Source organism: Sodalis sp. RH22 (assembly GCF_047324165.1).
Taxonomy (GTDB): Bacteria; Pseudomonadota; Gammaproteobacteria; order Enterobacterales; family Enterobacteriaceae; genus Acerihabitans.
This window is the reverse complement of record NZ_CP178731.1, coordinates 1,610,626-1,667,789: the sequence shown is the minus strand read 5'-3', so window position 1 is coordinate 1,667,789 and position 57,164 is coordinate 1,610,626. Positions and strand designations below refer to the sequence as shown.

Here is a 57,164-nt window from a genome sequence, read left to right as displayed (position 1 = left end):
CGGACGAAGGCGTCAGCTTCCCGTTTGCCAAAACGCCGCAAGGCGATCGGCTGCTGGGCCTGTATAACCAAGAACTGGATAAAATGCGCCAGGACGGCCGGTTGAAGGCGCTGTCGGAAAAGTATTTCGGCGACGATTTGAGCCAGGTGAAATAACGCCACATTCCTTAGGATTATATCCCAGGCTAATGCGCCACCGGCTCCCCGGCCGGTGTTGCTATATCCCGTTGGGATTAGGATATATATTTCTGTTATAAGGCGCATTATTCTTCCGTGCTATAGTCCCACACTTAAAAAATTATTTAATCCGAGAAGTGTATGGCGTCCCATTTGATTGACTTTGTCCTGATTGGTAATAACTTTGGCACCCCGGAAATGCGCGAGGTGTGGTCGGAAAACAGCCGCCTGGCCCGGCAAATCGAGGTAGAAGTCGCCCTCGCCCTGGCGGAAGGCGAGCTGGGTGTGATCCCCGAGGCCGCGGCCCAAGCCATCGCCCGGCGCGCCGATGCCAGCCAGCTCAATCTTGACGACATTGCCCAATCCGCCGCCGAGATGAAACATTCCCTGATGCCGACCCTCGCCGCCCTGCAAAAACAGTGCGGCGACGCCGGTGAATATATTCATTATGGCGCCACCACCCAGGATATCGTCGATACCGCCACCGTGCTGCAACTGCGCCAGGCGTTTGGCATCATCGAACGCGATGCGACGTTGCTGGCGGTGGAACTCAGGCGCCTGGCAAAAAAATACCAGCACACCCCCATGACCGGCCGTACCCACGGTATGCAGGCGTTGCCAACAACGTTTGGCTTTAAGGTCGCGGTATGGCTGGATGAGTTTGTCCGCCACCTGACGCGCCTGCAGGAAATCAAAGCGCGCGCGCTGACCGGTAATATCAGCGGCGCGATCTGTACCTACGCCTCTTTCGGCCCGCAGGGTCCGGCGATTGAGCGGCTCACGCTCGACAAGCTGGGGCTGAACACCCCCAATATCGGCTGGCAGGCGGCGCGCGACCGTTTTTCCGAGTTTGCCTCGGTGGCGGTGCTGATCAGCGGAACGCTGGGTAAGATAGGCAATGAGTTCTATAACCTGATGCGTTCCGAAATCAATGAAATCGAAGAGGCGTTCTCCGCCGGTAAAATCGGTTCCACCACCATGCCGCATAAACGCAACCCGGCGGCGCTGGAAGGTCTCGCCAGCCTGACGGCGCCGGTGCTGAAAAGCGCCGCCCTGATCTATGAATCGATGCATGTGGAACATGAGCGTGACGCCATGAGCTGGCGCGCGGAATGGATCGCCCTGCCGGAAATCTGCATTTACCTGTCCGCCCAGTTGCAGAACGCGCTGGGCATCCTACGCGGCATTACCGTCAATGAAGCGCAAATGCTGGCTAACCTGCATCTGCAGGGCGGGCTGCTGCTGTCGGAAAAGGTGATGTTTGAACTCGGCAAGACGCTCGGCAAACAAACCGCCCATCACCTGGTTTATGAATGCTCGATGCAGGCCTATGAACAAAAACGCCCGTTTAAAGAGGTGCTGCTGGCGCACCCGACGCTGCGCGCCACGGTGACGGAAAACCAACTGGACCATTGGCTCGACCCGACTAATTATCTCGGCAGCGCGCCGGAGAAGGTCGACGAGGTGATCCTGGCCGCCAACGCGTCCGGCCTGCTGCCGGCTGCGGACCTGGAGGCCAGATGAGCGCGGGGTATCGCCAACTCACGGTGGCGGACGCGGAGCCATTTCTGGCGCTGATGCACGCCGCCTATGCGCCTATCCGCGAGTTGGGCATCCACTTCGACGCCGCCACGGCGGATCTGGCGCGGGTCAGCCGTCATCTGGATGAGCATGGCGTCTACGGCATGTTTCTCGACGGTAAGCTGGTGGCCTCGGCGACGCTGCGCTATCCCTGGGGACCTTTGCCCGGTCCGTTCGGCCTGCCGCATATCGGCTGGTTCGGCGCCGATCCGGATTATCGCGGCCAGCGCCTGGGCAGCCAGATGCTGCAATGGCTGGAGCAGGCTATACTGTTGGGCCAGCTCAGGGCGCCGGCGGTCTCGCTGGGCACGGCCGAGAGTCACCCCTGGCTGGCCGAGATGTATCAGGCGCGCGGTTTCAAACCGATGCACAAGACGGATTTAGGCAAAGGTCATATCACCCTTTATATGAAAAAAATACTTGATGAAACACGCCATGCGATATGGCTGCAACGCACAGCGGCACAAGAGGCGGTAAAATGAAAACAGGTTCTATGGTATTAACCGCGCTGCTGGCCGCCACCCTGCTGTCAGGCTGTGACAAGCCGGGCGACGGCGGGAGTTCCGACGCCAAAACCATCCGCGTAGGCGCCACCGGGCTGAGTTTCCCCACCGCCTATAAAAAAGACGGTAAGCTGGTGGGCTTTGATGTGGAGTTAACCGAACAAATCGCCAAAGACCTCCATTATCGCGTCGAATGGGTCAACGCTGATTTCAGCGGTCTGATGGGGCAACTGGAAGGCGGCAAGCTTGATACGGTGGCTAACGCCGTCGCCATCACGCCGGCGCGCCGGGAGAAATATGATTTCTCCGGTCCGTACAGTTATTACGGCAGCCAACTGGTCACCAGCAGTACCAACACCAATATCAATACCCTCGACGATCTGAAAGGCAAAACCGTGGCCGGGGTGTTGGGTTCCAACCACGTGGCCAACCTCAAGAAGGCGTTCGGGGACAATACCATCACCATCCGCACGTATGAAAATCGCGACGGGGCCATGACCGACACCATGAATAAGCGCGTCGACGCCTATGTCAATGCGCGGCCGATACTGCTGGCGGAGATCAAGGAAAAGAGCCTGCCGCTGAAACTGGTCGGCGCGCCGCTGGTGGTCGAGCCGGTGGGGTATCCGTTCCATAAGGATGATAGCGGCCGGGCGCTTAAATCGGCGTTTGATCGGCAAATTGACGCCATGCGCGCGGATGGTCGTCTCAAGACGCTGTCAATTAAGTATTTTGGCGAGGATATCACCACTCCTCCAGCCGGCGCGGCTCACTAGGCCGGTTCTCGTTTTCACGCCCGCCAAGGTATCAGACGGCGGGCGTTATCTGAGTGCTTCTGCATGAATATCGATATCAGCTATTTGCTTAAAGTCTTCCCGCTCATCATCAGCTATTTGCCGATGACGATGTTTCTGGCGGTGGTATCCATGATCATCGCCATGGTTGTCGGCCTGATGCTGTCGCTGTTGCGCACCAGTAAAATCTGGCTGCTCAGTAAAGCGGTCGAGCTGTATATTTCCCTGTTTCGCGGCATGCCGGCGCTGGTGCAGCTGTTTATAATCTACTTTGGCTTACCGCAGCTTATTCCCTCGCTGACCGGCCTGACGGCCACTGCGGCGGCCATCATCGGCTTTAGCCTCAAGACGTCGGCGTATATGGCGGAAATCTATCGCGCGGGGCTGGCCTCTGTAGATCCGACCCAAACCGAGGCCGGGCTGTCGATTGGCATGCGCAAGGGGCAAATTTATCGTCGCATCGTGCTGCCGCAGGCGATGCTCAATGCGCTGCCGGCCACCGGCAACACTTTTATCTCGCTGATCAAAGAAACGTCGGTGGCGTTTGCCCTGGGCGTGTCCGAACTGTTTGCGGAAGGCAAAATGATCGCGGCCGAGTCCCTGCGCTATTTTGAAACCTTCCTGGTGGTGGGTCTGGTGTACTGGCTGGTAATCATCTGCTACGCTCGTCTGCAGGCCCTGCTTGAGAAAAAACTTAGCCACTCGCTGCAACGCTAGGATGACATTATGATCACAGCCAAAAATCTCTATAAACGTTTTGGTGACCAGGTAGTGTTGGACAATATCAGCATCGACATCGCCGCCGGCGAAGTGGTTGCCATTATCGGACCTTCGGGCTCGGGGAAATCAACGCTGCTGCGCTGCCTGAACCTGCTGGAAAAACCCGAATCCGGCATCATCCAGATTGACGACGTCACTCTTGATACCGAGCATTATACCACCCGGGAAGAGTACGCCCTGCGCAGCCAGACGGCGATGGTGTTCCAGAACTACAGCCTGTTTAAAAACAAAACCGCGCTGGAAAATATCACCGAAGGCCTGTTGGTGGTGAAAAAGCTGCCCCGCAGGCAGGCGGTGGAAATGGGCATGTCGCTGCTGGAGCAGGTCGGCCTGGCGGATCAGGCGCATCAGTATCCGGTGACCCTGTCCGGCGGCCAGCAACAGCGGGTCAGCATCGCGCGGGCGCTGGCGGTCAACCCGAAAGCGATTTTGTTTGACGAACCCACCTCGGCGCTGGATCCTGAACGGGTGCATGAGGTCTTGCAGGTGATTCAGACGCTCGCCAAGCGCAAGACCACCATGGTGATTGTCACCCATGAAATGCAGTTTGCCAAAGAGGTGGCCGACCGGGTGATCTTTATGGCGGACGGACACATTATTGAACAGGGGCCGGCGGAACAGATCATCAATTTTTCCGACAATCCGCAGACCCGGCGCTTCCTGAGGCAGTTGATCAATATCGAAACCCCCAGCGAGTTTTCTATTTAGGTGATTTACCGGCGCAGCGCCCGCATCCCCCCGGCGGTATGCTGGCAGGCCGTGTCCGGCCAGCGCCCGCCAGGCTGTGGGCCAATACGCTTTTTGACTGATGGAGTAACCCAATGACCATCCCTCCCGAGTATCAGGACCTGGCGCAACAGATCCAGGACTTTCGCCACCACCTGCACCGGCATCCCGAACTGTCCAACCAGGAATTTGAAACCACCGCGAAAATCCGCGCCGCGCTCGAGCGTGAGGGCATCCGCATTCTCGACTTGCCGTTAAAAACCGGCCTGGTGGCGGAAATCGGCGGCCTGCAGCCCGGCCCGCTGGTAGTACTGCGCGCCGATATCGACGCGTTGCCAATCAACGAGGAATCCGGCGTCGAGTACACCTCCGAAAACCCCGGCGTGATGCATGCCTGCGGCCATGATTTTCATAGTTCGGCCGCACTCGGCGCCGCCATCCTGCTCAAGCGCCGGGAGGAGGGATTACAGGGCAGGGTGCGCGTGCTGTTCCAGGCGGCGGAAGAAACCGGCCTGGGTGCGCCGGATCTGATTGCCACCGGCGCGCTGGACGACGCCGCGGTCATTTTCGGCATCCATAACGATCCCACCCTGCCGGTGGGCGTGGTGGGCGGCAAGGACGGCGCGCTGACGGCGGGCGTGGACAGGTTCGAGATCAAGATCGCCGCCAAAGGCTCCCATGCCGCCAAGCCGCACGAGGGCAACGATCCCATTATTATCCTCGGCCAGCTGATTGGCGCGGTGCAAACCCTGATCAGCCGCAACGTGCCGTCCAACAACAATGCCGTGGTATCCATCACCCAGGTCCACAGCGGCAGCACATGGAATGTGATCCCGGATACCGCCTATATCGAGGGCACGGTGCGGACTTTCAGCCAGGACGTGCGCGATCTTATCGAGCAGCGCTTCCGCCAGCTGGTGCAAGGCATCGCCGAGGCCTATGGGGCGCAGCTGGAATTTTTATGGCACGCCGGGCCGCCGTCGGTAGTGAATACGCCGGAATGGGTGGCCTTTGCCCTGGAACAGGCCACCGAGACCGGCTTTGAGGCAAGGCGCGTCGACGCCAGCCCCATCGGCGAGGATTTCGCCTTTTACCAGCAGAAACTGCCCGGCACCTTCATGATGGTCGGATCCGGCGGCCCCCATGCGCTGCACCACCCGAAATTTCGCGTGGACGATCGCGCTTTATTCCCCACCGCCCGTTATCTTGCGCGCCTGGCCGGCGAAGCGCTGAAGTCGCTGGCGTAGCATGAGCGAAACGCTCACCCGGCGGCTGGCGACGCTTATCGCCGACACCCGGCCAGACGAAACGGCGCGGGGAAAATCCCGGGCCGGAGTGCTCGACTATCTGGCGGTGACCCTCCCGGTGCTGCTTGGCCGCGTGGCTGACAGCGGCCTGGTTTGCCTGCGCCGGGTCTATGACGGCCGGGATGCGCGCACGCGGGCGCTGCTGCTGGGTTATGCCGGCCATGCGCTGGACTATGATGATTTTCACCCCGATTTTCGTGGCCATCCCAGCACCGTGATCCTGCCGGCGCTGTTCGCCCTGGCCGCAGAGCATCCGACGGTCGGCGCCGCGAGGTTTCTCGACGCCTATACCGTCGGGGTGGAAGCGGCGGGGCGGCTGGGATTGGCCGCCGGCCGCCGGCATTACGCCATGGGTTTTCACAGCACCGGCACCCTGGGCACGCTGGCGGCAACGGCGGCGGCGGCGCGGCTGGTGAAGGCCGACGCCGGTGCGACGGCGGTGATGCTGGGCATTGCCGCCACTCAAGCCAGCGGGCTGCGCGCGCAGACCGGCTCCGCAGCGAAACCCTTGCATGCCGGACTGGCGGCGCAGGCCGCGGTGGCCGCTTGCCAGCTCGCGTTGGCGGGGTTTTCCGGACAGCCTGACGGGATTATCGAGGATTTTCTGGCGGCCAGCTGTGGCGGCCAGCAGGATCCGGACCTGTTGACCGACCGTTGGGGCGAACCTTGGCGCATTGTCACTCCCGGGCTGGAGTTCAAGCCGTATGCCGCCTGCAGCGGTACCCACAGCGCCGCCGATGCGGCGCGCCGGTTACGCCGGCAGTGGCTGGACAGCGGCCATACCCTCGACGCGCTGCTGGATAGGCTTGATCATATCGAGGTGGCGTTTCCGCCGGGCGGCGATCTCGCGCCCTCGGTGCGCCGGCCCCGTAACGGTATGGAAGCGCGCTTCAGCCTGGAATACGTTATTGCCGCCGGCCTGTTGCTTGATGATCTTACCCTTGCGGAATTTGCCGAAGGGCCGGTGAATCCGGCGATTTCGGCGCTGGCGCAGCGGGTCAGCCGCTGTCCCGACCCACTGGCGCCTCCCGATGAGCTGGACCCCTCCGCCCGTTTCCATCAGGTGACGCTATTTTTCCATCACGATGCGCCGCTGCGTTGTAAGGTGACGCGCCGGGAGAGCCTGTCCCATCCGGTGGACCTGTCGCATAAGCTGCGGCGCTGCCTGGCGGGTGAAACGGACGCGACGATCGACGCCATCGAAAGCCTGAGCCGCCTGGATTCACCCTCGGCGCTGTCCCGACTGGGAACGTTACTCCTGTCGGCGCTTCATCAGCCCCGCCGATAGACGCGCTTTACGCTTGACTCATCCCGCCGACCTCCGCGTTTCACTTGCGCGCCACGGCCGCTCCCTGCCCGCCGCGCCCCGGCACGCTTAATGATGTCCGTGCCGCAATCGATGCTTACCCACCGCTGCTTTCCGGCCGACGTGACACCGCGACCGGCGGCTCAAAGACCCTGACTTCCGGCGCCTCGCCCGCAAAACGGCCGACGCGCACCACGGTAATCTGACCGGCGCAGCCCTGGCTGAGCGAAGAGGTGCCGATGTCCAGCGTCAGCACATTGGGATTGCCATGGCGGCAGACGGGTCTCTCCGCCAACGGATCCACCGGATCGTACCAGGCGCCGGTCGGCAACTGTACCACCCCCGGCATAATACGCGCGCTCACCTCAGCGCTAGCCAGCACCGTGCCGCGGCCGTTGACCAGCTCAACCACGTCGCCGGTGGTTATGCCGAGGCGCCGCGCGTCGTCAGGATTCAGGCAACATATCTCGCGCCCGCCGCGTTTGCGGCTGACGCTGTACTGTCCGAAATCAAGCTGGCTGTGCAGACGCGATTCGGGCTGGTTGGCAATCAGATAAAAAGGATGCTGTTCGTCGGGCCGTTGTTGCGGCTCAAGCCACACCGGATGTCCCGGACAGTCCGCATAACCAAAGCCGGCGATGGTCTGGGAGAAAATCTCGATTTTGCCGCTCGGGGTCGGCAGCGGATTGCGCTCCGGATCCTGGCGAAATGCCCGCAGCAGCCGGCCTCCATCCCGATCCTGCGGCAGTTCCAGGATGCCCTGCTGCCAGAAGGTGGCAAAATCAGGCACGCTGACGTCACGTTCACGCAGACGTTCACGCATCTGCTGATAGAGATGCGCCAGCCATTCTCGGGCGCTGCGTCCCTCGGTAAACGCCGCTTCCCCGCCGAGCCGCCGAGCCAGTTCGGTAAAAATGGCGTAATCATCCTTCGCTTCGCCGTAAGGCGTGGCCGCCTGCTGCATGGCAACCAGATACCGGTCCGTCGGTGCGCCGCCGATGTCTTCCCGCTCCAGCGTCATGGTGGCGGGCAGCACGATATCGGCATGACGCGCCGTTGCCGTCCAGGCGGTCTCATGCACGATCAGTGTATCAAGCCGGCAAAACGCCCGGCGCAGGCGCGCCAAGTCCTGATGGTGATGGAACGGATTGCCGCCCGCCCAATAGGCTAGCCGGATGGTCGGATAGGTAAGATGACGCCCGTTGTAAACGAATTTTTCACCGGGATGCAGCAGCATATCGGCCACGCGCGCCACCGGGATAAACCGGTCGATACCGTTTTTACCCTGCGGCAGCGCCGGGAATGCCACCTGGTTGTGGTGCTTGCCGTAATGGCCCAGCGCGCCCAGCGCATAAGCGTAGCCCCCGCCCGGCAGTCCCGGCTGCCCCAACGACGCCGCCAGCACGAGCCCGAGCCATACCGGCTGCTCGCCGTGCTCCGCCCGCTGCAGCGAGTGCGCCACGGTCACCATCACCCTGCGTCCATGTAACTGGGCCGCCAGCGCGTCGATACGCGCTGCGGGGATGCCGCAGATGGGCGCCGCCCAGGCGGCATCGCGGACCTGTCCGTCCACGTCGCCGCGGATATAGGCCACCAGCTTTTCCCAACCGACGCAGTAACGTGCCAGGAACGCCGCATCAATCCACTGGCGGTTTGCCAATATGTGCAGCAGCGCGAGGATCAGCGCCGCGTCGGTGCCGGGACGTATCGGCAGCCACTCACCCCGGGCCTCGGCGGGCAGATCGCTTTCCAGCGGGCTGACCGAGATAAAAGTTGCGCCGCGCCGCGCCGCCTGGTCTATAAAACCGCGCTCAGTGTGTTCGCTCATCCCGCCGCTGGCCACCTGGGAGTTTTTTAACGCCAGGCCGCCGAAGGAGATCATGACCTCGGTGTGCTGCGCGATTTCCTGCCAACTGACGCCGCGGCGGGCGATTTCGTTGATATCGCCGATGATATGCGGCAGCAGGACAGACGACGCGCCGGAGCTATAGCTGTTGACCGAGCGGACGTAACCGCCGAGCGTGGTATTAAGGAAACGATGCACTTGGCTTTGGGCGTGATGAAAGCGTCCGGCGCTGGACCAGCCGTAGGAACCGCCAAATATCGCCTCCGGTCCGGATACACCCGCTACCCGTTGCAACTCGGCGGCCACCCGCTCATAGGCCTCCGGCCAGCTCAGGGCGACATACTCGTCCGCGCCCCGGCGGTTATCGGGGCCCGGGCCCTGTTCCAGCCAACCGCGCCGCACCATTGGACCCGCGATACGCGCCTGATGGCTGAGGGCGTTGGCCATGTTCTGCAGCAGCGGGCTGGGATCGGGATCGCCGCTGAACGGGGTAATGACCAGCCGGTCATCCTGCCAGCGGGCGGTGAAAGCCCCCCAATGGGAGCTGTGGGTTTTGTGATGGGTCGAGGTCATCATGGGTATCCAGGTGAAATAGCAAGCCCGTGATTTACAGCACGGTTGCCAGAAAGTGCCGCACGCGATGATTTTGCGGATCGTCCAGCACACGGTTCGCCGGACCGGCGGCGATAATTTTACCTTCTTCCATAAAAACGACGTTATCCGCCACTTCACGCGCGAAACCAATTTCGTGGGTAACAATTACCATGGTGATGCCTGAGTGCGCCAGCGCTTTAATCACCTGCAGCACTTCTCCCACCAGCTCCGGATCCAGCGCCGATGTCGGCTCATCAAACAGCAGAACCGCCGGATCCATTGCCAGCGCACGGGCAATGGCGACGCGTTGCTGCTGCCCACCGGAAAGCTGCTGCGGCCAGTCGTTTTCCCGTTCGGCCAGCCCGACCTGCCGCAATAGCAGCCGCGCCTTGCTGGTAGCCTGCTGGCGGCTCAGTTTTTTCACCAGCATGGGCGCATCGATGATGTTCTGCAGCACCGTGCGGTGCGAAAAGAGGTTAAATTGCTGGAACACCATGCCGATCCGGCTGCGCTGAAGCGCAATCTCGCGGCTGCCTAATTCATGGAGCGCCTGTCCTTTCTGCCGGTAGCCCACCAGTTCTCCGCCGATAAGAATGGTACCGCCATCAAGCTTTTCCAGATGGTTGATGCACCGCAGCAGGGTAGATTTGCCGGATCCGGACGGCCCGAGGATCACCGTCACCGAGCCGGCGGGAATCTCGAGGGTAACATTATCGAGGATCGTGTTGCCGGAAAAGCGTTTGGTGACTTTGCGCAGGGTGATAGTCTCAGCCATTGTTTAGCCTCCCGATCTTCAGGCTATAAAACAACAGATTGCGTTTCGCCCGATCCTGGCTTGGCTGGCGGATAACGCTGCGGCTAAAATAACGCTCAACGTAATACTGGCCCACCGACAGGACCGAGGTCATCAGCAGATACCACAGCGTCGCCACCAGCAACAGCGGGATTACCTGGTAGGTGCGCTGGTAGATAATTTGCGCCGAGAACAGCACATCCTGCAGCGCGATCACCGAGACCACCGCGGTGGTCTTCAACTGGCCGATAATTTCGTTGCCGGCCGGCGGCAAAATGGCCCGCATCGCCTGCGGCAAGATGGTGTGGCGAAAGATCTGCGCCGGGCGATAGCCCAGCGCCCGCGCCGCTTCCAGTTGGCCATGCCCGACGCTTTGGATCCCTGCGCGCACGATTTCCGCGGCATAGGCGGACTGGTGCATCACCAGCGCGATCACCGCCGCGCTGAACGGGCTTATCAGGGTGTTGGCGTCGGCGCTCCACAGCGCGCCGACGCCGGGCAGGGCCAGGGAAATCTTGGGATAGAGCGCGGCGATATTGTACCAGAGGAACAGCTGTACCAGCATCGGCACGCCGCGAAAGAACCAGGTATAAGCCCAGCTTACCGCCACCAGCAGCGGATTGGACGAAAGGCGCATCAGCGCCAGCACGGTGCCGAAGGCAAAACCGAACAAGACTGAAATGACGGTCAGTTGCAGCGTCATCAGCACGCCGCGCAGGATGGATTCCTCGGTAAAGCTCCCGATAATAGTCTGCCACTCGAAGCGGGGATTGGACATCATAGAATGGATGGCGGCGCACAGCAGGAGCAGCACGAAAAACGCGCTGACCCAGCGGCCGTAATAGCGTTTGCCGACGATCCTCAGCTCATCGGCTTCGGTTTCCTGCGGTGTACTGTTCATTGGAATATCTCTTCGTTTCGTTTTGCTTCTTTCACGGCGCCATAGCCGATCCCCCAACGATCGAGGATTTTTTGATAGCTGCCGTCCTGGATAAGGGAATTGAGCGCGGCCTGCACCGGTTCTTCCAACGGCGACTGTTTGGGGAAAGCGATGGAAACCGGCGCGTCATCCACGCTGATCTCGCCGCTCATGGCCAGCGCTTTCACCAGGTTGACCTGCCAGGTGAGTCCTTCGTAAGGGCCGAAAAACAGCGGCACGCGCCCGCTGACCACGGCCTGCACCCCGGCGGGGCGGTCTGGGAACACCGCGATGTTAATCGGCGGTTTGCCCTGCTCCACGCACTGTTTGCTGGCGGCGTCGAGACGGGTCAGCTGGGTAGTGCCGGCCCCGCCGCCGACCTGTTTGCCGCACACCGCCAATAACGAGGTAAAAGGGGCGACATTGGCGTCTTTACGGGAAATAACCCCGAGCCGGGAAGCGTTGTAATAGCCGATAAAATCAATTTGCTGCAAGCGCGTCTTGGTGGCGTTGATATTGGACAGCGCCACGTCATACCGGCCCGACTTCAGCCCGGGAATAATGTTGTCGAACCCGCCGGTATCCTGCCAGTGCACCGTCACGCCCAGCCGTTCGGCAACGGCGTTCATGATATCGATTTCACGTCCCGCCAGCGTGCGGTTGTCTTCCTGGAAAAAAGTAGTGGGCGGCGTATTGGGGTTGGTGCCGGCAATAATATAGCCCCGGGTCACAATATCGGCGGGCAGTTTATTTTTCAGCCTTTCATCGCTCTTGACGTGAAACGAACTGGCCGTGGGAACATTCTGCTCGGCCGCCCAGGCGTTATGCGCGCCCGCCATCATGAAAAGCGATATAAAACCATGGGATAACTTCATTAAAGGCTTCTCTCCAGATGAAATATGACAAAGGGGCCTGCGTGCAGACCTTAGATAGATAAACATTCAAATTAGATAAAGGCGGAAGCGGTCAGGGCGCTTAGGCAAACGTCGGTCTGGCAACGGTTTCGGCATATTGTCCACTCATTAATAGATTGTCATGGAATACCGACGACCTTCACAAGTGACAAAATTCGCTAAGCTTATAAGAAATTTTGGAATGACCCGCGCCGGGAACGGTGATTGCGCCCCTGAGGCCGGGCCGTGTGACCCTACCCCAATAATGAGCGGAGCAAAGTCGGGGGGCAGGTCAATTCTTTCTCGCCACATGCGTTAGAATGCCTGGAATATGTCGATGTGATCACTCCGAATAAAACCGAGGCCTCACCGCTTTCCGGCAGCGATGTACAGGATTTGACCAGTGCCAAAGAAGCCGTGCAACGCATTGTCAAGCAGGGTGCGCAGCGGGTGATTATCACCATGGGGCCGCTGCTGCTTGATGCGGGCCAGTTCCAGCAACCGGGACACCACCGGCGCGGGTGACGCTTTTAACGGCGCGTTTGCGGCAGCATTGGCCCGCGGCGAGTCGGTGGTGCAAGGAGAATGAGATGACTAAAATTGGAGGTATTGTGCCGGTTATGTTGACTCCCTTTACCCCCGATAACCACATTGACTATGACGGCCTGGCGCGCCTGATTGACTGGTATCTGGAGAAAGGCGTCGATGCATTATTCGCGGTGTGTCAGTCGAGCGAAATGCACTTCCTCAGTCTGGATGCGCGGGCGGAACTGGCACGATCCGTGGGGTGACGGTGGTTAAACTCGGCGAGATTACATGGCCGGCGCCGCCCATCGAGGTCTCTGCGCAGCCGGCGAAGCCCCTGCCGGCAGCCATCGTTAAACCCTTGGCTAAGCCGATTGCGCCCTGGGAAAAATACGTTCTGCTGGTGGTAGGAATAGTGCTGTTTGGTCGGCTGGCCAACGTGGCGCCGCAGGCGTTCTTGTCGCATTTTACCGTATTCGCGCTGGCGTGCGTGGTGGGCGATTATGTGGTTTGGAACGTCAGCCATGCGCTGCATACGCCCTTGATGTCGGTAACCAACGCTATTTCCGGGATCATCGTGGTGGGGGCGTTGCTGCAGATGGGTCACCGCGGCCGCGGTTGGCGCGCCGTTCCCGCAGCGCCGGTCCGCCCTAGGTGTCCTTGGCGTGGATGCTGCGTCTCATCTTGGCCAGAATTTGCACCAGGGCCTCGCGTTCTTCGGGGGACAACGTCTGCAATAAGCTGTCCGAGACCTGTTCAGCCACGGGCCGGGCAAGATTCAGCATAGTGCGGCCCTGCTTGGTGAGCCGGATAAGACGCCGGCGGCTATCGGCGGCATCCGGGTGCCGGACAATCAGCTGCCTGGTTTCCATGCGTCCAAGCATTTCCGCCAGGGTTGCCTTGGTGGTGGCGCTAGCCTGCCCGAGCGCGGCCTGATCGAGTCCTTCGGGCGAGGTGGCGAGCGCTTCCAAAACCGCATATTGCGGTTTGGTTAGTTCGGGCATCAGCAAGGTCCAGCGGGCGGTATGCTCCTGCAGGACAACGCGCATGAGGTGGAATAAGGTCTTGTCAAACATCCGCTCTATATCCTGTCCGGTAGTTCCCCGTTCACGCCCGTTTGGCGGGGCGGGTATTATCTCCGCTACGTTTGGCGTGCACAAGCAAATCCCGCCATTGATGCATACCGGGCTTGACGTTCGTATACGAACTAAATAGAATTTTCCGTGAAGCCTGGGGCGGAGTCTGTTCGTCCGAACATATAGTTCGTATACGAACTATATGTTGTTACCTTGCTTCGTTTATGCGACTTATCCTCGTTATATCGCGGGCCGCTGACGTTGGGGAAGGGCTGACCGGCGCCGGGTAAAACGGCAGGGTAGATGAGTCGACCCGCCTTTTCACATTGGATACGGGATTTAACATGATATTCGACGATTTGCGCCAGTTTCTGCAGGCGCTGGATGAACATGGCCAGCTGCTGCATGTGAAAGACTCCGTCCAGGCCGAGCCGGACCTGGCGGCGGCGGCCAATGCGGCCGGTCGGATCGGGGATAAAGCGCCGGCGCTTTATTTCGATAATATCGCGGGTTTTACCGACGCCAAGGTTGCGCTTAATACCCTGGGTTCGTGGCCTAACCACGCTATCGCCTTGGGCATGGCTCCCGGTACCTCCACCAAGGATCAGGTTGCGGAATTCATCCGGCGCTGGGACGAGTTCCCCGTATCGGTGGAGCGCCGCGCAAATCCGCCCTGGCGGGAAAACAGCGTCGAAGGCGACGATATCAATCTTTTTGAAATACTGCCACTGTTTCGCCTCAACGATGGCGACGGGGGTTTTTATCTGGACAAAGCCGCGGTGGTCTCGCGCGACCCGCAGGACCCCGATAATTTCGGCAAGCAGAATGTCGGCATTTACCGTATGCAGGTCAAGGGGAAACGCCGTCTCGCCATCCAGCCCGTGCCGGTGCACGATATCGCCATCCACCTCAAGGCGGCGGAGGAGCGGGGCGAGGACCTGCCTATCGCTATCACCCTTGGCAACGATCCGATCATCACGCTTATGGCGTCGACGCCCCTGGGCTATGACCAGTCGGAATACGAAATGGCGGGCGCGCTGCGGCAGGCGCCTTATCCGATCGCCACGGCCCCGCTAACCGGATTTGACGTCCCATGGGGGTCGGAGGTGGTTATCGAAGGCGTGATCGAAAGCCGCAAGCGCGAACTGGAAGGCCCGTTCGGCGAGTTCACGGGCAATTATTCCGGCGGGCACCGGATGCCGGTGATAAGGATCGACCGGGTTTCTTATAGAACGCAGCCGATCTTCGAGTCCCTTTATCTTGGCATGCCCTGGACGGAGGTGGACTATCTCATCGGTCCGGCAACATGTGTCCCGCTTTACAAGCAGCTCAAGGCCGATTTTCCCGAGGTGCAGGCCGTTAATGCCATGTATACCCATGGCCTGCTGGCGATTATTTCCACCAAGAAACGTTATGGCGGATTCGCGAAAGCGGTAGGACTGCGCGCCATGACGACGCCCCATGGATTGGGTTACGTAAAAATGGCGATTGTCGTGGATGAGGACGTCGATCCCTTCAATTTACCCCAGGTTATGTGGGCTTTGTCCACCAAGGTGAATCCCGCGGGCGATCTGGTACAACTGCCCAATATGTCGGTGGTCGCGCTTGACCCCGGCTCGACGCCCGCAGGCGTGACCGACAAGCTGGTCATTGATGCGACGACCCCCGTCGTTCCGGACACGCGCGGCAATTACGGTCTACCGGTGCGCGATCTTCCCGAAACGGGCCGCTGGATCGAGCGGCTGAACACGCTGATCGCCAACAACCGTTGATCCGATAATAAATGAAAAGGAACATATGATGATTTGTCCTCGTTGCCAGCATCCGGAGACGGACGTTTTGTTTGAAAGCCCGGTCCCGGGCGTATTTACCGTATTTCAATGCGGGCAATGCCTCTACACCTGGCGTTCGACCGAGCCTCCGCGCCGTTCCGATCCCCGGTTTTATCCGCAAGCGTTCCGCCTGGACCCCGGGAGTCTGGAACACGCCGAGGAAATACCACCGGTTCCGGTCCTGCAGAAAGTCACCGGAGAGTAATACACCGCTTATCCGGTGCGCCTGGGTAAGGGGTAAAATCATTCCCGCCACACCGCGTCGCGGGCTTTAATAGCCCGCAGGAGCATACCTAGCGTGTAAAAGCGGCCGGCGAGATAAAATTGATGGTTGTCCACCCGCCCGACGCCGTTGGCAATCACACGAAGCCGGCCGCCCTGTTCGGCATCGCTCAGCAACGGGTCCCACATCATCCAGGCATCCGCGGCATGATGATCGCTTGGCGCCAGCGAATACTTCGGCGGCGCATAGACTACCCGTATGTCATCCAGCGTCAGGCCGGCCTCATCAAGGTCCGCAGCAAAAGATAGAATTGATGCTATTGCTATGTCATATTTTCGAATCTGGTAAATCACGCGGCGAAGTAAGGACGAATGCCCATGTACAAACGCTGGCTTGCCTGGTCTATTTTGTTTTTTATGGTGCCCTGAGGAATTGCATTTTAATGCCAACAGACGGTTGGACAGCAAAAGAAGGAGCCACCGCTTTGGATATGCTTTTTTCTCTAATCGACACCGATACGAGTGAATATTATAAATAAATAGCATTTCAGAGTAGAGAAAAAAAATCTCTCTCATACACCTGCGATTTTACCTAGTGCCGAACTCAGGGCACATTAAGCACAAGCATTACACCGATTCTGAGTAGACTACATTTGTCTTTCTACCTAATGGAGAACATAGCCGTGGCGACACCAGGCGAGACACTTCCAGCGTTGGCTCATTTTTCCTGGTGTGCGCAGGTAGCGCTGAGGCTTGCTATTCAAGATGGACTGATCCATTCTCCCTTAGATGAGCATCTCTTTTTGCTAAACTGGATAGTCACAGCGAAAACGCAAAAGCGTTTTCCGAAGATGATTGGGACGGATATCGACAATCTCATATCGCATGCCAGCCGATTAGGCATACAAATTAATCTCCTGCAACAACTTCATTCTATTTATATTTTTTACATGTTTCCTATGGTTAAGAAAACAGACCGACTTCGGTTCAGCTATGTTATTGAGTCGTTGCGTTTGTTGGGATGGCAGGATTTTAGCATATCTCGAAAAGACGGGTTGGCCCTGGAGAAATTTTCTTTGGATTCAAGAAAAAATGTAATTTTCATCGAATATGAATCTTTAAATAAAGCATTTGATGCGGAAGGTCGTCAGATCTCTATTATTGAATTAAAACTGTCTGGACCGATAAATAAAATCATTGAATTATTTGTCAAGCAAGATTTTTATTGCAATTATGTAAATGAAACACAAAGCTATTATCTGCTTTTTATTAACACATCACCTGTTAATGGAAAATAATGATTTAGTCCAATGTGATTAGAGACAATATATATGCTACTAAAGGTTATCGTGGTATTTATTGATGTTTCACTAAATAATCAGGCACGGCTTGATTACGCAGTAAAAATCGCACGCCGCTATGGTGCTCATCTCGCGGGACTCTATATCGCCCCAACTTACTGGGAGACCAGTCCATCTAAAATTTATGATATTGGCAGTGATGCATCAACTGAGTTGACAAGATTTCAGCGCGAGGAAGAGCAGGAGACATTAAAAAAGGCGAGAGAGGTTTTCAACGCTGCCACCCACAGTGAAAAGATTGATTCTGAGTTTCACATCATTAAAGACAGCGCAGATGACATGCAGTTCAGGTCAATTTTGTTATATACAGATCTGATCATCGTTGGTACCCCTGGAACCAACGGACTGCCAAAAAATTGGTCGGCGCAAGCGATACTACTTGCTACAGATGTTCCATTCCTTATAGTGCCAAATGGATGGCGGTGTCAATCAGGGGAGATCGGTAAACGAATCATGCTCAGCTGGAATGGTAGCCGTGAGTCACGCCGGGCTATCATGGATTCCCTGCCATTTTTGAGCGCTGCACAATCTGTGTCGGTTGTCGACGTCGTAAAGGAAAAATATCCACATCATGGCGACTCGCTTGGCACGGACTTTTTACTTTTTATCAGCAGGCACGGAATTCAGGTCGCTGTTGATGTATTGTTATCACAAGATCGTCCCTCCGCCGCCGTGCTCTTGCAGTACGCAGCGGTGCATGATATTGATTTAATTATTCTAGGGGCTTATAGCCATTGCCAGTCGGGTGTGATTATCTTCAGAGGCCTCGCAAGATCACTCTTGCATGTTACGACCGTTCCCTTGCTAATCGCACATTAGTATAAATAATGATTTATTGATGTGATTATATCATTTGAGAACAAAAATATCGTATTAGCCTCTTGGGCGCCAAAGACATCCGCCGATTAGACTGGCTTAATAAGGATAGATTACGTCTACTGTCTAGATATTAATATTAGCCCAAACTCTTTCAGTATAAAGTAAAAAAATCCACCGTTTCCGGTGGGTAATTAGTACAAAATTCTATCCATGAATAACGGGGGAAATCCTTTTATGAAGAGTTATTCTAACGCCATTAATCAGTGGGTAGTGTGCAAAAATTGCTTTGTGTAGAGATTTTAACAAAAATGATTAACTATAATTTTTCATATTTTAAAAGCTTGTGTTTTCTAAATTGCAACAGAAAGCTGAGCAGATATGGAAAGAAAAGAAGGTTTTACATCTACAGCCTCGATCATGGGCAGGCAATTCTTAGCTAATGTAAGAGGAGATATGTTAATCCAGCGGTGCGGGAACGCACATGAACAGGTTTTCCTGTCAGACCACAAGCGTAAAAAAAGGTGGGCCAACTGTGATGGAAACGCCCTCAGCAAGCACAAGCATCATTTAAATTTCACATTATTTTTTATTATTATAAAGCTTACGTTTATATTTATGAAAACGATCATTCAGTTTATGTTTATTTTGTGTACTCAAGTGTTTACCTAAAACAGTAAAAACCACGACGAGAAGGAATAAAATAATCAATAAATACAATAAATTATATAAAAACATATTAACCTCAAATCAGTTTGAACTGCTGGATCTTTCACACTTAAAATTATACCGTCAGAACAGCACAGTGAATGATCAATCTGTGCGCAGTTTTACAAAGGCTGTACTTGAGAAATTGTTAGCGTATGAATGTGCTTAAGACTAAAATTGATAAAATGTATGACTTTATTCCTCTCGTATTGCCAATTGTGATGAATAATGCCCCGGCCCAGATAAATAGCAATACCTTGGTAATTGGTATGTATAGCGATATTACTAATTGCTCAATTTGGTCATCAAGAGACTATTTGTTTATGCACAATTCTGTAGGAAATGACATGCTCATGATAAATAGGAATCTTTTTCAACTATTGGAATAAGGTATTCGCAAACTATATTATAATCAGTCGAATACTGAATAGGAGAATTGAATGAGAAACGTTCGATGTCAGGACCCTGACTCCGCGTCAAACGCAAGCTCGGCATGGATGACTTATAGACCAGCATAATAAAATTTTGCAGCCCTCCGGCAGGTCCTTCATAAGTAAACCGCGCGTAAGTACCGCCTTCGAGAACCACCGGAGACGCAGATGGAAGATGTTCAGGCAACTGCCCCTGGGGCCAGGCTGTGGTGTAATACAATGTCATGTCCCCATTACGCCTTGGTGTCTCGCTCGGTAGCATGCGATTCAGTCCGTAAAGTAGCGGTGAAAGAGGTGTTCCTTGTTGCAGATACTGATGCCAGAGTGGTGTTCTCAAGTCGCGGCGAACAAAGTCTTGAAAATGTTCCAGGGTACTGTGATATCTTTTGGTCACTCCGATCAGGCGGGTCGCGGGGATGACGATGAAATCAGGTGTGGGAAACCTGGTCAAGTCAAGGTATATAGGCGGACAAAGTCCCGCCAGCCGCCAGTTTGACGCGCAGCGGTAGGAGCCCGGCGTTTGGGCGAATTGCCGTTTAAAGGCGCGGGTGAAAATTTGTTGTGAGTCGAAATGGTAAAAATACCCGATCTCAAATATAGATCGACGCGTTAAGCGTAATGCCACCGCTGCCTGGGATAACCGCCTCTCCCGGGTATAACCTCCAAGGTTACGGCCAGTAATAGTCTTAAACATGCGTTGCAAATACCATTTAGAAAAGCCGGCCTTTGCTGCAACGTCATCCAATAATAATCGCTGATCCAGGTTATCTTCTAACCAGTCCAGTAATACGCTGATTATATTTAATTGGGAGTTGGACATGGCTACTCTCACTTATCTTATCATTGTTAATTGACCAAATAGTGTGCGCTTCAGCTCGCGTCGGAATGTTTCATCCTTAGCGGCGGTCGGAGAAAAGCGAATAATGAAGCTTCGGGTCGCCACCGTCATCGCGATTGAACCAGTGAACACAAAGAAAAACAGCTCAGGATCGATATCGCCGATGTCTCCGGCTTCACGCGCCTTTTTGAGCAACGGCAAAAGCAAATCATAAGGAGGTTTGATCAATCGCTCGTAAACATAGTCAGATCGCGCGTCATGCTGGGCGACTTCCTTGACAACAAATTTAGCCATCAGCGGAGTGTCGCAAATCAGATCGATCAATTGCTCCATGACATGACGAAAGTACTCACCCTCCGAGAGGTCGCCATTTTTTTCCTGCTCCATGACAAGTATTACGGCGACAACCCGCTCAGCGACATGGTCAATGACCGCTTGCCACAAACCAAGTTTCGAGCCAAAACTATGAGAGAGAAGTGAGACATCCACATCGGCCTCTGAAGCAATCTGGCGCAAGCTCGACCCCTCGAACCCAAATCTGGAGAAAATATCGAGCGCGCTCTCCAAGATCCGATCCGATGTCGGTACTTGCGATTTGCGTGGTCTGCCCCTTGGTCTGCGGGGGGTGTCGGCTATCATCGTTATCTCTATTCCTGTTGTTTTTTCAGTCTGACCTGGACAGGTGACTCTATCATTTATTCTTCTCAATAATCAACGGATGTTGATTATTAAGGGATATGAAAAATGATTATCTTGCTGACGGCGCATATCGGCGCATCAGGTTGCTCGCCGGGTCGGATAGTGGTGTTTTTTGGCGAGCCGTTGGTTCATGTTTGACGGCCGATGGGAAGTGCTGTCGCCAATAATCCTGAAATGCCTGCCGGCATTGCACAACGAACAGATATTGGGCACTAAAAGCACATCTACCCAGATGGTTTATAGGCTATTTTTGCATAAATGATAATAGGGTCAATCAGGAGTGAGCAGTATGACGAACTTACATCCGTTTACCCCTCATTATAATTATGCCAATGTGGACTTCATGGCGTCCACGGTGGCTTTCATGGAACGCCAAAAAATGTCCATTGACCTTGTTACCCTTGAGGCGAAAATTCCCAGTTCTGGTAAAAAGATGTGCAATTTTTTTACCAAAAATGAATTATGACATTGAATTTGCGTTGTTTTTTTTCGAAAAAATAAGTGAAGCAAAAATATAGATGTTATCAAAAATATTTTTTGGTTAACACATTCGCCTCCAGCAAGGTAACTCATTACAAAAATTTATCTGTTATCGTTCATGGATCCGTCAGGGATCATGCAACACTGGATGATGTCGTGGAAGAGTTTTAATAAAAAACAGGACTCTATTATTAAGGTAACCTACATCGGCGGATATAATGCCTTGCAAGGCGGTTCTGTTTTGCTTAAATAATATATTTTTGGGGAGGCTATATTATCATATTCCTGTATAAATCCATTTTTATAACAGTATGTATTTGTGGATGCAATCTGATTTTTTATCGGCGAACCAGCCCCATGTTGAAAACCTGAGGTTGGTTTTTCCCAGAGATAAGTTTATGAAATATTAGAATTTAATTTGTATCTTTGACGATGTCGTTTTATCGGCGGCGGCGATCAACGCGCTCTCGATGGCTTCCGGCTGATATTCGCCGCTCAGCAGCGGCAGCGGATTGATGCGACCGTCCTGCAGCCATTTCACCGCGGTGTCGAACTCATTTATAAAACGGAAAGATCCGACCCAGCGTATTTCTTTCACCAGCATCGGCATCACCGGGTATTCTACGCTGCTGGCGCCCATGCCCACCTGCACCACGGTGCCGGCCGGGCGGGTGAGGGCGACGGTGGAGCTGATGGCCGCCGGGCTGCCGGAAGCTTCAAACACCACGTCAAAATAGCCCCGGTCCCGCTGATAGAAAGCGGCGCTGTCTTTATTCATCGGGTTAAATGTCGCGGTGGCGCCCATCTGAGCGGCCAGCGTCAGGCAGCGGTCGCTGACATCGCACGCCACGGCTTCGGCCGCCCCGGCGCTTAACGCCGCGGCCAGGATCAGGCAGCCAATCGGCCCGGCGCCGATCACCAGCACTTTTTTGCCGACCAGCGTGCCCGCCGCGTTAACGGCGTGGATCGCCACCGCCAGCGGTTCGGCAAAGGCGATGACTTTCGGTTCGGCGTGCTCATCATAAGGAATACACTGTTTTACAGCAGCCACCACATATTCGGAGAATCCCCCGTTAACATGCGGATCGAACTGCGCGCTGCCCATAAAACGCATGGCGGAGCACAGGTTTTGCTTGCCCTCCAGGCAGAACACGCAATGGTTGCAGGGTTGCGAAGGATTGACCGCCACGCGCTGGCCGACCCGCAGGTTAGAGTCCACCGGCGCCTTGCTTACAACGCCAACGAACTCATGGCCGACCACCATGGGATGTTTGAGTACCGACATCCCGGCGCGTCCATGTTGGTAATAATGGATGTCGGACCCGCAAATGCCGCCGCGGTCCACCTTCACCAGCACATCCTCATCCTGGTATTCCAGCTCACGTTGTTCTACGCGAATATCTTTCTCACCGTAGGCGAAGCAGGCTTTGCAGCTGATTGTATGGGTGCTCATTATTTGACCTCGATTTTAAGTGCGTCTGGGCCGGGTTGCGGCCGGACAGGTTCAGTTGATTTCGGCGGGACGATCACGTCGATTTTCCCGACCAGGAAGGTGTAGGCCAGCAGGCCGGCCAGTGCGACCGCGGCGATATACCACATCGCGTACTGGAAATTATTGGTGCGCTGCAGGATCACGCCGATGACAATCGGACTGATGATGCCGGACAGGTTGCCGCAGATATTCAGGCAGCCGCCCATGGTGCCGAGAAAGTTGCGCGGGATAACGTCGCTCCATACCACCCAACCCAGATTGGAGAAGGCGTTGGCGAAAAAGGCGATGGACAGGATGGCAATGGCCATGAGGGGCTGGTCTTCAAAATAGTTGACCAGGCAAATCACCATGGTCAGGCACAGCCCGGACATCACGGGCAGTTTGCGGGCCAGCGTACGCGATGCGCCTTTTTTCAGCAGCATGTCGCTCAGGGTGCCGCCGCACAGCACGCCGGCCATGGCCATCAGGTATGGAAAGGAAGCTCCCAGGCCCGCTTTGGCGATCGACAGGTGCAGCCCCTTTTCCAGATAGACGATAAACCAGGTCAGGAAGAAATATAGCGTGGAGGAACAGGCGAACTGGGCAATAAACAGACCCCAGATGGTGCGTTTTTTCAGGAAGAAGCGAATATCGGCCCAGCGTACTTTTTCGCTGACGTTAGCCTGGTTTAGTGAACCGTAGCCGCCGCCGTCGCGGATATAATCCAGTTCTTGCCGGTTGGTCTTGACGCTATGCTGCGGATCGCGGTATTTCATCAGCCAGAAGATGCCGAACAGGACGCCGGCGGCGCCGGACAGGTAAAATGACATTTGCCAGCCGAATTCCGCCACGATAAACGACAGTGCCGGAGTGAGCAGCGCCAGCCCGATGTATTGCGCGCTGGAATAAATGGCGGTGGCGCGCGCCCGTTCATGATCGGGAAACCAGGTGGCGATTATCTTGGTATTGGACGGGAAAGAGGGCGCTTCGGCTATGCCGATCAAGGCCCGGCAGCCCAGTAACATCAGGAATGACGCGGTAGCGGTGGCAAACAGGTGATGCGAGGCAAACCCCATCAGGAAGGTAAACACGCTCCACAGGATGATGGCGCTGCCGTACAGGACGCGTGAGCCGATGCGGTCCAGCACATAACCTACCGGGATCTGGCTGGCGGCGTAGAACCAGGTGAACATGGAGAACAGCAGCCCAAGCTGGGTGGGACTTAAATCGAAATCGGCCTGGATTTTACTGCCGGCGACGGACAGGTTGGCCCGGTCCATATAATTAATTGCCGTTACGATAAATAACAGCGACAAAATAAAGAATCGCGACTTGGTTGCTTTCATTTTATTTTCCTGGTCAAAAGGTACCATTTTTTTATAAGCAGACGGATACAGGGATATAGCCCACAGCGGCGATGCTGTGGGCGTAGGTATATTCAGATCAGGCTGGGCGGGTTACAGCACGGCCAGCCAGCCGCCGTCGACGTAGATAATCTGGCCGTTGATGTAGTCGGACGCGGTGGAGGAAAGGAACACCGCGGTGCCGATCAGTTCTTGCGGCTTGCCCCAGCGCTTTGACGGGTTGCTGGCTTTGACCCAGGCGTCGAACTGTTTATTGTCGATAAGCGCGGTGTTCATATCGGTAAGGATATAACCGGGGCCGATGGCGTTGGTCTGAATGTTGAATTCCGCCCATTCGGCGGCCATTGAGCAGGTCAGCATCTTGATACCGCCTTTGGCCGCGGTATAGGGCGCCACGGTGGGGCGGGCGGCCTGGCTGGTCAGCGATCCGATATTGATGATCTTGCCGCCGTTGCCGCGGGCAATCATCCGTTTCGCGGCCGCGCGCGAAACGATAAAAGCGCTGGTCAGGTTAGTGTCGATGACGCGTTGCCACTGTTCCAGCTCCAGCTCCACCATGGGTTTGCGGTACTGGATGCCGGCATTGTTAATCAGGATATTCACCGGCAGCCCCTGTTGTTCCAGGGCGGCGAACGCGCTTTCCACCGCATCCTCATTGGTGACGTCGAAGGCGACGCCCTGCGCCTGATAACCTTTAGCACGGAGTTTTTGTACCGATTCATCCAGCAGCTCCGCGCGGATATCGTTCAGGACTACGCTGGCGCCAGCGGCGGCCAGCCCTTCGGCGTAACAATATCCCAAACCTCGTGCCGAACCGGTCACCAGTGCCGTTTTCCCGGTTAAATCAAACAGTGCAGACATAGCAATTCCTCATTATGGGGTCCTGGCGATAAAGATCGCTCGTTAACTTGTATGACATCATTCATATTTAAAGTGAAGTAATGAATTTCTTAAAGCAATGCTCATAGATATTTTTTGCAATGAAGATCACAAAATAATCTCTCTTAATGTTTTTTATTCTTATAAATATGTTTTAAAACAACTATATAAACCAGCATTATTATTTTTATGATCGGGTACACATTATTGAATTCCCAGGCTTTGCGTCGCTCATTTTTACGGGTATAACAAAAATTACTTGTAGGACAACATATGAGATGCTAGATCTGATAACACTAGCCGGTTGGGTGTCCGGGCGGTTAAGGCGAGGGAACACGCCGCCGTGAAATGAACACGGATGTTAACGGGCAAACATTAAATTTAAGGAGTGACTGTGAGTAATTTGAAAATCACCGCGGTGAAAACCATTCTGACCGCCCCGGGCGGCATCGATCTGGCGGTGGTGAAGGTAGAAACCAATCAGCCGGGATTATATGGCCTGGGCTGCGCCACCTTTACCCAGCGTATCCAGGCGGTGAAAAGCGCCATCGACGGCTACATGGCGCCGTTCCTGATTGGCAAGGACCCGGCGCGCATCGAGGATATCTGGCAATCGGCCTGCGTAAGCGGTTACTGGCGCAGCGGCCCCATCATGAATAACGCGCTGTCCGGCGTGGACATGGCGTTATGGGATATCAAAGGCAAGCTGGCCGGCATGCCGGTGTATGAGCTGCTGGGCGGCAAATGCCGCGATGGCATTCCGCTGTACGTGCATACCGACGGCAGCGACGAATTTGAAGTGGAGGACAATGTCCGCGCACGCATGGAAGAGGGCTATCAGTACGTCCGCTGCCAGATGGGCATGTATGGCGGCGCGGGTACCGACGACCTGAAGCTTATCGCCACCCGGCTGGCCCGGGCAAAGAATATTCAGCCGAAACGCTCGCCGCGCGCCAGCACGCCGGGGATTTATTTCGATCCGGATGCCTACGTGAAAAGCGTGCCGCGCCTGTTCGACCATCTGCGCAATACACTCGGCTTCGGCATCGAATTTATCCATGATGTGCACGAGCGCGTGACGCCGATGGCCGCCATCCAGCTGGCCAAGAATCTGGAACAGTACCAGATGTTTTATCTTGAGGACCCCGTGGCGCCGGAAAATATCGATTGGCTGAAGATGCTGCGCCAACAATCGTCCACGCCGATTTCGATGGGCGAATTGTTTACCAGCGTCAATGACTGGAGACCGCTGATTACTCACAACCTGATCGATTATATCCGTTGCCATGTCAGCACCATCGGTGGCATCACCCCGGCGAAAAAGCTGGCGACGCTGAGCGAAATCCACGGCGTGCGCACCGCCTGGCATGGCCCGGGTGACATTTCGCCAGTGGGCGTTTGCGCCAACCTGCACCTGGATATGAGCGTGACCAACTTCGGCATCCAGGAATACACGCCGGTCAACGACGCGCTGCGAGAGGTGTTCCCCGGCTGCCCGGAAATCGAGCTGGGTTATGCGTACCTGAGCGACCGCCCGGGGCTGGGCATTGATATCAATGAGGAAAAAGCGGCGCAATACCCCTGTATCGGTGGTATCCCGTCCTGGACCCTGGCGCGTACTCCTGATGGGACTGCGTCGCGGCCATAGGGAACGCGCGGCATAGGAGGATGGCATCCTCTTATAGCGGCCGGGCGCTTATGCGTCCGGCGCCGACTGTTTCAGTTTCTCAATCGCCGCCACGTTTTCCGACATCGCTTCATTGAGCACCGCCACCGCGGTGGAGGAGTCTCGGTTCTTGATCGCCATGAACACCTTGATATGGGCCTCGACGCTTTCCAGCGAGATGCCGAGTGCGCGGTTCAGCTCTTCCAGATAGTAGTAGTAGATGTCTTTGATGGAATTCATGACGTTGTAAAACACTTTGTTCTGCGATGCCTTGGCGATCGCCAGATGGAAATCAAAGTCGGCCTGTGAATACTTTTTGTAGTCGTCCTTGTTCACCAGCATGCGGTTCAACGCCTGTTCCAGGGCGGTGATGTCGTCGGGCGTGGCGTTGCATACCGCCAGCTCCATGCATTTGAACTCCACCGTTTGGCGGAACACCATCATATCGTGAAACTCTTCGCGGCTCAGGTGCATGATGGGTTGGTGTTCGTTTAACAGACTTTGCTGGTTAAGGTCCTTGGTGACAAAGCTGCCTTTGCCCTGGTGAGTGATGACAATACCCAGATCGCGCAGGCGCTGTACCGCGCTGCGGATGCTGACGCGGCTGACGTTGAACGAGGCGGTCAGTTCGGCCTCGGAAGGTAGCTTGCTGCCCGGGGGCCAACTTCCGTCCAGCAGCTTTTCCTTGATCTGATCATAAACCGCGTTAACCACGTTGTGTTTCTGTATTGATTGAATGCTCATGGTGTCCGTCGCATACGTTGTCCTACAACATGCCTGTGTATAGCACGCCCAGCGGGGGCTGTGAAGCCAAAAAGCGCATTTTCATGCTGTCAGGATGAAACCAGCCGCTGAAAATAAAATATGTGATCGTCACTTCATTTTGGCGGATTGGTCATTGATCGGCGATGGAGAATGCCGCATTTTTAAACATGAATGATGTCATACAAGATGTTGTGTGACAGGTAGTGTTTGGCAATGAAGAAAGATAAACACTCCGGCTTCAGGTACTGACCGGTAATAATTAACCCCCTTGGAATATCGACATGAGTCAACTTTTGCCACAGAACCTAGCGCCGATACGCTGGCGTAAACTGATCCCGCTGGCTTTTATAACCTACAGCCTGGCCTATCTCGATCGCGCCAACTACGGTTTTGGCGCCGCCTCAGGACTGGCGCACGATCTGAATATCACTCCAGGCATATCGTCGTTGCTGGGCGCGTTGTTTTTCCTGGGTTATTTTTTCTTCCAGGTGCCGGGCGGCATCTATTCGGAACGGCGCAGCGCCAAAAAACTGATTTTCTGGAGCCTGATATTGTGGGGGATCCTGGCGACTGCAACCGGCATAGTGCATAGCGTGGCGGCGCTGGCCGTGATCCGTTTCCTGCTGGGCGTGGCCGAAAGCGTGGTGATGCCGGCGATGCTGGTGTTCCTCAGCCACTGGTTTACCAAGCGCGAGCGTTCCAAAGCCAATACGTTCCTGTTCCTAGGCAACCCGATCACGGTGTTGTGGATGTCGATTGTGTCAGGTTATCTGGTGAATTCCTTCGGCTGGCGCGGCATGTTTATCATCGAAGGCGTGCCGGCGATCGTCTGGGCGGTTATCTGGTGGGTTATCTTTGTTGACCGGCCGAAAGACGCCAAATGGCTGACAGACCAAGAGAAGCAGGATCTTGAGGCTGCGCTGGCGGCCGAGCAGGTGGAAATGAAACCCGTGAAAAATTACGCCGAGGCGTTCCGCTCGAAGAAGGTGCTGGCGTTGTCGTTTATCCATTTCTTCTGGAATATCGGCATGTACGGTTTCATTATGTGGCTGCCTTCGATCCTGAAGACCGCCTCGGGGTTGGGCATCGTGGCCACCGGTTGGCTATCCGCCGCGCCTTACCTGCTGGCGGTGCCGCTGATGCTGACCGCCTCCTATTTCTCCGATAAATTCCAGCAGCGTAAGCTGGTGGTGCTGTTGTTCCTGGGACTGGGGGCGGTATGTTTTTGCGGATCCTTTACCCTGGGCGCCGACCATTTTTGGTTGTCCTACGTGCTGCTGGTGATCGCCGGCGGAGCGATGTACACCCCTTATGGGCCTTTTTTTGCCGCGGTGCCGGAGTTGTTGCCGCGCAATGTCATGGCGGGGGCGATGGCGTTTATCGTCAGCTTCGGCGCGCTGGGCTCGTTTGTCGGGGCGTGGATTGTCGGCTACCTGAATGGCGTTTTCCAGGGGCCGCAGGCGTCTTATGTTTTTATGGGCGGTTCACTGGTGATCGCCGTCATCTTGACCGCTTTGACCGGTTTCAGTAATAAATCCTCTGCGCAGGCGGCGTCGAAGGCGGTGGCGCTACCCTAATCCCTATACAGGCCGGTTACTTTAACGGCCTGTATTTTGCGTCCATTACCTTCGATTATGTGTAAGTGTTCTACAACCGTACCCGCCGGCACGGCCATCTGGGCGGGGTCAGTCCTGCCAGACGGTCCCGATTTACAGGGCCGCCTTATGAATAGACTTGAAACACCTGTCGTGCAGTCTTAAACCCATTCAGCCAGGGATGCCGGAGTAAATCCGCTCAATGCTGTGTAATTGCCATCTTCCACTTTCGTTACCCAATCCGGATCGCTTAGCAGGGCACGGCCCACGGCGATGAGATCACACTCTTCACGCTCCATGCGCTCAATAAGGCGCTCAAGGCTCGCAGAAGCCGATCCCTTTCCGGCGAAAGCATTAGTCACATCGTTATCCAGACCAACCGAACCTACGCTAATCGTCGCGGCGCCGGTCACTTTTTCGCCTAACCCGCACAGTTCAGGCCGTTTCCGCCATCAATTTCAGGGAATTCCGGCTCCCAGAATCGACGTTGCGAACAGTGTAGGATATCGACGCCAGCCTCAACCAGCGGTAATAACCATTCTTCCATCACCGCCGGGGTTTCGGCAATTCGTACCCCGAAGTCCTGCTGCTTCCATTGGCTGACACGCATGATAATCGGAAAATCAGGACCGACTGCGTGACGAACGGCAGAGATAATCTCACTGGCAAAGCGCGAACGTTCTTTGATTGTTGGGCCACCGTAGCGGTCCGTACGCAGATCAGTACCGGCCCAGAAGAACGGGTCGATTAAAAATCCATGAGCGCCATGGATTTCGGCCGTGTCGAAGCCCAGACGTTTGGCATCCGCCGCTGCCTTTACGAACGCCGAAACGGTATCCGCAATATCTTCTTCACTCATTGCAACGCCGCGTGGGTCTCCGGGCGCATCAAAACCTGACGGGCTTTCAACAGGGGCTGCCGGCTCCCAGCCGTTAATATAACGCACTGCACCGGTATGCCAGATCTGCGGCGCCATGCGGCCGCCTGCACTGTGCACAGCATCAATAACGTTTTTCCAGCCAAAGTGCCGCTTCACCATGGAAAAAGGGAAAAAGGGAAAAAGGGATGCCGCTTCGTGGACTACGCCAATGGACGCTTAATAAGGTGCCTGAAGTCGAAGCAGCCAGGCGGCAATTTAATCAGGTTGCTGGAATGAAATGAGAAAAGGTGGACAACCCGATGTGTTGTTTAAGCAAAACGTTGCCTGTTGACGCGCTACCCCTTTCTGATCTTAAACTCCGCTAAGCGCGAGTCCTGATATTATTAATGATACACATTCAGGTTATCCATCAGAATCCGGAGGGTAATCTCGTTTTTTTGGCCAGGCCGACATTGAAATATCAATGAGCTGTGAAAGTGTCTGTCGGCTTGCGCCTGCTGAAGGCAGATTTACCACCGACTGCAGAATGCCAAAGTAATACCAGGCCAGCAGTTCCAGATTGATATCCTGCGCGATTTCTCCCGTTTGTTGCCCCTTCGCCAGAATGTTTAACAATATCTGTCGCTGTTGGCGAATCCCCACGTTCATCGTCATTTTCCCTGCGGCGGTAAGATCGGCTTGCTCACTGAGGCTGCGAGACAGCAGGCAACCTCTGAGGTTATCCAGTCCAGCGTTATCCGGAAGGAATTCACGCAGCAATGCTTCAACCCTTGCTCTTGGGGACGCAAGTTGAATTGAATTCATGCGAGACAGGACGCGGTCCGTATACAGCCTGAGGCACTCATTGAAGAGCCCGTCCTTATCCTTAAATCGCTGATAAAGGCTGGAGCGGGACAGACCTGTTGCTTCAGTAAGGTCGCTGATGGAGGCGTTTGCATAACCATGACTCCAGAAAACGCCGATCGCCGCATTCAACACGGCACTTTCATCGTATTGCGGTTTACCGCTCATAAATCCCCCGTTGACAATCTGGAATGATCGTACCAAGATTGCTGGACTGATCGTTCCATCATATAATAAGGGTTCACCATGCTTAATCAATCGAATACTCAAGTTCCTGAACTTCGCATCGCTGTCGCGGGTGCCACGGGTCGGGTCGGCTCACACTTAATCAATATGCTCGCATCAGATCCCGTAGCGATCATTGCACTCACGCGTCAGAAGACACCTGAAAATATTTCCGACAGGGTATCATCTGTTGTTGTCAATTTTGATAAACCCTCAACGCTCGAAAGGGGGCTAGCAGGTGCCGATAAGCTTTTCATCGCTCATGGGACATCATCTCAACAGGTGGCTAATGAGATAGCACTGATTGATGCTGCTGTAAAAACAGGCGTGCGACATATTGTTAAACTTTCGGTGATGGGGCCAGCAACGCCCATAAATCCTTTTGCATGGCATGCAGTGATAGAGGCTCATCTGGCCCGACAACCTGTGGCCTCAACCATATTGAGACCCACTACTTTCATGGATATACTCAAGCGTGCTGGAAGCCAGGTCGCTGCGGGAACCTGGGCGGGCGCTGCAAGTAACGGGCGCGTCAATCTGATTGACACCCGCGATGTAGCCGGGGTGGCACGTGTAGCGCTGCTTGAAAAAGTAGCAGATAACTCCCAACGTGCTTATCACCTAACGGGTCCGCGTAACTGGACAATGCCTGAGATTGCTGAGAAATTATCCGATCTTTTAGGTCGTACGGTCACCTATATTGACCGCTCACCCAATGAACAGCGCGCTGCATTACTTGCTGACGGTCTTTCACCGTTTGTCACTGAACTGCTTATTGGACTTGACCGGATTTTCAACCATTCAGTGCTGATTGAGCGCACTTTGACTGTTGAAGAATTAACTGGATTGCCCCCGCGCTCATTGTCAGATTGGCTGCAGGAAAATATTGCGTTTTTCAATCGGTAGATCCGGGGTGTCATCAGGCACTACGTTAAAGAGATCTCCTCATCCAATATTGATGAAAATGAACGTTAATCAAATTATTCATAACATTCGCAATGAATAAGATAATTTATCTGGTGCTTATTACCTATAAAACGCATGGCCCTAATGAAAGTACTAACGTAACCGCGATGGAGACAGGCCAAAACGCTGTGTAAATCTTTCAGCGAAGCGTGAAACCGATTTGTAGCCGCAGGCATCTGCCACCTGCGTCATGTTCCAGTTGGTGGTTTGTATCAGCAATAAGCCGTGGTGCATGCGTATATCCACGAGAAGCTTCTCAAAGCGGATACCCTCTTCGCGCAACCGCCTTCGCAGGGTTGATTCGCTCATAGCCAATGCTTCACCGGCGGAGCGGGCAGTCCAGCCGATTTCTGGTGAGGCGCGTAGCAGATGGCTTAAACGTGGGAAGACGCCCTGTCGTTGTGGAAGGGTAAAATGAATATTTTGCTCGGCAAGGACTAACAGTAAGTCAAAAATTCTTAACCGAATCCTTGCATCGCTAAGACTCGGCTGATCCAGGTTTTTCAGTAACGTTCGCAATGATTCGTGTAGAGCGCTATTAAGATCAACCGTGGTGAACTGAGGTTTCTTTTTGGCACTGGAAATGTCGCCCTGAAAAAACTGATAAAAATATTCCAACACATCTGCACTGAAAGTGAGAAATATTGACCGGAACGGGGAGTCATTACTCGGGGGATATTTGGTATAATCGGCAATCACGCCCTGATCTATAAAACCTACGGCGGCCTTATCAGCTAATGTATGGTTTTCCCCCGAAGCCAGGAACTCAATTCTTCCCGCTAATACGATCAGCACCGTCGGTTCAAAGAAGAAAAAAGAGGGGGTACTCTGCTCCACCCTGAGTTGCGGATAAGCCACCGAAACCAGATTATTACGGCTGGTGCTGCTGCCATAAAAACCAGACCAGGAAAATTGTTCACTGCTCAAGGCGTATTTCTCATCTGATGCGAATAACCTATTTTCTCTGGTCATGGTTTACCTGCTGCTTAGACGCTGAGCGTTACACTTTCACGTCCGGGTTAAGACTGTAGACTCCAGTCAGCGTAGCTTTGGCCAAAACGTCGCTGTTTTCCAGCGTGCGACGGATGTTAGCACCAGTAAGCTCTCCTGCTACGTTCAATGTCGGGGTCGGGAGCGCATATAATGTGAATACATAATGATGGATTATTTCATCATTCCACGGCGGACAAGGACCATCATAGCCATAGTAGGTGCCTGCCATCGACTCATCATTGGCAAACCACCCGGTATAATCATTTATGCCATGGGTCAGTCCATCTGGCGCAGAGGGACCCTGTTTGCCTCCAGCGGAAATGCCATGGGATTGTGACCCCTCAACGATTTCGCTCTGACCCGCCGGGATATTTAACAGTAACCAGTGAAAAAAATCGGCGCGGGGCAACGATGCCGGGACACTCTTACCTGGCTGATTTACATTTTCAGCACTGGTAGGAACATCGGGATCGTGGCAAAGGAGCACCAGCGACTGCGTACCCGCGGGAACATCTTCCCAGCGGAGGTGTGGGTTAAGGTTATCAGATAAACGGATATTATTTTCAGGATCGTAAACGGCAAAACTATTCTTGCCGGGGATGGCACCGCCATCTTTAAAATTATGGCTATATAATTTCATGCTGTTGCCTTGTCTATAAATGGAAAAATCGATTATACGACTTTCACAAACCTTACCAGTGCCTCATCCAGTCAAATTTCTTCCTGAAGCTATCATTTTGGCTGGACATGCTTAGTTTAAAACAAAAAACGTATCACGTGAATGATGGCTGCTTTTGTTTTGGTGAAGCCGAAGAATGGCCGAAAAGAAGAATAAAATGACCGAATTTAGCAATGTGCTTTGTAATTTATTTAATTATATTACCTTCTCTTGAATAATAATGAGTATCATTATCATATAAAGGCGTGTAAAATGTATCTCAATAAAGCGCGAGTAACAGCCCCATTTCGATTGAAATTAAGTGTTTTTTATTTTCTTACTTGTTTTTCCCAGGCACATGCAACACCGATTGATGAAGGTAGTGAAAATAAACTTAATAACAATAATAAAGACGAAACGATGGTTGTAAGCGCAAGCGCCAATGGAATGGATAAATCTACAAGCCAGGCACCTGCGTCTGTCACTTCGATATCAAGTGAAGAAATCCAAAAAAAACCTTATCGTGATATCGCAGATTTGCTCCAAGGGGTTCCGGGTATCACTACCACGATTGGCGGGGATCACAAGGAGATAAATATTCGTGGCATGGGATCTGATTATACCTTATATATGGTCGATGGTATGAGAATTGACTCCAGGGATACGAGCCGTTTATTTGATGGCTATGGTCAGATGAATGCCTGGATGCCTCCTGCTTCTGCAATAGATCATATTGAGGTTATACGAGGGCCGATGTCCGCTTTATATGGATCAGATGCAATGGGTGGTGTAATTAATATAATAACACGTAAAAATTCAAATAAATGGCAAGGAAGTATTGGCGCCGATTTTACAATGCAGGAGCATAGTGATTCGGGTAATATATTTCAGAATAATTTCTTTTTAACCGGTCCATTGATTGACAATATCCTTTCAATGCAGGCTTATGGAAATTATTCTAAGCGTGACGAAGACGATATCTATAATGGTTATCGAGGTAGCAAAAGAGATAACATAACAGGCAAGATAACACTAACCCCTTCGGATAAACAAGAAATTACTTTTACAGCTAATCATACACAACAGGATATAACTCAGACCGTAGGGAAGTCTATTAGCCCAGCATATAATTATGTCACTGGCGTGCCGACAGATTACAGGAAAAAGACTGAGGTTAACCGTTTTTCTGTAAATCATATTGGCTATTTGCCCATTGGAAAAACAGAATCGTATATCCAAAGCGAAGATTATACGATAGGTTCTGAGGATGTTTGGCTAAAGAATTTAAACATGCGATCCTCACTTTCTTCAAATATAGGCAGCCATATCCTGACCTTTGGTGGAGAACTTAGTATTAAAAAGTTACATGATGGAACATCAAATCAGCTATCCAGTGAGACAGATCTAAAACGTACCGAAAAGTCCTTGTTCCTGGAAGACGCATGGCTGGCTACTGAAGATTTCACTTTAACTTCAGGTGTACGTTTTGATGATGATGATCAGTTTGGGAGTCACTGGAGCCCGAGAATTTATGGTGTCTGGAATGTTGCCACAAACTGGACGATTAAAGGGGGCGTCAGTAGTGGTTTCAAAGCACCGGCTATTACAGAAACTTCAACATCGTTTGGTACCGTATCTTATGTTGGCAACGTTTACGGAAATCCTGATCTGAAACCGGAAAAGTCAATAACCCAAGAAATGGGACTCCTTTATGACAACGATGAAGGATTAACAGGAGGTATTACATTATTTAATAACCAGTTCAAGGACAAGATAGATACAGTATCTTGCCCAGAAAACCAATGTCTGTCAGTACCTAATGTTTATGGTGCTTACCCACTTATCTATACAAATATTGGTAAAGCAGTAACTCGGGGTGTTGAAGCCTCACTTGCTTTTCCTGTTACTGAAAAAGTAAGCATTGCGAATAACTATACATATACCTATTCAAAACAGCAGTCTGGTGAAAATAAAGGGAAGCCACTTAATAAACTGCCTAAACATCAATTCAATAGTACTGTTAATTATCAATATAGTGAGAGGTTGAAAACCTGGCTGGCAATAAATATTCGCGGAAAGGATAGTGATAATGTAGGTGGTGCACAAGCGACTATATTACCTATCCAGGCACCTTCATTTGCCATGTTAGATATCGGAGCGGATTATGCAGTCGCCAAAAATGTAGATATTAAGGCTGGTGTTTCAAATATTCTCGACAAAAAAATTCGTTATGATGATTATGGTTATGTTGAAGATGGCAGACGATACTGGCTTGCTGTGAATTATTCTTTTTAGGTAATAAAAACGGGGGAGGACGGCACCCCCTTTCTATTTTTTAATTTCATGCAAATCGATAAGTTTTGAAGATGAATTTTTTAAATCATTAAAATAACTCAGCGGTGGTTTACCTAATATTTTTTTGAACATGGTAACAAAACTGCTTGCATTTTCATAACCCAGGTCAAGTGCAATAGCGGTAATACTATCCCCCTCGGAAATTCGCTGAAGTGCTATAACTATATGAAGTTGCTGCTTCCATCTGCCAAAGCTCATGCCCAGCTCATGTTGCACTAACCTGGTGAAGCTTCTTTCACTCATATTGACTCTTAGCGCCCATTCATGAAGTTTAAGTGAATTATTCGGACTTTTAATAAGCTCATTGGTTACTGAATATAAGCGCGATTCTGAAGGCATTGGAAGACTAACTTCGAGTTTAGTCGTAGCTTTTAACTGATCGACTAATACATCTATTATTTTTTTTTCGGATTCTGATAATGTAGATTTGCCGTTAAAATTTGAGGCAAAAAAAATCAATTCACGCAAAAGAGGATGTACAGAAAGAGTTGCACATTCTTCAGGAAGCCCCTTTATTTTAGTAGTGTCAATGAATAAGCAGTAACAGCTAGTATTGCCGGCTCCTCTTGTAGAGTGAACTGTATTAGTTGGTATCCATATAGCACATTGCGGTGGTATTAGGTAGATTGATTTTTTTACTTCACATATTATAATTCCTTTTGGCGAAAATATTAGTTGAGCTTCAGGATGCTGATGTGGCTTGAGTTCCCAGCAATCTGTAAAATTATCTGATTTAATGGATAAAACTGGTAAAAAGGGATTTCTCACTTCAGAAATTTCGTAATGGTTTACTGTATTAAATGAGCGATCAGTTGTCATAGAATTCAAACCTCTTGGTCGAATAACTAAGATTATAACATTAACCATATGAAGTGGAAAGTTTTAAGCTAGGTGAGCGTAAAAATCTCCAATTATAATAACTAAATTGTTGTGATTTTTTTAAGGTTTTTGCTAAAATATGCTTTATTTAAATTATTATCATCTTCACCATTGTGTTCTACTAATTAACAATTTTATTCATTAAAATCTGATGGTTCAAAAGCAACTAATCGAGTTGATAAATCTTAATAGTGGATTCATTTATGTCTACCATTTAATATTCAACTTCATTTTATTCAGATGGTCAATTAGACAATTAATTGATTTTATCCCCAGGCGGTCATTGAGGCTTACACACGGATGGCGGAATTATCGGTATTTTGGAGAATTAATATATTAATGGGTGTGTTGATACAATAAAAGAATACAATTAGGTACTGCTTTTATAAAGGTGATTATATGAGAGGTATTCTTGCTTTTTTAGATGTGATTTATTTCGCTTATGTTAATCATGTTTTATTTTTATTAATGTCATTCTTTACGTGTTGTTAAATGTTGTTTTTCGAAAGCACTGCATTGTGCAATTGCCTGAATGATGGGTTCCATCAAAGAGTGTTATTGTGTCGGTTTTAAAAATCAGCGGTTAAGCTGAATTTAATTGACTTGGCGTAGTCAATAGTTGATGATTTGCACTGTTATGTAATTTTTGTGAACTATATGATGATTTATGTCGGTATGAGATTCGTCCACTTCTCTCATTCAGTTGTCTCTCCAATAGACCGGCTTCATACAATTCTCGGGATGCGCGATAAACCACGCTTAGACTAATCTTTTTTTCATCGTACATATTAATATAGATATCCCTTACCTCCAGAAAAGCATCCTGATGCTTTTGCATAACGTCTAATACATATGCTCTGGGGATGGTGTATCGTAATATTTTCTTCATTAAATTATTTCTCATACTGAGCATGCTTTTTCAAATTAACAATGGCTTTTAATTTTTATCTTCAATGCGTTTAAGTAATTCGTGAGCCTTTTCAATTGCTGCGTCTTTATTGCTGGCTATAATTAAAGGAAAGCCACAAAATTTAGAAAATGTTTTTGAAAAAGCGCTGAGTAATATCGTTTGCTTCTCCTTTGGGATGACCTGGACCTGAGCTATTATATAATTTCTAACATCAGGTTTGTTGTTTTTCATCCATTTAACAATAATCATTTTTTCTTCTTTAGAATGCGCGTGATTTTCCTCATTTCCATAATCATCTCCATTGATCAATATAAAAGGGGTTTTCCTTGCAAAAAGTGCTTTTAGCTGAGAAAAAGTGTTTTCAACATCAAAACTGTTATTGTTTAATTCCTTTTCATCATTGACCTGTTTCAACCACACTAAAGGGAATCTTGAATCATCTATTACAAGCATTGCCATGTCCTTTATGGAATATGAGAATGATAAATATTACCATTGGTGTTTTGATTTTAGTTTGGAAATCCGGCCGTTTTATATTCATTTTCAGCCTATTTGTCGTTTTTCTACCCCGGTCTTCGTTAGTACGCTTCTTGTGTCATTCCTTGTCAGGACATAGCTTGAAATGCGTGATCGCAGATACCGGTCTTGGTGTAGTCGCCCATCATTCGTAGCCATTTGTTGACTACGTTTTCACACATTTATTGTTGCGGACACGAATCCTGAGAAACAATGGACTGCCCTCATCCATAAGACGATCCTGCCCCATAGTTTGGCTATAAGAGGAATGTATTTATCCTTTTCACACCCAGGCCGGGCCTGATGCGGCCCATAGAGCACAAGGAGGAGGGTGTCTGTTTCTTTCAGAAAGCGCGCACAGAAAAGTAAAAGGATTTCATTTCAATAATAAGGAAGCTGTTCAAGCGCATGGGTATAACGTTATGCCTGACCGATCAGCATCGATTCAGACCTCTGAAAATGGCAAAGTTTAAAAAAATATTCTGGGTATTATTCGTAGTAAGTCACTATCCGTTGTCCACACAGTTCATGGACATTAATATTCATATCATAAAGTTGACCGAGACGCTCAGCGGTAATGACATGATTAGGAGAACCTTCATAGTGTACTCTGCCCGCAGACATCGCAATAATGTGATCTGAATAGTACGAAGCAAAGTTGATATCATGAAGCACCAATACGACGGTTTTACCAAGTTCGTCTGCTGCTCTTCGAAGAATCTTCATTGTAGCGGTCGCATGCTTGAGGTCTAGACTATTTAGGGGCTCATCCAGTAGCAGATAGTCGGTGTCCTGACATAGGACCATTGCGATAAAGGCGCGCTGGCGTTGTCCACCGGAAAGCTCGTCAAGGAAACGGTCGCGCAACGATGTGATGCCCAGATACTCCAGTGCACGCTCAATATGCCCTCGATCATCGTGGGTGAAACGTCCTTTCGAGTGCGGGTAGCGGCCAAAAGCGACCAAGTCACTGACGGACAGGCGCACGCTGATATGGTTATCCTGTCGCAGGATCGCCAGACGTTGCGCAAGTAGGGCCGTGGGAGTGTTAACGACATTCATCTCGTCAACCTTCACGGTCCCACTCGTTGCCGGCAGTAGCCTGCTAATAAGCATCATGAGCGTGGATTTACCGGCACCATTGGGGCCGATGATGGATGTCAGTCCGCCTTTGGGGATCCTCACCGAGACGTTGTCCACGACGGTAGTTGTGCCATAGCGTTTAGTGAGTGCGTGTGTTTCGATCATCGCGCCCTCTGCATGATTAATATAATGAAAGCAATACCGCCAAAGAACTCAATGACAATGCTCAGGCTGGTATTAAAACCAAACAGCCTCTCCAGAACAAACTGCCCGCCAACCAGACATATCATCGCGATCAGCGCGGAGGCAGGGAGCATCAGAGCATGCCGCGCATTCCCGACAAAACGGTAAGCCAGGTTGGCGACCAGTAGGCCGAAGAAAGTGACCGGCCCTACCAACGCTGTAGAGACCGATACGAGAATAGCAATTATCATCAGGATGGTTCTAACAGTCCGGGTGTAATCGATGCCGAGATTGATTGCCGAGTCTCGCCCAAGCACCAGCACATCAAAGCTACGCCGCATTCTCCAGCCTATCACCGAGACGCTGAAGACAAGTATTGCTGCGATGGACAGCAGGCTTGAGTCGATAAGATTGAAGCTTGCAAAGAGGCGATCCTGCAGGACGGCGAATTCACCCGGATCGATGACACGCTGTAGGAAATTCGACAGGCTACGCAGTAGCCCGCCGAACACGAGACCGGCCAGCGCCAGGAACATCAGGTCTCTGCGACCTCCGGCGAAGAGCCAGCGATAGAGCAGGGCCGCTGAACTGACCATGACGAATGTCTCCACGGCAAAGCGCAGATATGGGTTGATGGCGGCGCCGTGGACGTAGCCGATGGTGAATGCCACCAGGGTCTGGATAAGAACGTACAGCGCATCAAAGCCCATGATCGATGGCGTCAGGATATGATTCTGGGTAATGGTCTGGAACAGTACGGTCGACACTGCCATTGCGTAGCCAATCAACAACAGCCCTGCGAGCTTTTGCGCACGAAGCGGTAGCACAAAAGACCAATGTCCTCCGGCACCAACGGTCATGAATGCAACTGATGCGATTATCGTCAGTATAACGAGCAGAATGATGACCATACCGGGCCTCATTTCTTGAAATTCAGCCAAATCGTGCAACTCCTCGTTTGAGGATGAAAAGGAAAATCACGCTGCCAGCAATCCCGATAATGGGGCCCACGGGGATCTCGAAGGGTTGGGTTACGGAGCGGCCTATAATGTCGCAACTCAGTACGAAACCGGCGCCGAGAGTGGCGGTCCACGGTACTGCTCTGCGCAGGTTGTCGCCGATCACCATGCTGATGATATTCGGCACGACCAGACCGACAAAGGGGATCGCGCCTACTGTCGCGACCACAGCAGCTGTTGCGATCGAAACGATAACAAGCCCGGTCATGAGTGTTACCCGATAGTTCAGGCCCAGGTTATTTGTGAAATCCTGCCCAAGTCCTGCCACCGTGAATCTGTCGGCTGCAACATAAGCGACGACAGCGGCGACAAACGAGATCCAGAGCAGTTCATAGCGGCCGCGCAGCACCGATGAAAAGTCCCCAGTAGACCATGTGACCAGCGACTGAATAAGATCGAACCGGTAGGCAAGAAATGTCGCCGCTGCGTTAATTATGCCGCCGAGCATCAGACCGACGAGCGGGACCATCAATGGCGAGCGCATGGGTGACAGCCGCAGTATGACAAGGAACAGTAGCGTTCCCAGCAGGGCGGTAAAACACGCCACAAGCATGCGCGCGGGCACAGGCAGTCCGGGAGCCAGCAGAGCAGCCAGCAATAACCCAAGTGTGGCGGACTCAATCGTCCCTGCTGTGCCTGGCTCCACGAAGCGATTGCGCGAAAGCATTTGCATGATCAGGCCAGCCACCGCCATGGAACTTCCAGCGAGGAGCAATGCAACGGTCCGCGGAATGCGGCTCGCCAGTAAAATGTTTGTGGTAGACGTGGTATAGCCTGCTAAAAGCGATGCAGGCGAAATTGTCGTCGCACCGATAAATAGGCTAATCAGGGAAAGCAACCCGACCACGATCAGTGCGATTACAAGTCCCTTCATTGACGTTTTGCGTGCTGAAAGCGTCATTTTGTCTTGGTTATTGCCAAGGAAACTTCATCAGCCATCGACTGAAGCGCGGTCAGTCCGTCGCCAACAATATACCACGCGACAGGATCGAGGTAGACGATGTGGCCAGCCTTCCAGGCCTTGGTTTGTCGAACCAGTTCATTATCCAGCAGCTGTCTGGCGGATGCTCCCTTTTCCCCAATGGCTGCATCACGATCGATGACATAAAGCCAGTCAGGATTAGTTTCGAGAATGAACTCGGAGGAGATCACCTGACCGTGCGGACCCTCATCAAGCTTGCGCGTCACGGGTTGCACGCCGAAGTCGTTATACAGTGTCCCAAACCAAGATTTCGGGCCGAGCGCTCCGATGCGACCACCGCTGGTCATCACCAGCAGTCCTGTCCCCATCTTTGCCGTGCGTGCCCGAAGCGCGTCGACTGATGCCCGCAACGTGCTGGCACGACGGGCGACCTCAGCTTGTTTACCGAAAATGTTTCCAAGGATCTGCGCATGCGCTATCGCGCTGTCAACGCGGTGTTGAAAGTCAGGAGTCAGATCAATGGTAGGGGCGAGCTTCGCCACCTGAGCGTACTTCGGCGATGAACGCCCGCCCACGATGATCAGATCAGGTGAAAGCGCGTTAAGTGCTTCGTAATCGGGTTCGAAAAGAGAGCCAACCTTCCGGTACCGGCTTTCTCCAAATTTAGCGAGATAAGGTGGATAGTTGAGCGTGGGAACGCCTGCGACATCGACCCCGATGGAGGCAAGGGTATCTAGCGCGGCGATATCAAGAATAGCCACGACCCTGGGATTGACCGGGACGCGGGTCACCCCTTGAGTATGATGAACGGTGATCTCTTCGGCTTGCAGCATGCGCGAAAAGAGAACGAAGCATGTCAGGGAGATTATAGCCAACGTATACATCATGCACGTTGCGACTTTCGCAGGGCGCGGATAATAGCGGTGTGATACGAATAGAAGGGCGATGTGCCTGTTGAACATGCTGAATTTCCGTATTTGTAGGCGTCAACGCGTTACACATAATGTTTGTCGCATTGATCATCTTATTAGTATTGCCGGTGCCGTCCCCCGTTGGCATTGCGAGGCACGGCAGTTCGCGCATAGGGTCAAAATGGAAATGGCCTGCTAAAATGATATGGATAGAATGCTAATGTGTCATTGCACAATATGGCCTATCTGTTATCCAATTCAGCCAAAATGAATTGGATAATCATTCTCATCGGATAAAGCGCAATCCGCGTGACGACCGCAATGCCGGCTCGGTGCTGCCGCCCGCGGTGTGGTTCGCCTACAGCCCGGACCGCAAGGGGGTGCATCCGCAAACCTATCCGGCGCGGTTCAGCGGAATGTTGCTGGCGGATGCGGGCTTCAACCCGCTGTATGAAGAAGGCCCTATCCGCGAGGTCGGCTGCATGGCCCACGCCCGGTGTAAGATCCATGATATCCATGTGCGGCATCCGTCGCCGACCACCGCCGAGGCACTGCACCGGATCGGCGAGCTGTATGCGATCGAAGCCGACATCCGGGGGCGTCCGGCAGAAGAACGACAACAGGTGCGCGAAGCGCGCTCCCGGCCGTTACTGATGGGCCTGGAGAGCGGGAACCGGGAAAAGCTCGCCACATTGCCGCGACAGGCCGATACGGCCAAGGCGTTCAACTACCTGATGAACCACTGGCAGGCGTTGTGTTATTACAGCACCGATGGTTGGGGGGAGATCGACAATAACATCACGGAAAACGCGTTAAGAGCGGTGAGCCTGGGGCGAAAAAATTATCTGTTCTTCGGTTCTGATAACGGCGGCGAACGTGCCGCGCTGATGTATACGCTGATCGGCAGTTGCAAACTGAACGGCGTGGAGCCGGAAGCCTATCTGCGCCATGTACTGGCGACAATCGCGGATCATCCCATCAATAAGATCAAAGATCTCCTGCCGTGGAACCTTATAATACCTGCCGAATAAGCGTCAATACGTCACTGAGTTGACGCTTACCCTAAGCCAAGCCGGGATTCTTTAAGGTTATTTCTCAGGCGACTGTTAGGTTAAGGGACACAGCCTAAGATTGACTAAATTTTACAAATGATTCAGATATGTTCGTTATCTCAGGCTCATTTCATTGAGTTGTACACTTTGAAGGCGGGATTTTTTTCAAAAATTTCAGCAACAAAATCCATGAACACAATCGCCCGTTTTGGTAAAAGTCGATTAGCAACATAAACGGCCTGAATGGGAACGGGGGATGCAGTGTAATCAGTCAGTAATAATTGTAGGTTGCCATTTTCCAGTCCCTCCCCGAACAGCCATTCTGGGCCCTGTGCGATCCCAATCCCTGCATTGACAAATTTCTGTACTGCTTCTGGTGAATTGACCCTGAGCCGACCAGAAATAGGAACATTGATATCCTGAAATCTCCAGGTAGCTCCTGTTGTTAGCAAGGTATAGATCAAACAATCATGTTTTTTTAAATCCTCTGGGGTATTAGGGGTTCCGTGTTTAGCTAAGTACTTGTTACTGGCAACACAGACTCGCTCAAACATGCCAAGTCTGCGGGCACGCATAGCACTGTCCTCCAGGTGTCCAATGCGGATTGCCAGCTCAGCCCCTTCATCAACGAGATTGATATAGCGGTCATTAATCTGTAGATCGAGTGCTAGCTCAGGGTAGCGTTCTAAAAAATCTGGGATGTGCGGGACTAAGAATGTGTGAGCCAATGCTGTGGGGCAGGCAACGCGTAATAGCCCTGTGGGTGTAACATTTTCTCTGAAAGAAGACTCTGACTCTTCGACGGCTTCCAGAATACGCCTTGCTTCCAAATAATAACGTTCTCCTTCAGGAGTTAGGGAAAGCTTGCGGGTTGATCTGTGAAGTAATCTGGTCTGCAAATGCTCTTCGAGGGTTGCAACATGACGACTCACGTTCGGTTGCCCTAAGCCTAAATCCCTACCGGCTGCGGAAAAGCTGCCTGTTTCAGCGGTACGGACAAAGCATGTCATCAAAAGTAATCTATCCATCCTAAAACCCATTTATGCTTTTAATGCATGAAACATATTTAAAAACACAATCTTATCACAATATGAGCATGAGCATATAGTGGCTATCAAATCGGTCATTCGCCGATCAGTTGTAAAACTAACAGGAGATATTTACATGTCTAGATTACAAGGTAAGCGCGCACTGATTACGGGTGGAACAAGTGGTATTGGTCTTGAAACAGCGAAGCTGTTTGTTGCAGAAGGTGCACGCGTAATTGTTACTGGTGTTAACCCTGATTCTATCGCAAAGGCGAAAGTAGAACTTGGTAATGATGTGTTAGTCGTGAGCGCTGATTCCGCTGATGTGAACACACAGAAAGCTCTGGCTCAAACGGTTAAGGAACACTTTGGACAACTGGATATCGCTTTCCTGAATGCGGGTATATCAATGTATATGCCAATTGAGGTATGGACAGAAGAGATGTTCGACCGCATTTATGATATCAACGTTAAAGGTCCTTACTTCCTAATGCAGGCGCTGCTGCCAGTGTTCGCAAGCTCTGCATCAGTGGTCTTTAATACATCTGTAAATGCTCACACGGGACCAGTGAACTCTTCAGTTTATGGCTCAACCAAAGCAGCATTACTGAACATGTCGAAAACACTTTCTAACGAGTTACTTTCTCGTGGGATCCGTATCAACGCAGTGAGCCCAGGCCCTGTTGATACACCGCTTTACGATAAGGCGGGGATCCCAGTGGAATATCATGATCAAGTGATGAAAGATATCGTTGCAACCATCCCTGCAGGTCGTTTTGGTAAGCCTCAGGAAGTAGCGCAAGCGGTACTTTACTTCGCATCTGATGAGTCAGCCTGGACCGTGGGTTCAGAAATCATCATCGACGGCGGCGTTTCAATCTAAGCCACCAAAATCACGCTGGAACAGGCGTATCCACCTGAACAAAACATTGTCATTCACGTTGTGACGGCAAGCGACCTCGGCAACGGATGTACCTGGTTATAGAGCAAGCTGGACCGGCTTTAACTTCAGTTCTGGAGAGTGGAACTGGCGAGGCGCTGAACGCCAGTCCATCTTGGCCTGAGGCGTTTCCTGGACTGCCCCCCAAAACCGTGGCCAGTTTTGCTTGACCACTACAAAGTTAACGCCCCTCTCACGAAATTAGGAGGGGGCGAAGCTACTAAAATTTCCCTGTGCACTAGATTGTTAAGTAAGCACTCTTTTAATGTAACCCAGATATAAAAATGCGTTCTTTTTTCAGATATTCTGAACTGGCTGAAATAGTCATCCCAGCATAGAAAAAGCGACTAATAATATCTTCTTCACAGTTTGCGGATCTTCTCCATGAGCTAGCAGTGACGAAGCATTAATCAACTGTGCGTCGATATAAGTAGCTGCAAACTCTGGAGACATATTGGCAGAAAACTCTCCTTTGGCTTTTGAGCGCTTCACCCATTCTTTGAAAGTGGATAAGCCTTGCTCCTCAAGGAAATCGACTTGTGCGCGAGTTGCTTCGCCTAATTGCATCCGTGCCTCACGCATTTTTACAAAAAGGCACCCCATTGGAGACTCATGGTTACAACTCACTGACGTGGCAAATGACACGAGATTGTCAAGTACCTCTCGAAACGGAGAGTCACTATTTAACATCTCTTGCACAGGACTTAGCACTTGTTCCTGGTACCTGATAAGAACAGCTTTCATCAAGCCATCTTCATTCGAAAATTCACGATAAAGGCCAGGCTTCGATACACCAGATCTCCTGCAAATTTCATTGAGGGATAAACTGCCTATATCCTCTTTCCAATAAGAATCCATTGCTACATCTAAAACATGGTCACGATCAAGGGTCTTAGGTCGCCCTCTTGAAGGTTTGATTGGATTTAAATTCATTTTATACTGCCCGGTATTTTAATTTGACAGATCGTATACTAACTTTTATTATACCAGCCGGTATTTAATTTTCAATCCAGTAGGAAAGTAAAGATGAGTGAAGCAAAGAAAAACATCGTGGTCACAGGAAGCAGCAGTGGATTTGGTCAAAAGTCAGTAAAAGATTTTGCAGATAAAGGCTACCAAGTGTTTGCCACGATGCGTGGTCCAGAAGGCAAGAACGCTGCAGTTAAGGCTGAATTGGAAGCGTATAGCGATTCCATCCAAGTAGTCGATATGGATGTTACCAATGACGAATCGGTCAAAACAGCCATTGCAAGCGTACTAGATAAAGCGGGCAAAATTGATGTTTTGCTAAACAATGCTGGTGTAATGTACCTTGGCATTACAGAAGCATTTAGCATTGCCCAAGCTCGCGAGCAGATGGAAACCAACTACTATGGCGCTATGCGTACTATTCAGGCAGTTTTGCCTGCGATGCGTGAAGCCAAGTCAGGCCTGATCATCAACACCTCATCCATGGTTGGCCAAATTTCAGCGCCATATTTTTCTACCTACGCCGCAACTAAACACGCTTTGGAAGGCTACCTCCAGGGGTTACGCTACGAAGTGGCACCATTCGGCATCGATATCGCCATCGTACAACCCGGCCCATTCCCTACAGGTCTAAGTGCAGCAGGACAACAACCGTCACGCACAGACATACTGGACAGCTACGGTGAATTAGCAGATATTCCTGCTGCTCTGTTCGAAGAATTCGGTAAATTTATGCAGAGCGATCAAGCACCTGATCCACAAATGGTCGTAGATGCCTATTTAGCGCTAGCCGATATGCCTAAAGGCAAACGCCCAACACGCACAGCGGTTGGCTTAGTTTGGGGGGTTGATGAAATTAACGCGGCTAAACAACCCATTCAAGACCGTGTGTTGAAAGAAATGCAACTAGACAACGTTTTAGGTGGTGCTGACGCGTAATTTTCGGTCACAGGGGCAGACTATCTTTTGCCCCTGTGACCTGCTCCCCGTTGATTAACATCACGCGGTGTTAGTAGTATCTTACGAACTTCCGTTTGTGGTGGTGCACGCATCGGGATTGCGCGCATTATGATTACCTAACCTTGAACTCATCAGCGATTTTGGTGTTGGCTATGACGGTATTGATGTTGCCGCGGCAAGAGAGCGTCAGATCGCTGTGACCCATACCCCGGCGTATTGACGGATGACGTTGCAGATCTGTCCATGGGGTTGATACTGGCAACGTCACGCCAGTTCCCCGGAGCACAACGTTTTATCGAACAGGGTGCATGGCAGAAGGGCGGTTATACGTGGACCCGCAAAGTCTCAGGGGCGCGGTTAGGCATTATTGGCATGGGGCGTATTGGGCGTGCTATCGCCAAACGCGCGGTTGCATTTAACATGTCGATCGCTATACGGATCGCGCCGCACTTGCCGACATGGACTACACCTTCCATGCAACATTGCTATCGCTGGCCGGGGCGCGTGATTTTCTGGTGGGCTGTACCAACGGTGGTGCAGAAACCCGCAGCCTCGTTAACCGAGATGTATTTAATGCCTTGGGCGCAGAAGGCATTCTGATCAATATTTCCCGTGGATCGATAGTAGATGAGCGCGGGCGCTAGTTGAAGTCATCGGAGAGGGGGCTCTCGGGGAGCCGGTCTGGATGTTTTCACCGACGAACCGTAAGTCCCGCAAGCATTGTTACAGTGGGCAAATGTGGTTGTCACGCCGCATATGGCCAGCGCTATCTGGGCGACGCGCAAAGAGATGTTGCGTCTGGTGCTGGAAAATGTCAGCACCTATTTTGCTGGCGAGCCGTTGTTGACACCTATTCCGTAGTAACCGAGTGAAAACGGATTCTGCATTTAAATCAGAGCGTGGCGTTAAGTCGCGCTTATTTATTGTCAGCGTTAAGCCACCTCCCCGGGAGGTGGTGATTGTCCCGGTGAGGTCATTTACAGGGTTTTCCGGATGGTTTTAAGTTGCGGATTTTTGCGTCGTTAAGAGATATTTGGGGGGAACTCTGTCATCGAACCCACCTGACCCCAAATCAGACCACCAATCTTGCCCGATGCGGAGGGGAAATGAAAATGCATCGGGAAGACTTTTCACACTAACTTGTTGAATCTAAATCATATAAAGATTCGTGAAGATGCATGAAAACATAAATTTGGCTCCTCTGACTGGACTCGAACCAGTGACATACGGATTAACAGTCCGCCGTTCTACCGACTGAACTACAGAGGAATTGCGAGAACGGGGCGAATCATATCCGGCCCCTCCAGGCGTGTCAACGTAAAAACAAATGTTACGGCGCGATTGCGCAACCCTTGGTCAAATCACGCGCCGGCATGCCGCTGAGCGTCCAGGCGCGCCAGGGGATCCTGACGGTAAAACTGCGTAAAGCAGCGATAGAGTTCGGGGAAGCGTTCGTTTAACAGCTCGGTGGAGCTGAAAAAATACTCGGACAAGACCGCAAAGCATTCGGCCGGATCGCTGGCGGCGTAGGCATCCATGCTGGCGGCGTCTTCGCCGACCAGATCAACCTCATCCTGCAAATCCTCCATGGCCGCGTGCAGCAGCGTTTCCCAGCGCGCCACGTCCCTGATGGAAATCAGCGGCACGCCGTTAACCACCCCGGCATTTCGCGCGTCCAGCTTATGGGCGGTCTCGTGGATAATCAGGTTAAAACCGCTGAGATCGAACGAGTCCTGGATCTCCAGCCAGTTAAGGACGATAGGGCCCTGATCCCAACTTTGCCCGGAATGCACCGCTTCGCCGCGATGCACCAGGCCATACTCATCCTGCCATTCGTCATTCACCACGAACGGCGCGGGATAGATAACCACTTCATGAAAACCGTCCAGCCACTCAATGCCCAGCCCCAAGACCGGCAGGGCAAACATCAGGGCGATACGTGCCTCCATCGCGTCATCCAGGGTCAGGCCCTGCAAGGGGACTAATTTCTTCTGCTGGAGAAACTTACCGGCCAGCATTACCAGAGCGTGCCGCTCCGCGGCGCAGAGGGGTGAAAATAACGGGATCGCCAGCGCCTCTTGCCATAAGGCAAGGGTTGCAGCGGATGGCGTAGAACTTTTCCATGGCCATTTTATCATCGTGTTGCTCGATAAGTCGTCACTTGAATCGCCAGGCGAGGTTTAGGACTATTAAAATGCCGTAAAACAGGGCATGATAGCAACCGCTAAAAAGGAGAGATGCCGGAGCGGCTGAACGGGACGGTCTCGAAAACCGTTGAAGGAGCGATCCTTCCCAGGGTTCAAATCCCTGTCTCTCCGCCACTATTCAAACAGTTATCCCCCTGCCGGTCTGTGACTGGCGCCACGCTGGCCACCACACCCCAAAAAAAAACGCACCGATAACCCTGATGGCATCCCATAGGCAGCGGCAGGGGTTGATGATAACCTAGCCCGGTCCGGTCTTATCCGTATTCCCGCTTACATCGCAATATCAAACGGTTAGCTATATGAAGAAAAAGAATAGCCGTGGGAGAGAGTGTCATGTTGTTTAATCTTCCCGGTAAGACGCTGACGCGCATGGCGTCGCTGATGTCGCTTAGCCTGGCTCTGGTGATGGTGGTCGTAAAAATCTGGGCGTGGACGCTGACGGGGTCCATGGCGCTGTTGACGTCGGCCGCGGACGGTTTGGTCGACGTTCTGGCCTCGGTGGTTACGCTGATTGGCGTCTTTTACGCCCAACGTCCCGCTGACAAAGGCCATCGCTACGGGCACGGCAAGTCCGAGGCCGTGGCGGCGTTTGTGCAGGCGCTGCTGCTGGGCGGCGCCGGGCTGGTGCTGGGCATGGAATCCACGCAGCGCCTGTTCCACCCGCAGCCGCTGATGCAGCACGGGCTGGGCATTTGGGTTATCATCGGCAGCACCCTGTGCACCGCCGTGCTGGTTTCAATGCAAACCTTTGTCGTCAGGCAAACGGCCTCCACGGCCATCGCCGCCGATCGCGCGCATTACGTTACCGATATCGCGGTAAACCTGGCGGTGCTGTGCGCCCTGGTGCTTGACAGCGCCTTCGGCTGGACCCGATCGGACGCTATCGGCGCCCTGGCCATTTCCTGCTATATGATCTGGAACGCGCGCGGCATGGTCGTTACCGCCCTGCGGCAACTGCTGGACCAGGAGCTTGGCGCTGAGGATCGCCGGCGTATCCGCGACGCCGCCCTGGGCTGCGAGGGGGTGCGCGGGGTGCATGATATCCGCACCCGCAACGGCGGCGATCGGGTTTTCGTCGAACTGCATGTCGAGGTGGACGGCCAACTGTCGGTAGATGTGGGCCATGAAATCGGCGACGCGGCGGAAGCGGCGGTCAGGAAACTGTTTCCCGCGGCGGAGGTACTGGCGCATCTTGAACCGGCCGGGATCGTCGACGAGCGTCTTGACGATCTGGTAAAATAACGCGCGCGCCAAGGGCGGATAAAAAAAACACCCACCGAAAAAAACTGTGGGTGCCCAACATCACATATGCCGGCTCTGGAGCGAGCGGACGGTTAAAAAATAACATTGCCGGTCGTCGGCTTCCAATGAGAACGGCTAATCGCAGCGTTATCAATATTCATATAAATTATATGTTTACAACTCCTTGCATCCTTAACCCTTTATTTGCATTGCAGGCGTTGCATAATGGGCGTCCAGAGCAGGCACCCTGCAGTTGCGATCAATTATTAATGGATGGTAAGGATTCTGTTATAGCCGGCTAAAGATGCGTAAATGCACTTGCGAATTCATCCGTTTAGGTCTGTTATGAGAGCATCGGCGACTTTTTTTAAGCATGTGTTTTTAAGCGGGAAGGTTAAAGGTACCTTATGAAAAAATTATTGAGCCTTGTGTTATCGCTTAGCCTCCTGGCGCCGGTGGCGGGTTTTGCCGCTCCCGGCTGGCACGACGGGGGTCACGGCGGCCATGGATGGGGCGGACGGGGACCCGGTTGGGGTGGTCCGCATCGCGGCGCAAGATTTGATTTCCTGCCCGGCGTGGCGGCAACGGTGCTGGTCGCCGGCCTGACGTATTATGTGCTTGACGGTATCTACTACCAGCGGCAGGAAAATCAATATGTGGTGGTCGACGCGCCGCCGCAGCCGCAGGTTTACGCCTCCGGCGGCATGAGCGGCAATATGACGGTGCTTGACCTCAATGGTGAACGCTTTTACGTGAACCAGGGGCATTATTACCGTCGTAGTATCAACGGCCAGTATTTGGAAGTGCCGCGTCCGGCCGGCTTATAAGCCTGGACCGCGCGCCGGTTCGCAAACCGGCGGTTGCACCTGTCGCCACAATGCCCGCTCCGGCGGGCATTGTGCTGTCTGGGGCCCGGTACGTTATCGCCGGTGCGCGCAGGCGGACCGGCAATGAAACGGGCTACTCCGGCGTATTCCGGCTGGAGACCTGCGCCCGGAGCGTTTATATTATCTCCCGGCCGGAATCAATACGGGGCGCCCGCACCGGGCGATCAACCGCGATTGGGCGGCGTTTATTTTTTGCAGACTGCATTTTTGCCAGGGGATCGTTATGCCACAAGATATCGCCGGACAGTTGATTCAACGTTTTTACCGCTACCTGGCAGTGACCAGCCAAAGCCATGCCGCGGCGACCACGTTGCCCAGCACGCCGGGACAGCAACAGCTGGCGGATATGCTGGCGCAGGAGCTGCGCGTTTTAGGCCTGGAGGATATCCAGGTCGATGACCGCGCCACCGTCACCGCGTTGAAACGCGGCAACACGCCGGCTGCGCCGCGCATCGGATTTATCGCCCATCTGGATACGGTGGATGTCGGCCTGTCGCCGGAGATTCATCCGCAGCTGCTGCGTTTCACCGGCGAAGATATTTGCCTGAACGCCGGGCGGGATATTTGGCTGCGCGTGGCCGAACATCCCGAGATCATGCCCTATCGCGGCCAGGATATTATTTTCAGCGATGGTACCAGCGTGCTCGGCGCCGATAATAAAGCCGCCGTCACCGCCATCATGACCATGCTGGAAAACCTGGACGCGGATACGCCCCACGGCGATATTGTCGTTGCCTTCGTCCCGGACGAAGAAATCGGCTTGCGCGGCGCCAAAGCGCTGGATCCGGCCCGTTTCGCCGTGGATTTCGCCTACACCATCGATTGCTGTGAGCTGGGCGAAGTGGTCTATGAAAATTTTAATGCCGCCAGCGCGGCGGTGACCCTGACCGGGGTGACCGCGCACCCGATGTCGGCGAAAAATGTGCTGGTGAATCCGATTTTAATGGCGCAGGAGTTCATCAGTCATTTTGACCGGCGGGAAACACCGGAAAATACCGAGGGCCGGGAAGGCTATTTCTGGTTTAACGATATGGCGGCGAATGCGCGCCAGGCGCGGCTGAATATTTCGATCCGCGATTTTGACCGGGATCGTTTTTTAGCACGCAAGCAGCGTATCGGCGAGGTGGCGGAAGAAATTGCCCGGCGTTATCCAACGGGAAAGGTCGAGTTCAAGATAACCGATATCTACAGTAATATCAGCAACGCCATCGGCGACGATCGTCGCGCCATCGATTTGCTGTTCGCCGGTCTGAAGGAACTGGGCATCGCGCCGAAAGTGACGCCGATGCGGGGCGGCACCGACGGCGCAGCTCTATCCGCCCGGGGGCTGTTAACGCCCAACTATTTTACCGGCGCGCACAATTTTCACTCGCAATTTGAATTTCTGCCGGTCAGCGCCTTTGTCGCCAGTTATGAACTGACACGCAAGCTGTGCCTGTTGGCCGTGCGAGCCTAGTGGCAGCGCTTTGTGGCGGCGCGCGCAAAACGCGCGCCACGCTGCTGGGTCTGCTGGCAATCGTGCTGTGGAGCACCCTGGCCGGCTTAATCCGCAGCCTGAGCGAGCAGTTCGGCCCCACCGGCGGTGCGGCCATGATCTACACCGTCAGCGCCGTATTCCTGCTGGCGCTGGCGGCGCGTCCGCGTGTTGCCGGCTTTAGGCTTAAGTATATGCTCACCGCCGGACTGCTGTTTGCCAGCTATGAGATCTGCTCCTCCCTGTCGCTCGGCTATGCCGCCAGCCGGGAACAATCGATTGAAGTGGGCATGATCAACTACCTCTGGCCCAGTCTGACCGTACTGCTGGCGATGATGATGAACGGCGCAAAGGGCGGTGCCGGGGTCTATACCGGCCTGCTGCTGGCGCTGACGGGTATCGTCTGGCTGATGTGCGGCGACGGCGGGTGGACGCCCCGGCATATGCTGGATAATGTATTATCCAATCCGCTAAGCTATGGCCTGGCGCTGGGTGGCGCACTGATCTGGGCGGTCTACTGCAATGTTACCCGTCGGTTTGCCGGCGGACAACATGGCGTTACGCTGTTTTTTATCCTGACCGCGCTGCTGCTATGGGTGAAATACTTGTTCAGCAACGAACCGGGACTGGTGTTCAGCGGCGCGAGCGTCGTCGCCCTGCTGGTGACCGGCGCGGTGATGGGTATCGCCTATGCGTCCTGGAATATCGGCATCATCAACGGCAATATGACCCTGCTGGCCGCCTGTTCCTATTTTACCCCGGTGCTGTCCTCGCTGTTTGCCGCCACGTTGCTCCATATCCACCTGACCGGTAGGTTCTGGCAGGGCGTGGCGCTGGTGTGCTGCGGCTCGCTGCTCTGCTGGCTGACAACCCGCGAACGCCCTGTCGCGGCACAGGTCCCACGCGCCGAGAGTGGTGATCATCTCTAATGTGATGTACGTCACATGATCCTTTCATGCTGTCAGCGCCAAATGGTGATTTGCATCACAAATATTATGTGACGAAGATCACATTTAGCCTGAAGGAATACGTCGTATCATTCAAAAATGAAATATTGGTTCATTTTTTAAGGCATGGCGTTTCTTACAGGTGCGGTATGAAAATCAAACAAAGCTTAGATAAAATTCCCGGCGGGTTAATGTTGGTTCCCCTGTTCATCGGGGCGATTATCAATACCTTCTACCCGCACGCGGGCGCGTATTTCGGATCATTTACGAACGGCATCCTGAAAGGCACGGTGCCCATTCTGGGGGTCTGGTTCTTTTGCATGGGCGCCACCATTCAATTACGCGCATCCGGCGTCGTGTTGAAAAAATCCGGTACCCTGGTGGCGGTTAAAACCCTCACTGCCTGGGTGGTGGCGCTGGTTGCCTCACGCTTTCTGCCGCTGGACGGCGTGCAAAGCGGCTTTTTTACCGGCATTTCCGCCCTGGTGCTGGCCGCGTCGATGAACATGACCAACGGCGGGCTCTATGCCTCGCTGATGCAGCAATACGGCAGTAAAGAAGATTCAGCCGCCTTTGTGCTGATGTCCATCGAATCTGGTCCGCTGTTGACGATGATTATCCTCGGGTCCGCCGGCGTGGCATCGTTTGAACCCAGGCTATTCCTGGGCGCGGTGCTGCCGTTCATTCTCGGGTTCATCCTGGGCAATCTGGATGATGAGCTGCGCGCGTTTTTTGGCCGCGCGGTGCCGGCGCTGATTCCCTTTTTTGCCTTCTCGCTGGGCAGCGCCATTGATTTATCGGTGATCCGCGATACCGGACTGCTGGGGATCCTGCTGGGCGTGGGCGTTATTATCGTCACCGGCATTCCCTTGATCCTGGCTGATAAATTTATTGGCGGCGGCGACGGCACCGCCGGGATTGCCGCTTCCAGCTCGGCCGGCGCGGCGGCGGCCACGCCGTTTTTAATCGCCGAGATGAATCCGGTATTTAAAAGCCAGGTGGCGTCGGCCACGGCGCTGGTGGCCACGGCGGTTATCGTCACCTCCGTGCTGGTGCCTATCCTCACCGCGCTGTGGGCCAAATGGGCCAGACGGGGACAAGACGGTGCCCATGCGCCCACCGTCTCTGCCGATTAGCGCCGCTCATGCAATCGTCAGCGCAACGCCGCCGGGCGTTGCACGCTCCCGCCATCTTTTGTTGACTATACTGGCTGTTGGCAATAACAATAAAAAGCCGATACATCATCCGCCGGCCAATGCGGCCGCGGGTGTCGGGCGCCTGCCCGAATGACACTGGGAGAGAAAATATGGCCAACGATCCGCTTTATGACGCGCTGCTCAAACGCATCGAGGCGCTGGAAGCCCGTGAAGAGCTGCTTACCGTCACGTCCCATGCCTATCAAGTGGTGATTACCACGATATTGGGCAATATCGATGCCGAAACCCGCGATCGTATCATCACCATGGTCGACGAGGCGCATGAGATTGCCTATTCCCAGGCAGTGAACCGCAGCGATAAACATCTCTCCGAAATTATCAAAGGTGCCGACGAAATCGTCCAGCGGATGTTTAACTACGCGCAGGGCGGCACGCAGCCGGACCATTGATCCCGCGTTTTTTGCCGGCCCGTCCCGTTTCCACCCAGCACGATCCCGGTTCCCCGCCGGGCTCGTGCTTTCTTTCTTATACCCGCCGATGACGGTCTGATTTTTGCAAAGCCAGTCAGACGTATTAAGATAGCGCTGGCGGCGCTGGCCGGTTTATTTCAGGGTGGAACAGGGAAATTCATGAAGCGATATGCAGCAATACTGTTGATCATCGGGGCTCCGGTGGTTCTGACGCTGGCCGGGTGCGACCGACCTGCGCCGCCGGACGCCGCGCAGGCGTGGGTCGCCGAAGGGCGGACAATGGGAACCTTTTACCGCGTCACCCTGGCCGCGCCTCCGCCGGCGGCCCTAGAGGGATTAAAGGACAGCATCGCCCGGCAACTGGAGCAGGACAACCATGAATTGTCGACTTATCAACAGGACACGGTTTTGTCGCGTTTCAACCAGTATCGCGGCACCGATCCGCAGCCCATTACCGCCAATATGGCCGATATTGTCACCACCGCGCTGCGTATCGGGGTGAAAACCGGCGGCGCCATGGATATCACCGTCGGGCCGCTGGTGAATCTCTGGGGATTCGGTCCGGATAAACAGCCGCGGGCGTTGCCCGAACAGCAGGACATCGACAGTGCCCGCGCCCGGGTCGGGCTGCGCCACCTGAGGCTTATCGAAGATAGCCAGGGGCAATGGCTGCAAAAAGATTTGCCGGACCTGTATGTGGATTTGTCCACGCTGGGCGAGGGCGCCGCCACCGATCATCTCGCCGCGCTGCTGGAACGGCGCGGCATTACCCGCTATCTGGTCTCGGTGGGGGGCGCCGTGATCTCGCGCGGTCTTTCGCCGCAGGGAATACCGTGGCGCGTGGCGATCCAGCGGCCGACCGATCGGGAAATCGGCGCCCAGGCTATAGTCGATTTGCAGGGACACGGCATCAGTACGTCGGGCAGTTATCGCAATTACTATGAATTGCAGGGAAAACGGCTCTCGCATATCATCGACCCGGCGACCGGCAGGCCAATTGAACATAAGCTGGTGTCGGCCACGGTTATCGCGCCCACCGCCCTGGAAGCGGACGGCTGGGATACCGGACTGATGGTGCTGGGCACCGAAAAAGCCCAGGCGCTGGCCGAGCAGCAGGGTCTGGCGGTTTATCTTATCACCCGTTCCGCCGATGGTTTTACCGCCTGGATGTCGCCGCAGTTCAAGTCTTATATCATCGGTCAGGATGACGCCGCGACCGAGACCGGGCATAAATAATAACAGGAGGGAATATGAGCAAATACGTGATGCTGTCGCTGTTGATGTTAACCTTGCCGTGCGCGTCGTCTTCCGTTTGGGCTGACGACGCCATGCCCGGCATGAACATGGATCATGGGTCGGCGGCCGGGCTCAGTAAGTCCAGCCAGGACTATATGGCCGCCATGCAGGACATGCATAAGGATATGGCGGAAGGGGTGAAAGCCCAAGACCCCGACGTCGCTTTTGCCCGCGGTATGATTCCACACCACCGGGGCGCTATCGCCATGGCGGAGACCGAATTAAAATACGGTAAGGACCCCCGGA

General features: G+C 53.1%; 52 protein-coding genes, 2 tRNA genes and 7 pseudogenes (2 of these 61 only partly in view). 33 read left to right on the top strand and 28 right to left on the bottom strand.

Annotation, left to right across the window (positions count from 1 at the left end):
• The 8 genes from ACL2XN_RS07625 to ACL2XN_RS07590 form a co-directional block, all read left to right on the top strand.
• Positions 1-155, top strand: the end of a protein-coding gene (locus ACL2XN_RS07625) for an amino acid ABC transporter substrate-binding protein (protein ID WP_410015496.1). Its footprint begins 640 nt before the window's first position; the window shows 155 of its 795 coding nt (coding positions 641-795); the start codon falls outside the window, past its left edge; its stop codon occupies positions 153-155.
• Positions 156-317: 162 nt separating this feature from the next.
• Complete coding sequence (gene purB, locus ACL2XN_RS07620) at positions 318-1,700, top strand: adenylosuccinate lyase (RefSeq protein WP_410015495.1); 1,383 nt, start codon at positions 318-320, stop codon at positions 1,698-1,700.
• Positions 1,697-2,239, top strand: a complete 543-nt coding sequence (locus tag ACL2XN_RS07615; RefSeq protein ID WP_410015494.1) for a GNAT family N-acetyltransferase — start codon at positions 1,697-1,699, stop codon at positions 2,237-2,239. Before purB ends, ACL2XN_RS07615 begins: the two co-directional genes overlap by 4 nt.
• Entirely contained in the window at positions 2,236-3,036 is an 801-nt protein-coding gene (locus tag ACL2XN_RS07610; RefSeq protein WP_413722576.1) for an amino acid ABC transporter substrate-binding protein, read from the top strand. Before ACL2XN_RS07615 ends, ACL2XN_RS07610 begins: the two co-directional genes overlap by 4 nt.
• Before the next feature lie 63 nt (positions 3,037-3,099).
• Positions 3,100-3,771 carry an amino acid ABC transporter permease gene (locus tag ACL2XN_RS07605; RefSeq protein WP_162364154.1) on the top strand — a complete coding sequence of 224 codons (672 nt, stop codon included), beginning with the start codon at positions 3,100-3,102 and terminating at the stop codon, positions 3,769-3,771.
• A gap of 9 nt (positions 3,772-3,780) precedes the next feature.
• A complete protein-coding gene (locus ACL2XN_RS07600) occupies positions 3,781-4,542 on the top strand; it encodes an amino acid ABC transporter ATP-binding protein (RefSeq protein ID WP_410015492.1) in 762 nt (253 codons plus the stop codon).
• A 113-nt stretch (positions 4,543-4,655) separates the two neighbouring features.
• Positions 4,656-5,807, top strand: a complete 1,152-nt coding sequence (locus ACL2XN_RS07595) for an amidohydrolase (protein WP_410015491.1) — start codon at positions 4,656-4,658, stop codon at positions 5,805-5,807.
• Position 5,808: 1 nt separating this feature from the next.
• Entirely contained in the window at positions 5,809-7,155 is a 1,347-nt protein-coding gene (locus tag ACL2XN_RS07590; protein ID WP_413730576.1) for an MmgE/PrpD family protein, read from the top strand.
• A gap of 115 nt (positions 7,156-7,270) precedes the next feature.
• Here ACL2XN_RS07590 and ACL2XN_RS07585 read toward each other — a convergent pair whose 3' ends face one another.
• From ACL2XN_RS07585 to ACL2XN_RS07570, 4 genes are read right to left on the bottom strand one after another with little or no spacing between them, the layout of a single operon-like run.
• Complete coding sequence (locus tag ACL2XN_RS07585) at positions 7,271-9,595, bottom strand: molybdopterin-dependent oxidoreductase (RefSeq protein ID WP_413730575.1); 2,325 nt, start codon at positions 9,593-9,595, stop codon at positions 7,271-7,273.
• Positions 9,596-9,626: 31 nt separating this feature from the next.
• The gene (locus tag ACL2XN_RS07580; RefSeq protein ID WP_413722578.1) at positions 9,627-10,388 is read right to left on the bottom strand and encodes an amino acid ABC transporter ATP-binding protein; all 762 of its coding nucleotides are present in this window, start codon (positions 10,386-10,388) and stop codon (positions 9,627-9,629) included.
• Entirely contained in the window at positions 10,381-11,307 is a 927-nt protein-coding gene (locus tag ACL2XN_RS07575; RefSeq protein WP_410015487.1) for an amino acid ABC transporter permease, read from the bottom strand. The genes ACL2XN_RS07580 and ACL2XN_RS07575 overlap by 8 nt, the downstream gene beginning before the upstream one ends.
• A complete protein-coding gene (locus tag ACL2XN_RS07570) occupies positions 11,304-12,200 on the bottom strand; it encodes an ABC transporter substrate-binding protein (RefSeq protein WP_413728558.1) in 897 nt (298 codons plus the stop codon). Before ACL2XN_RS07570 ends, ACL2XN_RS07575 begins: the two co-directional genes overlap by 4 nt.
• A gap of 318 nt (positions 12,201-12,518) precedes the next feature.
• Between ACL2XN_RS07570 and ACL2XN_RS07565 the strand changes: the two are divergent.
• From ACL2XN_RS07565 to ACL2XN_RS07555, 3 pseudogenes are all read left to right on the top strand, one after another.
• A pseudogene (locus ACL2XN_RS07565) lies at positions 12,519-12,798 on the top strand (PfkB family carbohydrate kinase); the annotation flags it as partial.
• 10 nt (positions 12,799-12,808) lie between these two features.
• Positions 12,809-13,003: pseudogene (locus ACL2XN_RS07560) on the top strand (dihydrodipicolinate synthase family protein); the annotation flags it as partial.
• Positions 12,997-13,356, top strand: a pseudogene (locus ACL2XN_RS07555) (proton-translocating transhydrogenase family protein); the annotation flags it as partial. The pseudogenes ACL2XN_RS07560 and ACL2XN_RS07555, both read left to right, overlap by 7 nt.
• A gap of 37 nt (positions 13,357-13,393) precedes the next feature.
• On the opposite strand, the gene ACL2XN_RS07550 reads toward ACL2XN_RS07555, so the two are convergent.
• Complete coding sequence (locus ACL2XN_RS07550; RefSeq protein WP_413730574.1) at positions 13,394-13,819, bottom strand: MarR family winged helix-turn-helix transcriptional regulator; 426 nt, start codon at positions 13,817-13,819, stop codon at positions 13,394-13,396.
• A 344-nt stretch (positions 13,820-14,163) separates the two neighbouring features.
• On the opposite strand from ACL2XN_RS07550, the gene ACL2XN_RS07545 reads away from it, so the two are divergent.
• Both ACL2XN_RS07545 and ACL2XN_RS07540 read left to right on the top strand, forming a co-directional pair.
• Positions 14,164-15,591 (top strand): non-oxidative hydroxyarylic acid decarboxylases subunit C, encoded by a 1,428-nt coding sequence (locus ACL2XN_RS07545; protein WP_410015484.1) that lies wholly within the window; start codon positions 14,164-14,166, stop codon positions 15,589-15,591.
• Positions 15,592-15,616: 25 nt separating this feature from the next.
• A complete protein-coding gene (locus tag ACL2XN_RS07540; RefSeq protein ID WP_413723587.1) occupies positions 15,617-15,856 on the top strand; it encodes a non-oxidative hydroxyarylic acid decarboxylases subunit D in 240 nt (79 codons plus the stop codon).
• 101 nt (positions 15,857-15,957) lie between these two features.
• Here the strand turns inward: ACL2XN_RS07540 and ACL2XN_RS07535 are convergent.
• Positions 15,958-16,164: pseudogene (locus ACL2XN_RS07535) on the bottom strand (AAA family ATPase); the annotation flags it as partial.
• 392 nt (positions 16,165-16,556) lie between these two features.
• On the opposite strand from ACL2XN_RS07535, the gene ACL2XN_RS07530 reads away from it, so the two are divergent.
• Together ACL2XN_RS07530 and ACL2XN_RS07525 are read left to right on the top strand one after the other, a co-directional pair.
• On the top strand, positions 16,557-17,171 hold the full coding sequence (locus ACL2XN_RS07530; protein WP_413722581.1) for a DUF2913 family protein: 615 nt from the start codon (positions 16,557-16,559) through the stop codon (positions 17,169-17,171).
• Between the two features lie 33 nt (positions 17,172-17,204).
• A complete protein-coding gene (locus ACL2XN_RS07525; RefSeq protein WP_413722582.1) occupies positions 17,205-18,053 on the top strand; it encodes a universal stress protein in 849 nt (282 codons plus the stop codon).
• Between the two features lie 1,056 nt (positions 18,054-19,109).
• Here ACL2XN_RS07525 and ACL2XN_RS07520 read toward each other — a convergent pair.
• A complete protein-coding gene (locus ACL2XN_RS07520) occupies positions 19,110-20,009 on the bottom strand; it encodes a helix-turn-helix domain-containing protein (RefSeq protein ID WP_413722583.1) in 900 nt (299 codons plus the stop codon).
• 12 nt (positions 20,010-20,021) lie between these two features.
• The gene (locus ACL2XN_RS07515; RefSeq protein ID WP_413730573.1) at positions 20,022-20,543 is read right to left on the bottom strand and encodes a TetR/AcrR family transcriptional regulator; all 522 of its coding nucleotides are present in this window, start codon (positions 20,541-20,543) and stop codon (positions 20,022-20,024) included.
• Between the two features lie 472 nt (positions 20,544-21,015).
• Here ACL2XN_RS07515 and ACL2XN_RS07510 point away from each other — a divergent pair, with 472 nt between their 5' ends.
• A complete protein-coding gene (locus ACL2XN_RS07510; protein ID WP_413722585.1) occupies positions 21,016-21,192 on the top strand; it encodes a glycogen synthase in 177 nt (58 codons plus the stop codon).
• A 420-nt stretch (positions 21,193-21,612) separates the two neighbouring features.
• Here the strand turns inward: ACL2XN_RS07510 and idnD are convergent, their stop codons facing one another.
• The 3 genes from idnD to ACL2XN_RS07495 form a co-directional block, all read right to left on the bottom strand.
• Complete coding sequence (gene idnD / locus ACL2XN_RS07505) at positions 21,613-22,659, bottom strand: L-idonate 5-dehydrogenase (RefSeq protein WP_413722586.1); 1,047 nt, start codon at positions 22,657-22,659, stop codon at positions 21,613-21,615.
• Entirely contained in the window at positions 22,659-24,023 is a 1,365-nt protein-coding gene (locus ACL2XN_RS07500; RefSeq protein ID WP_410015481.1) for an MFS transporter, read from the bottom strand. The genes idnD and ACL2XN_RS07500 overlap by 1 nt, the downstream gene beginning before the upstream one ends.
• Positions 24,024-24,134: 111 nt before the next feature.
• The gene (locus ACL2XN_RS07495) at positions 24,135-24,902 is read right to left on the bottom strand and encodes an SDR family oxidoreductase (RefSeq protein ID WP_413722587.1); all 768 of its coding nucleotides are present in this window, start codon (positions 24,900-24,902) and stop codon (positions 24,135-24,137) included.
• A 412-nt stretch (positions 24,903-25,314) separates the two neighbouring features.
• Between ACL2XN_RS07495 and ACL2XN_RS07490 the strand changes: the two genes are divergently transcribed.
• Positions 25,315-26,568 carry an enolase C-terminal domain-like protein gene (locus tag ACL2XN_RS07490; protein WP_410015479.1) on the top strand — a complete coding sequence of 418 codons (1,254 nt, stop codon included), beginning with the start codon at positions 25,315-25,317 and terminating at the stop codon, positions 26,566-26,568.
• 48 nt (positions 26,569-26,616) lie between these two features.
• Here ACL2XN_RS07490 and ACL2XN_RS07485 read toward each other — a convergent pair whose 3' ends face one another.
• Positions 26,617-27,330: a FadR/GntR family transcriptional regulator gene (locus tag ACL2XN_RS07485; protein ID WP_410015478.1), complete on the bottom strand. Its 714-nt coding sequence runs from the start codon at positions 27,328-27,330 to the stop codon at positions 26,617-26,619.
• 302 nt (positions 27,331-27,632) lie between these two features.
• On the opposite strand from ACL2XN_RS07485, the gene ACL2XN_RS07480 reads away from it, so the two are divergent.
• Positions 27,633-28,928 (top strand): MFS transporter, encoded by a 1,296-nt coding sequence (locus tag ACL2XN_RS07480; protein ID WP_410015477.1) that lies wholly within the window; start codon positions 27,633-27,635, stop codon positions 28,926-28,928.
• A gap of 179 nt (positions 28,929-29,107) precedes the next feature.
• Here ACL2XN_RS07480 and ACL2XN_RS07475 read toward each other — a convergent pair.
• Together ACL2XN_RS07475 and ACL2XN_RS07470 are read right to left on the bottom strand one after the other, a co-directional pair.
• Positions 29,108-29,995: pseudogene (locus ACL2XN_RS07475) on the bottom strand (12-oxophytodienoate reductase); the annotation flags it as partial.
• A gap of 233 nt (positions 29,996-30,228) precedes the next feature.
• Positions 30,229-30,837, bottom strand: a complete 609-nt coding sequence (locus ACL2XN_RS07470; protein ID WP_413722588.1) for a TetR/AcrR family transcriptional regulator — start codon at positions 30,835-30,837, stop codon at positions 30,229-30,231.
• 78 nt (positions 30,838-30,915) lie between these two features.
• On the opposite strand from ACL2XN_RS07470, the gene ACL2XN_RS07465 reads away from it, so the two are divergent.
• On the top strand, positions 30,916-31,800 hold the full coding sequence (locus ACL2XN_RS07465) for an SDR family oxidoreductase (protein ID WP_413722589.1): 885 nt from the start codon (positions 30,916-30,918) through the stop codon (positions 31,798-31,800).
• 153 nt (positions 31,801-31,953) lie between these two features.
• On the opposite strand, the gene ACL2XN_RS07460 is transcribed toward ACL2XN_RS07465, so the two are convergent.
• Together ACL2XN_RS07460 and ACL2XN_RS07455 are read right to left on the bottom strand one after the other, a co-directional pair.
• Positions 31,954-32,832 (bottom strand): helix-turn-helix transcriptional regulator, encoded by an 879-nt coding sequence (locus ACL2XN_RS07460; protein ID WP_413722590.1) that lies wholly within the window; start codon positions 32,830-32,832, stop codon positions 31,954-31,956.
• A 28-nt stretch (positions 32,833-32,860) separates the two neighbouring features.
• The gene (locus ACL2XN_RS07455) at positions 32,861-33,493 is read right to left on the bottom strand and encodes a YbhB/YbcL family Raf kinase inhibitor-like protein (protein ID WP_413722591.1); all 633 of its coding nucleotides are present in this window, start codon (positions 33,491-33,493) and stop codon (positions 32,861-32,863) included.
• Positions 33,494-33,784: 291 nt separating this feature from the next.
• Between ACL2XN_RS07455 and ACL2XN_RS07450 the strand changes: the two genes are divergently transcribed.
• Positions 33,785-35,806, top strand: a complete 2,022-nt coding sequence (locus ACL2XN_RS07450) for a TonB-dependent receptor domain-containing protein (RefSeq protein WP_413722592.1) — start codon at positions 33,785-33,787, stop codon at positions 35,804-35,806.
• A gap of 33 nt (positions 35,807-35,839) precedes the next feature.
• On the opposite strand, the gene ACL2XN_RS07445 is transcribed toward ACL2XN_RS07450, so the two are convergent.
• From ACL2XN_RS07445 to ACL2XN_RS07415, 7 genes are all read right to left on the bottom strand, one after another.
• Complete coding sequence (locus tag ACL2XN_RS07445; RefSeq protein WP_413722593.1) at positions 35,840-36,685, bottom strand: AraC family transcriptional regulator; 846 nt, start codon at positions 36,683-36,685, stop codon at positions 35,840-35,842.
• A 643-nt stretch (positions 36,686-37,328) separates the two neighbouring features.
• Complete coding sequence (locus tag ACL2XN_RS07440) at positions 37,329-37,583, bottom strand: hypothetical protein (RefSeq protein WP_413730956.1); 255 nt, start codon at positions 37,581-37,583, stop codon at positions 37,329-37,331.
• A 99-nt stretch (positions 37,584-37,682) separates the two neighbouring features.
• Positions 37,683-38,108, bottom strand: coding sequence for a hypothetical protein (locus tag ACL2XN_RS07435; RefSeq protein WP_413730572.1), 426 nt, complete (start codon positions 38,106-38,108; stop codon positions 37,683-37,685).
• A 552-nt stretch (positions 38,109-38,660) separates the two neighbouring features.
• Entirely contained in the window at positions 38,661-39,419 is a 759-nt protein-coding gene (locus ACL2XN_RS07430) for an ABC transporter ATP-binding protein (RefSeq protein WP_410015468.1), read from the bottom strand.
• The gene (locus ACL2XN_RS07425) at positions 39,416-40,348 is read right to left on the bottom strand and encodes an iron chelate uptake ABC transporter family permease subunit (protein WP_413722595.1); all 933 of its coding nucleotides are present in this window, start codon (positions 40,346-40,348) and stop codon (positions 39,416-39,418) included. The genes ACL2XN_RS07430 and ACL2XN_RS07425 overlap by 4 nt, the downstream gene beginning before the upstream one ends.
• 22 nt (positions 40,349-40,370) lie before the next feature.
• Positions 40,371-41,330 (bottom strand): ABC transporter permease, encoded by a 960-nt coding sequence (locus ACL2XN_RS07420; protein ID WP_413722596.1) that lies wholly within the window; start codon positions 41,328-41,330, stop codon positions 40,371-40,373.
• A gap of 23 nt (positions 41,331-41,353) precedes the next feature.
• Positions 41,354-42,340 (bottom strand): siderophore ABC transporter substrate-binding protein, encoded by a 987-nt coding sequence (locus ACL2XN_RS07415; RefSeq protein ID WP_413722597.1) that lies wholly within the window; start codon positions 42,338-42,340, stop codon positions 41,354-41,356.
• Between the two features lie 257 nt (positions 42,341-42,597).
• Between ACL2XN_RS07415 and tnpC the strand changes: the two are divergent.
• A pseudogene (gene tnpC / locus ACL2XN_RS07410) lies at positions 42,598-43,320 on the top strand (IS66 family transposase); the annotation flags it as partial.
• Between the two features lie 146 nt (positions 43,321-43,466).
• On the opposite strand, the gene ACL2XN_RS07405 reads toward tnpC, so the two are convergent.
• On the bottom strand, positions 43,467-44,369 hold the full coding sequence (locus tag ACL2XN_RS07405; protein ID WP_413730571.1) for a LysR family transcriptional regulator: 903 nt from the start codon (positions 44,367-44,369) through the stop codon (positions 43,467-43,469).
• Positions 44,370-44,505: 136 nt separating this feature from the next.
• Between ACL2XN_RS07405 and ACL2XN_RS07400 the strand changes: the two genes are divergently transcribed.
• Complete coding sequence (locus tag ACL2XN_RS07400) at positions 44,506-45,252, top strand: SDR family oxidoreductase (protein WP_413722599.1); 747 nt, start codon at positions 44,506-44,508, stop codon at positions 45,250-45,252.
• On the opposite strand, the gene ACL2XN_RS07395 is transcribed toward ACL2XN_RS07400, so the two are convergent.
• Both ACL2XN_RS07395 and ACL2XN_RS07390 read right to left on the bottom strand, forming a co-directional pair.
• A complete protein-coding gene (locus tag ACL2XN_RS07395; protein ID WP_413730955.1) occupies positions 45,244-45,309 on the bottom strand; it encodes a hypothetical protein in 66 nt (21 codons plus the stop codon). The two genes, ACL2XN_RS07400 and ACL2XN_RS07395, sit on opposite strands and share 9 nt — an antisense overlap.
• A 324-nt stretch (positions 45,310-45,633) precedes the next feature.
• Positions 45,634-46,242, bottom strand: coding sequence for a TetR/AcrR family transcriptional regulator (locus ACL2XN_RS07390; protein WP_410015461.1), 609 nt, complete (start codon positions 46,240-46,242; stop codon positions 45,634-45,636).
• 93 nt (positions 46,243-46,335) lie between these two features.
• On the opposite strand from ACL2XN_RS07390, the gene ACL2XN_RS07385 reads away from it, so the two are divergent.
• Positions 46,336-47,217 (top strand): SDR family oxidoreductase, encoded by an 882-nt coding sequence (locus tag ACL2XN_RS07385; protein ID WP_413722600.1) that lies wholly within the window; start codon positions 46,336-46,338, stop codon positions 47,215-47,217.
• Between the two features lie 133 nt (positions 47,218-47,350).
• Positions 47,351-48,099 (top strand): annotated as a pseudogene (locus tag ACL2XN_RS07380) (2-hydroxyacid dehydrogenase); the annotation flags it as partial.
• A 332-nt stretch (positions 48,100-48,431) separates the two neighbouring features.
• On the opposite strand, the gene ACL2XN_RS07375 reads toward ACL2XN_RS07380, so the two are convergent.
• Together ACL2XN_RS07375 and mtfA are read right to left on the bottom strand one after the other, a co-directional pair.
• A tRNA-Asn gene (locus tag ACL2XN_RS07375) sits at positions 48,432-48,507 on the bottom strand.
• A gap of 92 nt (positions 48,508-48,599) precedes the next feature.
• Entirely contained in the window at positions 48,600-49,376 is a 777-nt protein-coding gene (gene mtfA, locus ACL2XN_RS07370; RefSeq protein ID WP_410015440.1) for a DgsA anti-repressor MtfA, read from the bottom strand.
• A gap of 93 nt (positions 49,377-49,469) precedes the next feature.
• On the opposite strand from mtfA, the gene ACL2XN_RS07365 reads away from it, so the two are divergent.
• From ACL2XN_RS07365 to ACL2XN_RS07325, 9 genes are all read left to right on the top strand, one after another.
• Positions 49,470-49,559, top strand: a tRNA-Ser gene (locus tag ACL2XN_RS07365).
• 219 nt (positions 49,560-49,778) lie between these two features.
• Entirely contained in the window at positions 49,779-50,687 is a 909-nt protein-coding gene (locus tag ACL2XN_RS07360; RefSeq protein ID WP_413728541.1) for a cation diffusion facilitator family transporter, read from the top strand.
• Positions 50,688-51,094: 407 nt separating this feature from the next.
• The gene (locus tag ACL2XN_RS07355; RefSeq protein WP_410015438.1) at positions 51,095-51,514 is read left to right on the top strand and encodes a DUF6515 family protein; all 420 of its coding nucleotides are present in this window, start codon (positions 51,095-51,097) and stop codon (positions 51,512-51,514) included.
• 283 nt (positions 51,515-51,797) lie between these two features.
• Positions 51,798-53,030, top strand: a complete 1,233-nt coding sequence (pepT, locus tag ACL2XN_RS07350; protein ID WP_413722602.1) for a peptidase T — start codon at positions 51,798-51,800, stop codon at positions 53,028-53,030.
• Complete coding sequence (gene yddG / locus ACL2XN_RS07345) at positions 53,030-53,977, top strand: aromatic amino acid DMT transporter YddG (RefSeq protein WP_413730569.1); 948 nt, start codon at positions 53,030-53,032, stop codon at positions 53,975-53,977. Before pepT ends, yddG begins: the two co-directional genes overlap by 1 nt.
• A 167-nt stretch (positions 53,978-54,144) precedes the next feature.
• Positions 54,145-55,131 (top strand): 2-keto-3-deoxygluconate transporter, encoded by a 987-nt coding sequence (gene kdgT / locus ACL2XN_RS07340; protein WP_410015435.1) that lies wholly within the window; start codon positions 54,145-54,147, stop codon positions 55,129-55,131.
• Between the two features lie 170 nt (positions 55,132-55,301).
• Entirely contained in the window at positions 55,302-55,601 is a 300-nt protein-coding gene (locus ACL2XN_RS07335; protein ID WP_410015434.1) for a hypothetical protein, read from the top strand.
• A 180-nt stretch (positions 55,602-55,781) separates the two neighbouring features.
• Entirely contained in the window at positions 55,782-56,858 is a 1,077-nt protein-coding gene (gene apbE / locus ACL2XN_RS07330; protein WP_410015433.1) for an FAD:protein FMN transferase ApbE, read from the top strand.
• Between the two features lie 14 nt (positions 56,859-56,872).
• A protein-coding gene (locus ACL2XN_RS07325) for a DUF305 domain-containing protein (RefSeq protein ID WP_410015432.1) crosses the window boundary here: on the top strand, positions 56,873-57,164 show its 5' portion. It continues 95 nt past the right edge of the window; only the first 292 of its 387 coding nucleotides appear in the window; the start codon lies at positions 56,873-56,875; its stop codon lies off the right edge, out of view.

Bases quoted from the DNA above. Each gene is read 5' to 3' on its own strand.
- purB (WP_410015495.1), top strand. From the start codon at position 318: ATGGCGTCCCATTTGATTGACTTTGTCCTGATTGGTAATAACTTTGGC.
- ACL2XN_RS07615 (WP_410015494.1), top strand. From the start codon at position 1,697: ATGAGCGCGGGGTATCGCCAACTCACGGTGGCGGACGCGGAGCCATTT.
- ACL2XN_RS07610 (WP_413722576.1), top strand. From the start codon at position 2,236: ATGAAAACAGGTTCTATGGTATTAACCGCGCTGCTGGCCGCCACCCTG.
- ACL2XN_RS07605 (WP_162364154.1), top strand. From the start codon at position 3,100: ATGAATATCGATATCAGCTATTTGCTTAAAGTCTTCCCGCTCATCATC.
- ACL2XN_RS07600 (WP_410015492.1), top strand. From the start codon at position 3,781: ATGATCACAGCCAAAAATCTCTATAAACGTTTTGGTGACCAGGTAGTG.
- ACL2XN_RS07595 (WP_410015491.1), top strand. From the start codon at position 4,656: ATGACCATCCCTCCCGAGTATCAGGACCTGGCGCAACAGATCCAGGAC.
- ACL2XN_RS07590 (WP_413730576.1), top strand. From the start codon at position 5,809: ATGAGCGAAACGCTCACCCGGCGGCTGGCGACGCTTATCGCCGACACC.
- ACL2XN_RS07585 (WP_413730575.1), bottom strand. From the start codon at position 9,595: ATGATGACCTCGACCCATCACAAAACCCACAGCTCCCATTGGGGGGCT.
- ACL2XN_RS07580 (WP_413722578.1), bottom strand. From the start codon at position 10,388: ATGGCTGAGACTATCACCCTGCGCAAAGTCACCAAACGCTTTTCCGGC.
- ACL2XN_RS07575 (WP_410015487.1), bottom strand. From the start codon at position 11,307: ATGAACAGTACACCGCAGGAAACCGAAGCCGATGAGCTGAGGATCGTC.
- ACL2XN_RS07570 (WP_413728558.1), bottom strand. From the start codon at position 12,200: ATGAAGTTATCCCATGGTTTTATATCGCTTTTCATGATGGCGGGCGCG.
- ACL2XN_RS07550 (WP_413730574.1), bottom strand. From the start codon at position 13,819: ATGTTTGACAAGACCTTATTCCACCTCATGCGCGTTGTCCTGCAGGAG.
- ACL2XN_RS07545 (WP_410015484.1), top strand. From the start codon at position 14,164: ATGATATTCGACGATTTGCGCCAGTTTCTGCAGGCGCTGGATGAACAT.
- ACL2XN_RS07540 (WP_413723587.1), top strand. From the start codon at position 15,617: ATGATGATTTGTCCTCGTTGCCAGCATCCGGAGACGGACGTTTTGTTT.
- ACL2XN_RS07525 (WP_413722582.1), top strand. From the start codon at position 17,205: ATGCTACTAAAGGTTATCGTGGTATTTATTGATGTTTCACTAAATAAT.
- ACL2XN_RS07520 (WP_413722583.1), bottom strand. From the start codon at position 20,009: ATGTCCAACTCCCAATTAAATATAATCAGCGTATTACTGGACTGGTTA.
- ACL2XN_RS07510 (WP_413722585.1), top strand. From the start codon at position 21,016: ATGACGAACTTACATCCGTTTACCCCTCATTATAATTATGCCAATGTG.
- idnD (WP_413722586.1), bottom strand. From the start codon at position 22,659: ATGAGCACCCATACAATCAGCTGCAAAGCCTGCTTCGCCTACGGTGAG.
- ACL2XN_RS07500 (WP_410015481.1), bottom strand. From the start codon at position 24,023: ATGAAAGCAACCAAGTCGCGATTCTTTATTTTGTCGCTGTTATTTATC.
- ACL2XN_RS07495 (WP_413722587.1), bottom strand. From the start codon at position 24,902: ATGTCTGCACTGTTTGATTTAACCGGGAAAACGGCACTGGTGACCGGT.
- ACL2XN_RS07485 (WP_410015478.1), bottom strand. From the start codon at position 27,330: ATGAGCATTCAATCAATACAGAAACACAACGTGGTTAACGCGGTTTAT.
- ACL2XN_RS07480 (WP_410015477.1), top strand. From the start codon at position 27,633: ATGAGTCAACTTTTGCCACAGAACCTAGCGCCGATACGCTGGCGTAAA.
- ACL2XN_RS07470 (WP_413722588.1), bottom strand. From the start codon at position 30,837: ATGAGCGGTAAACCGCAATACGATGAAAGTGCCGTGTTGAATGCGGCG.
- ACL2XN_RS07465 (WP_413722589.1), top strand. From the start codon at position 30,916: ATGCTTAATCAATCGAATACTCAAGTTCCTGAACTTCGCATCGCTGTC.
- ACL2XN_RS07460 (WP_413722590.1), bottom strand. From the start codon at position 32,832: ATGACCAGAGAAAATAGGTTATTCGCATCAGATGAGAAATACGCCTTG.
- ACL2XN_RS07455 (WP_413722591.1), bottom strand. From the start codon at position 33,493: ATGAAATTATATAGCCATAATTTTAAAGATGGCGGTGCCATCCCCGGC.
- ACL2XN_RS07450 (WP_413722592.1), top strand. From the start codon at position 33,785: ATGTATCTCAATAAAGCGCGAGTAACAGCCCCATTTCGATTGAAATTA.
- ACL2XN_RS07445 (WP_413722593.1), bottom strand. From the start codon at position 36,685: ATGACAACTGATCGCTCATTTAATACAGTAAACCATTACGAAATTTCT.
- ACL2XN_RS07440 (WP_413730956.1), bottom strand. From the start codon at position 37,583: ATGCAAAAGCATCAGGATGCTTTTCTGGAGGTAAGGGATATCTATATT.
- ACL2XN_RS07435 (WP_413730572.1), bottom strand. From the start codon at position 38,108: ATGCTTGTAATAGATGATTCAAGATTCCCTTTAGTGTGGTTGAAACAG.
- ACL2XN_RS07430 (WP_410015468.1), bottom strand. From the start codon at position 39,419: ATGATCGAAACACACGCACTCACTAAACGCTATGGCACAACTACCGTC.
- ACL2XN_RS07425 (WP_413722595.1), bottom strand. From the start codon at position 40,348: ATGGTCATCATTCTGCTCGTTATACTGACGATAATCGCATCAGTTGCA.
- ACL2XN_RS07420 (WP_413722596.1), bottom strand. From the start codon at position 41,330: ATGAAGGGACTTGTAATCGCACTGATCGTGGTCGGGTTGCTTTCCCTG.
- ACL2XN_RS07415 (WP_413722597.1), bottom strand. From the start codon at position 42,340: ATGTTCAACAGGCACATCGCCCTTCTATTCGTATCACACCGCTATTAT.
- ACL2XN_RS07405 (WP_413730571.1), bottom strand. From the start codon at position 44,369: ATGGATAGATTACTTTTGATGACATGCTTTGTCCGTACCGCTGAAACA.
- ACL2XN_RS07400 (WP_413722599.1), top strand. From the start codon at position 44,506: ATGTCTAGATTACAAGGTAAGCGCGCACTGATTACGGGTGGAACAAGT.
- ACL2XN_RS07390 (WP_410015461.1), bottom strand. From the start codon at position 46,242: ATGAATTTAAATCCAATCAAACCTTCAAGAGGGCGACCTAAGACCCTT.
- ACL2XN_RS07385 (WP_413722600.1), top strand. From the start codon at position 46,336: ATGAGTGAAGCAAAGAAAAACATCGTGGTCACAGGAAGCAGCAGTGGA.
- mtfA (WP_410015440.1), bottom strand. From the start codon at position 49,376: ATGATAAAATGGCCATGGAAAAGTTCTACGCCATCCGCTGCAACCCTT.
- ACL2XN_RS07360 (WP_413728541.1), top strand. From the start codon at position 49,779: ATGTTGTTTAATCTTCCCGGTAAGACGCTGACGCGCATGGCGTCGCTG.
- ACL2XN_RS07355 (WP_410015438.1), top strand. From the start codon at position 51,095: ATGAAAAAATTATTGAGCCTTGTGTTATCGCTTAGCCTCCTGGCGCCG.
- pepT (WP_413722602.1), top strand. From the start codon at position 51,798: ATGCCACAAGATATCGCCGGACAGTTGATTCAACGTTTTTACCGCTAC.
- kdgT (WP_410015435.1), top strand. From the start codon at position 54,145: ATGAAAATCAAACAAAGCTTAGATAAAATTCCCGGCGGGTTAATGTTG.
- ACL2XN_RS07335 (WP_410015434.1), top strand. From the start codon at position 55,302: ATGGCCAACGATCCGCTTTATGACGCGCTGCTCAAACGCATCGAGGCG.
- apbE (WP_410015433.1), top strand. From the start codon at position 55,782: ATGAAGCGATATGCAGCAATACTGTTGATCATCGGGGCTCCGGTGGTT.